The sequence below is a fragment of the Stenotrophomonas sp. 14P6.2.3 genome (assembly GCF_057799055.1).
This window is the reverse complement of sequence record NZ_JBYOLA010000002.1, coordinates 111,102-163,130: the sequence shown is the minus strand read 5'-3', so window position 1 is coordinate 163,130 and position 52,029 is coordinate 111,102. Positions and strand designations below refer to the sequence as shown.

The following is a 52,029-nucleotide window of genomic DNA, read 5'->3' as shown; positions in this document are numbered from 1 at the left end:
CGGCATCACCGAACCACTGGTTGGCGACCACGCCGGTCGCACGCCATTTCGTGCCCAGTGGCGTGCTGACCGCGATCTGCAGGCTCGGCGAGGTGGCACTGCCGGGTTTGTAGACTGCCAGCCCGGAGCGCAGGGCCTCCTCGTCGCTGATGCCGTAGTAGTAGTCGAGCAGGCGGGCGCTGGAATGCACCACGCCCACGCGTGGCACCCAGGTGAAGCGACCGGCCTGGATCGGATAGCTGTAATGCAGGCTTGATTCAACACCGCCGCCATGCCCGCTCACTTCGCGCTTCACGCTGGCCGCCACCGCACCCCAGTCCGCACTGTAGTCGGCGTTGATGCCGACCATCGCCGACATCTGCCGGCTGTGCAGGCGGCGCAGCTGCGGATCGTTCACGTCGTCGGTCTTGAAGCGCAACGTGTAGGGCGTAGCCACGGCCGACACGCGCAGGCCATCGGCCTTGTAGAGGTTCATGCCGAGCGAGCCAGGGCTGGCGAAGAAGCGCTTGCCCTGCCAGGACAGCGCCGGCAGCACCAGCGGCTTGTCGTCATAGTGCGCATAGGCGCCGGTGGTCGCGCCGAAGGTGATGCCGGCCTGTACGCCCGGGGACTGTTCCTGCGCGTTTGCCAGCAGCGGCGTGGAGAGAGCGACGGTGCACAGCAGGGGGCGCAGCAGGGCGGGGGGCAGCGAGGTCATCAACGTACTACTTTGCGGGGATGGCGGTGCATGCTGCGCGCACAACATTGTCGGAACATTGCGCAGGCGCAATCTGCTGCATCGGCGCCACTTGCACGCCGAAGGCACTATGATCGGCACCGTTTCCGGTTGCCGAGCCCCCGATGCGCATTCTCCTGGTCGAAGATGACCCCGATCTCTCGCGAGCCCTGCAGTCCGGGCTTGAGCGCCAGGGTGTGGTCGCCGACGTGGTTGGCAGCCTGGCCGAGGCGGCGCTCGCCCTGCGTGAGCCGGTGCACCAGCTGATGCTGCTTGACCGGCAGCTGCCGGACGGTGATGGCGTGGGCTTCGTGGCGACCGCCCGTGCGCTGCGGCCGAACCTGGCGGTGATCATGCTCACCGCCAAGGGCGGGCTGTCGGACAAGGTGGAGGGGCTGGATGTCGGCGCCGACGACTACCTGGTCAAGCCGGTGGCGATCGAAGAGCTGATGGCGCGCATCCGCGCCGTATCGCGTCGACCGTCGGCGATGGTGACCCCCCGGTTGCGGCTGGGCCGGCTGGAGTTTGATTTCGAATCGCTGCAGGCGCAGGTGGATGGACAGCCGGTCGCATTGCCGCGGCGACAGGTGCTGGTGCTGCAGGCGCTGGCGATGCGGCAGGGTCGCACGGTCACCCGTAGTGCGCTGGAAGCGGCGGTGTACGGGTTCGATGATGAGATCCAGTCCAATGCGCTCGACGCGCATATCTCCAAGCTGCGCAAGGCGCTGCAGCAGGCCGGGGCGGGCGTGGAGATCCACGTGATCCGCGGCGTCGGCTACCTGCTGGCGGAGGCCTGAGATGGCACGACCGATCCGTTCGATCACCCTGGGGCTGGCGTGGCGGTTGTTCCTGGCGCAGGCCTTCACCGTGTTGTTTGCCGTGGTCGCGCTGATCCTGACCTGGGGTGACAAGGACACCTGGGGCATGGACATGTTCATGGCCGAGAGCGCGGCCAACGCCGTGCACAGCGAAGGTGGTCGGCTGGTGCTGGACGAGGTGCGCTGGCAGAAGCTCGACGCGCGTGCCGGTGGCAACCTGTGGTTCGCGGCAGTCGACGATCGCGGCGCATGGCTGCAGCGCGGCACGCTGCCTGCCATCCACGCGCCGCTGCTGGCCCGCCTGCCGACACTGGGCGCCACCGAGCTGGGGTCGCTGGTACCGCCGTACCTGGACGTGGCCCGGGTGATGATCCGCAATGAAGACGGACGCCGCATCACGGTGATGGTGGGCGGGGCGCCGAAGGGCGGCCTGCTGGATGGCGCTTTGATGGTGCTGCGGTTGATCGGCCTGTGGTTCTTCCTGCCATTGATCGTCGTCACGCTGCTGGTGATGCCGACGGTGATCCATCGCGCCATGCGTGGCGTGCGCCGGTCGGCGCAGCAGGCCAAGGAACTGGATATCGGCCAGCCTGGAGCGCGCCTGGACGCGCAGCTGGTGTCGACCGAGGTGGCGCCTCTGGTCGAAGCGTTCAACGATGCGATCGACAAGGTGCAGCAGGGCTACGCAGCACGCGACAAGTTCTTGGCCGATGCCGCGCATGAACTGCGGGTACCGATTGCAGTGGTGCAGGCGCGCTTGTCGCAGTTGCCGCAGGGGGAGCTGAAATCGCAGTTGCTGACCGATGTCGCCCGTCTCGGCAACGTCGCCGAGCACCTGCTCGATCTGCAGCGCCTGGACAGGAACATCGCCGCGTTGCAGCGGCTGGACCTGGCGCATGTCGTGCGTGAAGCGGCCGCCGACCTCGCGCCGCTGGTCGTTGGCGCCGGCTATGGCTTCGAGGTGGATGCGCCGGAAACGCCGGTATGGATCCATGGCGATGGCCTGGCCCTGGGCAGGGTGATCGCCAACCTTGTGCACAACGCCATCGTCCACGGCGGCGGGCGCGGCACCATCTGCGTGCGTCTGGACCGGCAGGGCCTGCTGGAAGTCAGCGATCAGGGCGCCGGTGTGCCGGTCGGTGACCGCGAGGCGATCTTCGAGCCGTTCCACCGCCTGCGCGCCGCTGGCAGCGGCAGCGGCCTTGGCCTGCATCTGGTCAAGGAAATCGTGCAGCACCACGGCGGCACGGTGAGCGTGGGCGAGGCGGTCGGGGGCGGCGCCAGTTTCAGGGTCAACTTCCACCGCGGCAGCGTGCGGCGCTAGTGGGGCGCTGACAGAAGCACACGGCGTTGCCTGATGGTTGCGTGAGGCTGCTCCTCGGCACGCTGTGGCGATGGTTGTCGACCGGACCTCGTCGCCCTTGCTGGGCCCCGCATGCGCTGCCGCTCTGGTCATTGGCGCGCTGGCCTGCGTGCTGTTGCCGGCGTTGCCACCGCTATGGGCATCTGTTCCGGCCGCCGCCGTGGCTGCGCTGGGCTGGGTGCTGCGCTGGCGCGGGCGCGCGGCGGCTGCGCTGCTGTTCGGCCTGACCTGGACGTGCTGCCATGGGTATTGGGCACTGCAGGCGCAGCTGCCGGCCGGTGCTGCTGCGCAGGATGTGCTGGTCCGGGGTCAGGTTGTCGACCTGCCGAAGCAAGCGCCTGGATACACCCGGTTCGAGTTCCGGGTCGATGCGTCCGATGCGATGCCGATGCTGCGTGGCAAGCGGCTGCAGGTGCTCTGGCACGCGCCCCGCCGCGGGCCGGCCGACGCCGGGACTGATCAGAGACATCGCCTGCACGCTGGCGCGGACTGGCAGTTGTCACTACGCGTGCGACCGCCGCGCTCACGCATCAACCCGGGTGGCTTCGATGGCGAACGGCATGCGCTGCTGCGTGGGCTGGCAGCGAGTGGCAACGTGCGTGATGCTCGCATTACGCGGCTGCTGCGTCCCGCACATGGTCTGCCCGCCTGGCGCGAGCGCACCAGTGCGGCCATCGCCAGGCAGATCGCACATCCCTCGGCGCGGTTCATCCAGGCTCTGGCGCTGGGCGATACGCGTGGCCTGTCCGATATCGACTGGGCGCAGCTGCGCGCGCTGGGCCTGACCCATCTGATCGCCATTTCCGGCTTTCATGTCGGTCTGGCGGCAGGCTTCGCCGCATTGCTGTGTTCTGTTCTCTGGCGATCCTGGCCGGGGCTTGCCGGGTTCTGGCCACGACCGCAGGCGGCGGCCTGTGCGGCAGCGGTTGCAGCGGCCGGCTATGCCGTTGTTGCGGGCAGCGAGCTGCCGACCGTGCGCACCGCGTTGATGATCGCGGTGGTGGCCTTGGCGCGCGTCGTCCGCCGTCCGGTGACGGTGGCACAGGGCCTGGCGCTTGCCGCGCTGGCGATGCTGTTGCCGGCCCCGCTGTCGGTGCTGTCTGCGGGCTTCTGGCTCAGTTTCGGCGGCGTCCTGTGGTTGTTGTGGTGCCTGCCACAGGGACGGCCGAAGGGGTTCGCCGCAATGCTGCGCGGCGCTCTGGCAGGACAGGGGGTGGCCAGCGTCGCTCTGCTGCCGCTGGCAGTGGCGCTGTTTGGCGGCACCGCACGGCTGGGGCCGCTGGTGAACCTGCCGGTCATTCCGCTGTGGAGCCTGCTGGTAGTGCCTTTGGCTCTGCTGGGAACCGCTCTGGAGGCCCTGCGCAGCGGAGCAGGGCAGTGGCCTTGGCGCGCGGCAGCCTGGGTGTTCGATGCCAGTTGGCAGCTGATGCAGCCGCTGGCCGAGCACCCGCAGGCGATCTGGTGGCTGGCGCAGGGACCCGCATGGGCGCTGCCGGCGGCGTTGCTGGGGGTGTTCTGGTGGCTGTTGCCACGCGGTGCTGGCGCGGTGCTCGCCGGGTCATTGTTGTGCCTGCCGTTGCTGTGGCCGGCACGATCGGCGCCCCAGCAGGGCGAGCTGGAACTGGTGGTGCACGATGTCGGCCAGGGCACGGCGGTGCTGCTGCGGACCGCCCACCACGCACTCTGGTACGACGTCGGGCCGCCCGCAGGCAGCGAAGGCGAGGAGCGGATGCTGCTGCCGACGTTGCGCGCGTTGGGACAGGTGCCGCCGGCCCGGGTGATGATCAGTCACGACCACCTGGACCACAGCGGCAACCTCGCCGCGTTGCGCCGGCAACTGCCGGGTCTGGACGTGCTGGCGCCACGGGGCAGTGCGATTGCCCGTGCCGGCACCTGCCAAGCGGGGCTGCGCTGGCAATGGGACGGGGTCGATTTTCAGGTGCTGCACCCGCCTGCCGCCTTCCCGGCCGCCGGCAAGGGCGCCGACAACGAAGCCAGTTGCGTGCTGCGGGTCGCCAGCGCACACGGGGTGGTGCTGCTGCCCGGAGACATCGGCCGGCAGGGCGAGCAGGCCCTGCTGCAGGGCGCTGCCAATGCGCTGCGTGCGGACGTGGTGCTGGTGCCCCATCACGGCAGCGGAGGCAGCTCCACTGGGGGCTGGGTGAAGGCGGTGGCACCGCAGCTGGCGCTGGTCTCGGCCGGGCACCAGAACCGTTTTGGCCACCCGAAGCGTGACGTGGTGCAGCGCTGGCAGGCGGCCGGCGCCGAAGTGCTGTCCACCGCCGAGTCCGGCGCGATCCGCATATGGCTTGGCGCACAAGGCCTGCAGCTGCGTGAACAGCGTATCCACGCAGCCCGGTGGTGGGATGCCGCTGGGCGGGCACGGTCGGCTGCTATCCTATCGCCGATCGAACAAGCGGCCGTTGGGCCGGAGGGTTGAAACGTGTGGGAACTGGTCAAGGCCGGTGGCTGGCCGATGGTGCCGCTGCTGCTGTTGGGCGTACTGGCTTTGGCGATCGTCCTGGAGCGTTTCTGGTCCCTGCGGCGTAACGAGGTGCTGCCGCTTGGCCTGGGCCAGGAAGTGCGCAACTGGGCCGCGCGCGGCAAGCTCGATCCGGCGCACCTGCAGACCCTGCGGGCCAATTCACCGTTGGGCGCCCTGCTGGCCGCCGCACTGGAAGCGCGCAACCGGCCGCGCGACCAGATCCGCGAGCGCATCGAAGACACCGGTCGCCACCTGGTGCACCGCATGGAGCGTTTCCTCAACGCGCTGGGCACCATCGCCTCGGCCGGCCCGCTGCTGGGCCTGCTCGGCACCGTGGTCGGCATGATCCAGATGTTCCTGGGCATCCTCGACCACGGCGTGGGTGATGTGAACCAGCTTGCCGGCGGTATCGGCAAGGCGCTGGTGTGCACCGCCACCGGCATGATCGTGGCGATCCCGGCGCTGATGTTCCATCGCTTCTTCAAAGGCCGCATCCACGGCTACGTGGTGGAGATGGAGCAGGAAGCCAGTGCATTGCTGGATACGCTGGATGGTCGCCCCGGGGTGATGACCCCGGCTCCTGCCGCGCGCGCGTCCTCCGCCGCCACGGCAAAGGCCTGATCGATGCGTATCGGCAACGACCGGTCCCAGGATGAACCGCATATCGACCTGGTCCCGCTGATCGACGTCATCCTGGTGCTGATCATCTTCTTCGTGGTCACCACCACCTTCGATGCGCGATCAACCCTGCAGGTGCAGCTGCCGACCGCCAGCCAGCAGCAGACCAACGAGCCGCCGCGCTCGCTGAGCGTGCTGATCAACGCTGACGGCCGCTACTTCGTCAACGATCAGGAAGTGCTGCGCAGCGACGTCGAGTCGGTCAAGCAGACGATCGCGGCCGTCGCTGGCAGCGATCGCGAACAGACCGTGCTGCTGCGTGCCGACGCACGCACTCCTTACCAGGCCGTGGTCACCGCGCAGGATGCGCTGGGCCAGCTCGGCTTCCGTCGTATCGCCATTGCAACAGCGCCAGAGGTGCGTCCATGAGTTCCCATCACGCGCCAGTGTGGCCGATCTACAAACGTCTGCTGGGCTATACCCGCACCTACTGGGTGTTCATGATCGGCGCGGTCATCGCGATGGTGGTCGAAGCCCTGGCCGGCTATCACTTCACCAAGCTGATGGAACCGCTGGTCAACCGCGGCTTCGTCAACCCTGAGCCGCGCATGGCGGTGATCCTGCCGCTGACCATCCTCGGCCTGTTCCTGATGCGCAGCGTGGCGACCTGGGTCAGCGACTACACGCTGGCCAAGACCGGCCGCAGCGTGGTCCGCGACCTGCGCGAACAGGTGCTGCAGAAGTACCTGCACCTGCCGTCCTCGCACTTCGACGCCGAGGCGACGCCGGTGATGGTCAGCCGCCTGAACTTCGATACCGAACAGGTCACCCAGGCCAGTGCCGACGCGCTGAAGACCGTGGTCGCCGATACCCTGACCATCATCGCCATGCTGGCGGTGATGCTGCAGATGAGCGTCAAGGTGACCCTGGCGATGCTGGTGGTGGTGCCGCTGATCGGCGTGATCGTCTCCTACGTGGGCAAGCGCTACCGGCGCATCAGCCGCGGCATCCAGGACGGCATGGGCACCATGGCGCAGACCGCCGAGCAGTCGCTGGCCGCGCAGCAGGAAGTGAAGGTGCACGGCACCCAGCAGCACGAGATCTCGCGCTACTCGCGCCTGGCCAACCGCATGCTGGCGCTGAACATGAAGGTGGAAGTGACCCGCGCGGCGGCCTCCAGCGTGGTCCAGTTCCTGGCGGCGTTGGCGCTGGCAGTCATCGTCTGGGTGTCCACCCGCGAGGCACTGGCCGGCAAGCTCAATGCGGGCCAGTTCATGGGCCTGATGACCTCGATGATGGCCATCATTCCGTCGCTGCGCCGGCTGACCAGCGTGCAGACCTCGATCTCGCGCGGCGTGGCCGCTGCCGAGCGCCTGTTCGGCATCATCGACATGCCGGTCGAGCGCGACGACGGCAAGCATGCGGTGCAGCGCGTACGCGGCGAACTGGCGTTCGAGCACGTCATGCTGCGTTACCGCGAAGACAGCGGCATCGCTCTGGACGACATCAGCTTCGTTGCCAGGCCGGGTACGGTCACCGCCATCGTCGGTCGTTCCGGCAGCGGCAAGACCAGCCTGATCCGGCTGGTGCCGCGCTTCTACGAACCCAACGGCGGCCGCATCACGCTCGATGGCGTCGCCCTGGATGACTATCCGTTGGCCGATCTGCGCAGGCAGGTGGCCATCGTCGGCCAGAAGGTCATGCTGTTCGACGACACCATCGCGGCCAACATCGCCTACGGCATGGATGCAACCGACGAGCAGATCCGCGCGGCGGCCGAAGCGGCCAATGCCTGGGAGTTCATCGCGCGCATGCCGCAGCAGCTGCAGACGCCGGTGGGTGAAAACGGTGCGCTGTTGTCCGGCGGCCAGCGCCAGCGCCTGGCGATCGCCCGCGCGATCCTGCGCGATGCGCCGATCCTGATCCTGGACGAGGCCACCGCGGCGCTGGACAACGAATCCGAGCGCTTGGTGCAGGATGCGCTGCAGCGCTTGATGCCCGAGCGAACCACGCTGGTGATCGCGCATCGCCTGTCGACCATCGAGCATGCCGACCAGGTGCTGGTGATGGACCATGGCCGCATCGTTGAACGCGGCACCCATCAGGAACTGCTGTCGATGGGTGGCCTGTACCAGCACCTGCACAACATGCAGTTCCGCGAAAGGCAGGACTGATGGCGGGCAAAGGTACCCAGACCCCGCCGTACTGGTATGACGGCAGCCCGGTTCCGTGGCCGATGCGATTGCTGGCACCGCTGTACGCGGGCGTCACCGCGCTGCGCCGGCGCCTGTACCGGCGTGGCTGGCGCAAGCGCCATGCACTGGCTGTGCCTGTCATCGTGGTCGGCAACATCACCGCCGGTGGCACCGGCAAGACGCCGCTGACCATCGCCCTGGTCGAGCGCCTGCGCGCAGCGGGTTGGAAGCCCGGTGTGGCCAGTCGCGGCTATGGCCGCGAAGAAGCGGACAAGGCACGTTGGGTGGAAGCCGATACGCCGACCGCCCTTGGTGGCGACGAGCCGGTGCTGATCGCCTGGAAGACCGGCGTGCCGGTACGCGTGGACAGCGATCGCGTGGCGGCGGGCAAGGCGCTGATCGCCGCCGGCTGCGACGTGATCGTCTGCGATGACGGCCTGCAGCACTACCGGCTGGCGCGCGACATCGAAATCGAGGTGGTCGATGCCCAGCGTCGCTATGGCAATGGACGGATGATTCCGGCCGGCCCACTGCGCGAGCCGGTCAGCCGCGCCGCCGAATGCGATTTCCGTGTGATCAATCTTGGCCAGGCGGATGAAGCGACGGCTGCCCAGGCCTGCGGCTTCGGCCAATGGCCGATGGCCCTGCACATCGACAGTGCACAACCACTGGCTGGTGGACGGGCGCGTCCGCTCTCGTACTTCGCGGGCCAGCGCGTGCATGCCGTGGCCGGCATCGCCCATCCACAACGCTTCTTCGACATGCTGCGCGCGCGTGCGATCGGCGTGGTGCCGCATGCCTTCGCCGACCATCACGCCTACCAGCCGCAGGATCTGTCCTTTGGCAGCCAGCTGCCGGTGCTGATGACCGAAAAGGATGCCGTGAAGTGCCGCGCGTTCGCCAACGACTGGCAGTACGCCGTGCCGCTGCGTGCCGAGATGCCTGCTGCTTTCTGGATCGCGTTGACCGATCGCCTGGACAAGCTGCGACCGAACTGAGGGGCCGTGCGGCGCTTGCAAATGCACGCCGCCGGCCGCATTCCTGCTGTATCGCGCCTGCCGAGTACCGCCCGCATGACCGACTTCGTTGTTGCCATCCCGGCCCGCTACGCCGCTTCGCGGCTGCCGGGCAAACCGCTGCGCCTGCTGGGCGGAGAGCCCATGGTGCTGCATGTGGCCCGACGCGCGCTGCAGGCCGGCGCGGGTGAGGTCTGGGTCGCCACTGACGACCAGCGCATTGCCGACGCCTTGTCCGGCCTGGAAGAAGTGAAGGTGGCGATGACCGCGGCTTCGCATGCCTCCGGCACCGATCGCCTGGCCGAATGCGCGCGCATCGCCGGCTGGGCGGATGACACCGTCGTGGTCAACCTGCAGGGCGATGAGCCGTTCGCACCCGCCGCCGGCATCCGCGCCGTGGCAGCGGCACTGGTGGAAGGCCGCGCGCCGATGTCGACCCTGGCCACGCCGGTCGAGGACGCGCACACGCTGTTCGACCCGAACGTGGTCAAGCTGGTGCGCAACGTGCGCAACGAGGCCATGTACTTCAGCCGTGCGCCGATCGCCTGGCACCGTGATGGCTTCGCCCGCAGCCGCGAGACCCTGCCCGAGGGCCACCAGTGGCTACGCCACATAGGCATCTATGGCTACCGAGCCGGCTTCCTGCAGCAGTTCGCCTCGATGCCGCCGGGCACGCTGGAACAGGTGGAATCGCTGGAGCAGTTGCGCGTGCTGGAAGCGGGCTACCCGATCGCCGTGGCGATCTCGCCTGAACCCTTCCCGCCGGGCATCGACACCCCTGAAGACCTGCAGCGCGCCGAAACGCTGCTGCAGGCGATGGCGGCGCGATGAAGCTGCTGGTCGTCTGCCTCGGCAACATCTGCCGCTCGCCGATGGCCGAAGGCGCGCTGCGCGCCCGCCTGGATGCCTCGGCGCTGGCCGGGCGGGTGCAGGTCGATTCGGCCGGTACCGGCGACTGGCATGTGGGCCAGCCACCCGACCGGCGTGCGATTGCGTGCGCAGCCGGGCATGGCGTGGACCTCGGCGGCTTGCGCGCGCGGCAGCTGCAGCCACAGGACTTCGACGCCTTCGACTGGATACTGTGCGCCGACGAGGCCAATCTGCGTGATGCCGCGCGCCTTGCCACCGCCGCCCAGCGCGAGCGCCTGGCGCTGTACCTGCCGTGGTCGGGCGGGCAGGGCGAACGCGCGATTCCCGACCCCTATACCGGTGGCAGTGATCATTTCGAGCAGGTCTGGTCGCTGGTCGACGCCGCTGCCGAACGTACCGTGGCACGCCTGTTGCATCACGCCCACTCCGGCATAATCGGGCCATGAACATCCAGCCCGTCCCGGACCTGCCCGAGTTCGCCGCCTGGCTCAACGCCGCGCCCTGCACCCTGACCGAACTGCGTGGCCGGCCGGTCGCGCTGTTGTTCGTCAACGCGGCTTCCGCGTGGAGCGCGCAACGGCTGGCCGAGTTCAGCCAGTGGCTGTCACGCCACCCCGGCAAGTTGCAACCCCTGGTGCTGCAGGTACCGCGTTTCGATTTCGAGCGTGATGCCACGGCTGCGTTGAAACTGCTGCGCCGCCAGGGCCTGACCATGCCGGTGCTGCTCGATGCCGATTGGGATGGTTGGCGCCGCTTCGGTGTCACCGCCTGGCCGACCATGGTGCTGCTGGACGCACAGGGCCGCGAACAGCAGCGATTGATCGGCCAGGGCGTGCCCGGCGAGTTGGAGCGGGCCTTGAATGCCCTTTGCGAGGGTGCGCCGTCGGCCCCTTCGCGCGGCGGCAGCGAACTGCACCCCGAGCCGCGGCAGGCGCTGCGATTCCCCATGGGGCTGGCTGTGAACCAGGAACGGCTGTACATCGCCGACAGCGGCCACCACCGCATCCTTGAATGCAGTCATGGCGGCCGCGTGCTGCGTCAGTTCGGCCTGGGCACCGCCGACTTCATGGACGGCAATCTCGCCGAAGCCGCTTTCCACCGGCCGCAGGCGCTGGCGCTGGAGCGCGAGTCACTGTACGTGGCCGACACCGGCAACCACGCCGTGCGCCGCATCAACCTGCTGACCGGCTTGGTCGACACCCTGTGCGGCAACGGTCGTCCGGGTGCTCCCGAGGAAGGGCCGGTGGCGCAGCCTCGGCAGGTGTCGCTGGATCATCCGGTTGGCCTGGCCATCGCCGAAAACCAGCTGCACATCGCCATGGCCGGCGACAACCGCATCTGGAGCTATCACCTCGGCCAGCGCAGCCTGCAGTGGCGCGCCGGCAGCGGCGCCATCGACGAGCGCGACGGCAGCGGCCACCTGGCCGCGTTCGCCCAGCCCACGGCCGTGGCCGTGGTCCAGCAGGTGCTGTACGTGGCCGACGCGCTGGGGTCTTCGGTCCGTTCGCTGCAGCTGCGCGGCGATCTGGTGCAGACCCTGGTCGGGCAGGGCACCTGGCGTTTCGGTGAAGACGATGGCCCGCGCGCGCAGGCCAGCCTGCAGTTCCCGCAGGCGATCGCGTTGAGCCCGGATGCGCCGTTGCTGTGGATCGCCGATACCGGCAATGGGCGCCTGCGCACGTTGCGCCTGGGCGGCGGCGAACTGACCACCCAGCCGTTGCCGCGGCGCCTGCACGGCCCGGCCGGCCTGGCCGTCGGTGCCGGTGCCGTATGGATCGCCGAGACAGATTCCCACACCGTACTGCGTCTGGACCCTGACAGCGGCGTACTCAGCGAAGTGCCGATCAGCGAATGACCGTTGTTCCCGTCCCGTCCTTCGATGGCAAGGCATTCGCGGCCCAGCTGAGTACCGCCCCGGGCGTGTACCGGATGTATGCGGCCGACGACACGCTGTTGTACGTCGGCAAGGCCCGTGCGCTGCGCAACCGCGTGGGCAGTTACTTCAACGGCAGTCCGAAGAACGCGCGCATCATGTCGATGCTCTCGCAGATCGTGCGCATGGACGTGACCGTGACGCGCTCGGAAGCCGAAGCGCTGCTGCTGGAAAACCAGCTGATCAAATCACTTTCGCCGCGCTACAACGTGTCCCTGCGCGACGACAAGACCTATCCGCATGTGCTGCTGACCCGCGAGGACTGGCCGCGCATCGCCCTGCATCGTGGCCCGCGCGCCATTCCCGGGCGCTATTTCGGGCCGTATCCGGGCGTCACCGCGGTGCGCGAGACGCTGAACCTGATGCACAAGCTGTTCAAGCTGCGCAGCTGCGAAGACAGCGTGTTCCGCAACCGCTCGCGGCCCTGCCTGCAGTATCAGATCGGGCGCTGCAGCGCGCCCTGCGTGGAGCTGGTGCCGGCCGCGGACTACGCCGAGTCGGTGCGCCGCGCGGCGATGTTCCTGGAAGGCAAGAGCGATGAGCTGACCCGGGAGCTGGGCGAGCAGATGCAGGCCGCCAGCGAAGCGCTGGAATTCGAGCAGGCCGCGCGCCTGCGTGATCTGATCACGTCGTTGCGCAGCATGCAGACCCGCCAGTACGTGGACGGCCGTGCGGCCGACCTGGACGTGCTGGCGGTGGCCATGCAGGGCTCGCAGGCCTGCGTGATGCTGCTGGCCTTCCGTGATGGTCGCAACCTGGGCACCCGTCCGTTCTTTCCCCGCACCAACGGCGAGGAAAGTCCGGACGAAGTGCTGGCGGCCTTTGTTTCGCAGTACTACATCGAATTCGAGCCACCGCGCGAGATCCTGCTCGACCGCGAAATTCCCGATGCCGATCTGATCGGTTCGGCGCTGTCGGCCTCGGCCGAGCGCAAGGTGCAGCTGAAGTGGAACGTCCGTGGCGAGCGCGCCGGCTACCTGGAACTGGCCAGCCGCAACGCGCAGTTGACCCTGGCGACCGAGATCAACAGCCGCACCGCGCAGCACGCGCGCAGCGAAGCACTGCGGGTGATGCTGGGGTTGGCCGAACCGGTGAAACGGGTGGAATGTTTCGACATCAGTCACACCATGGGTGAGGCTACCGTGGCCTCGTGCGTGGTGTTCGACGCCGCCGGCCCGGTGCGCGCGCAGTACCGCCGTTTCAACATCAGCGGCATCGAGCCGGGCGATGACTACGCCGCGATGCGCCAGGCCATCGACCGCCGTTTCCGCCGCGCCGTGGAAGAGCAGGGCGTGCTGCCGGACGTGCTGCTGATCGATGGTGGCGCCGGCCAGCTGGCACAGGCGCAGGCGGCGCTGGCCGATCTGGGCGTGGAAGGCGTGCTGCTGGTGGGTGTGGCCAAGGGCGTGGAACGCCGTGCCGGCCATGAAGCCCTGGTGATGCCCGATGGCCGCGAACTGCGCCCGGGTGCGGCCGATCCTGCTCTGCAGTTCATCCAGCAGGTGCGCGATGAAGCGCACCGCTTCGCCATCACCGGCCATCGCGGGCGCCGGCAGAAGGCCCGGATGACCAGCAAACTGGAGGACATTCCCGGCATCGGGCCGCGCCGGCGCGCCAGCCTGCTGAAGCATTTCGGTGGCCTGGTCGGCCTGAAAGCCGCCGGAGAAGCGGAAATCGCCAAGGTGGAAGGCATCAATGACGCCCTCGCGGCGCGCATCTACGCTAACCTGCACGGGTTGGCCGCGCCGGATCCGGCCGAGTAGAGAGAGAATAAAGCAGCATGAAGTTGACCCTGCCCACCTGGCTGACCCTGTTGCGGATCGTGATGATCCCGGTGCTGGTGCTGGTGTTCTACCTGCCCTACACCTGGACCAACTTCGCATCGGCGGCGATCTTCGGCCTGGCCGCGATCACCGACTGGCTCGATGGCTGGATCGCGCGTCGCTACGGCCTGGAGTCTGCGTTCGGCGCCTTCCTCGACCCGGTCGCGGACAAGCTGATGGTGGCAGTGGCGTTGTTCCTGATCGTGCAGGGGCATCCTACCCCGTGGATGGCGTTCTGGGCGGCGGTGATCGTCGGCCGCGAGATCGCGGTGTCGGCGCTGCGCGAGTGGATGGCCGAACTCGGCCAGCGCGCCAAAGTGCGCGTGGCGATGATCGGCAAGGTCAAGACCACTGCGCAGATGGTCGCGCTGCTGTGCCTGCTGTATTCGGTGGCGCCCAACGTGCCGATCAACGACATCTGGATGGGCCCGCCGGTATTCCATATCGGTGACTGGACCCTGGCCATTGCCGCGGTCCTGACCCTGTGGTCGGGCCTGCAGTACCTGCACGCCGCCTGGCCGAGCCTGCGTGACGACGAGCGCGCTGCGCGCGAGCGTTCGCGGCAGAAGAAGCTGGGCAACGGCTGAGGAACTACCGGTGTCGGCTCCCTTTCCGCAGGAAAGGGCTCTGACACCAGGGACACCTCCATCCACGCATGGCGTGGATCTACTGGGTATGCGTTCTACGCGGGATCCCTCATCCACTCATGGCGTGGATCTACTGGGTATGCGTTCTACGCGGGATCCCTCATCCACGCGTGGCGTGGATCTACGGGAATGTGGGTTTGCGGTAGATCCACGCCATGCGTGGATACGCAATGTCGGCCGCCCCGCAAATTCCTGAAAAAAAGCGCTTGACGCAATCCTTGGAATAGGTAAAATTTCGCCTCCCAAGCGGGAATAGCTCAGTTGGTAGAGCGCAACCTTGCCAAGGTTGAGGTCGCGAGTTCGAGTCTCGTTTCCCGCTCCAGATTCAAGAAAAGCGCTCCCGAAAGGGGGCGTTTTTCGTTTGCGTCCAGCGCGCTTCATACCCACTTCACCGCCACTCCATCGCCTCACCATTCGGAGGCTCGATGCTGCATCTCCCTTCTCAAGTGGTGATGCCGCGATGCCTCACACTCCCGCTGCCTACGACTACGACGTGATCATCGTCGGCGCCAGTTTTGCAGGTGCTGCCTGCGCACTCGCCGCCGCCCAGTACGGCCTGCGCGTCTGCGTGCTCGAACGCAAAGCTGACCCCGGCGAGCGCCTGCATACCACCGGCATCGTGGTGAAGGAGGCCATGCAGCACACCTGGCTTGGTCGCATGCCCGAACAGCTGGTGCAGCGCGTGGCGCGCGTGCGCCTGTACGCACCGAACCTGCGCAATGTGTTGCTGGCCGCACCGGGCTACTACTTCCTCACCACCGATACACCGAACCTGATGCGCTGGCTGGCCAGCGAACTGCGCGCCAGCGGCGTGGACCTGCGGCTCCAGCAGTCGTTTACCGGAGCTTGCCGCGACGGCGACGCATGGCAGGTTGAAGGGGTGGGGCGCACCGCGTATCTGGTCGGCGCTGACGGTGCACGATCGCGTGTCGCGCAGCGCATCGGCCTGGGCCAGGTGCGCGACAACCTGTACGGCGTCGAGCGCGAGTTTGCCGGCGTGCAGCTGCCGGAAGGCGACGCCTTGCACTGCTTCGTCAGCCGCCGCTTCGCACCCGGCTACATCGGCTGGGCCGCGCAGAATCCTACCGGTGTGCAGGTGGGGCTGGCGCTGCGCCACGATCCCGAACATGTCCGTTCGCCGGATATCGAGGGTTTCCTTGAACATGTGCGCGACGTGGTAGGCCTTCCTCGCTCGGCCGAGGCTGCCGGCACCCGCGCGGGGCTGGTGCCCTGCGGGTTGCCGGATGGCCCGATCACTGCGCCGGGCGTGATCCTTACCGGTGATGCGGCGGGTGTTGTCTCGCCGCTGTCGGCCGGCGGCATCCACTCGTCATGGCGGCATGGCTGGGCAGTCGGAGATGCAATCGGCCTGCATCGGCGCGGCAAGGGGCCAGCCGCCGAGCAGGTGGCGCGACAGGCGGCGCCCACCTTTCACCGCAAGCGCGTACTGCGCTGGGCCATGGACCATCTGCAGCGGGACTGGCCGGTCGACGCGCTGCTGGGTACCGGCCCGGCACGCCGGCTGGCCGAACAGATCTACTTCCACCGACGGGGCGTTCGGGCCTGATCCGGAAGCTGAACGCTGGCCGGCGAAAAGGCTGCAGAATCCTGTTGACGCCGTGCAGCAATCCCGACACAATAGCGCTCCTTCGACGCAGGTCGAACGGAATCTGCGGGAATAGCTCAGTTGGTAGAGCGCAACCTTGCCAAGGTTGAGGTCGCGAGTTCGAGTCTCGTTTCCCGCTCCAGATTCAAGAAGAACGCTCCCGCAAGGGGGCGTTTTTCGTTTGCACGCCGCCATCCAGATGCAGCCTCGCTAGCGCGGAATGCCCCGGCTCGCGCTGCACCAGGTACGCACGTCCGCACGGTCGAAGCCGACGCAGGCGTTCTTGCGCGGGATGTACAGGTAAGGCGCGTCGGCCTGGTAGGTGAAGTGGTAGTAGTAGGTCCGGTCCTGGCCATACAGCCAGTAGTTCGACGAGCCGTTGTTGATCACGTAGGGCTCGAAGGAAAAGATCGACGACTGCGCGGGAATGAAGTTGCTGCGGTCCATCAGCAGCATGGTCGCGTTCGATGCCAGTGGCGTCGCCAGGCAGATCGCCATCGTGCCCACGACAAGCACGGCCATGAAGATGCCGAGCGCGCGGCAAGGACTTAATTTCAAGCGTATAGCCTGCCGGTAGGAGCGTTCAGGCCAATGTGCCGCAGCGCCCGCGAACAGTCCAGCGTTCAGCTTGGCGGCGCTCATGAAAGGCTGGGGAAAGGCCGAGGGTTCGCAATGCAGGCACCGCATACGCGCTGTAACGCAGCTCCGACTGATTCTCCATGTCCACTCCACAATCGCGGCGTAGCCTCCCCGGCTTCTCTCTCCACGAAGGTGGGCGGGTGGCCAGTTGTTTCACTTTCACCGCGGCGTCCGTCAAACGGTATGCCGCGCTCCCGCGCATCATCGTAGCTGCCGGGGCGGTGCTGACCAGCACGATGCTGGCAGGTTGCATGTCGGTGCCGGTTCCCGATCTGCCCGATCGCACTCCAGTGGTCTGGAATCAAGCCGCGCCTGCGCAGGGCATCGCGGTCGATGCGCGGCAGTGGTGGAAGGTGCTGGCCGATGCGCGCTTGAACGCACTGGTGGAAGAGGCGATCGCCGGCAATCTGGACCTGCAGCAGGCCACGCTGCGGCTGCAGGCGGTACGCCTGGTGTCGGGTACCGCCGATGCGCGCTTCCGTCCGGAGATAACGGCCAGTGCAAAGCAGGTGCAGGACGCCGCCGCGGTCGACACTTACTTCCACGCCGGTGTCGAAGCGATCTGGGATCTTGGCTTGTTTGGCGCAGCGGAAAGTGCCCGATTGAGCGCGCAGGCGGCCAACGGAAATGCTGAAGCACTGCGCGATGCCGCGCAGGTGGCGGTGATCGCAGATGTGGTGCGCAGCTATCTGGATCTTTCCGTCGCGCAGGCGCAGTCGGATCTGTTGGGCAAGCAACAGGCCGTTGACGCACGCGGCGAGCAACTGGGGCTGGTGCGGCAGCGCCTGCATCTGGACGAGCCTGGCGAACTGGATCGTCTGCGTGCGCGGCAGGCTGCCACACGCGCTGCCATTGCGCAGGCGGATGAAAACGCAGGCAACGCCGCGCGTGCGCTGGCGCTGCTGCTGGGGCGCGATGGGCCGGATCCGGCCTGGAATGCCTACCGCACGCCACCGCAGTTGAGCACCTTCACCCTGCAGCAGGTGCCGGCTGATCTGCTGCGCCATCGCCCGCAGATCCTGCTGGCCGAGGCCGATGTGCTGCAGGCCACCGCCGAAAAGGGCAGCGCACGCGCGGCGATGTTCCCGAAACTGAGCCTGGGCGGCTCCATCCTGTACGCCTACAACCTCACCCAGAACGCGCGCTCCAACTCCGATTCCAGCCCATCGATCGGTCCCTACATCGATATTCCGCTGTGGGATTGGGGCCAGCGGCGCGCGCGCTACCAGTCCGACGACAAGCAACTGGATGCGGCGTTGCTGGGCTACCGCAAGGCCGTGCTTCAGGGCGTGGCTGAAGTGGAAGGTGCATTGGGCAGCCTGGCCCGTCAGGACAGCAGCATCCAATCGCTGCAGGTGGCCGACGAAACTGCCCGGCAGCAGGTCGCGCGACAGGCCCGGCAGGTGCAGCTTGGCCTCTCCAGTGAGTTCGACGGGCTGGAAAGCCAGCGTGCGGCGTTGTCCGCGCATGCCGATCTTATCGGCGCGCAGGGTGCGCGCGTGCTCGCCTTCGCATCGCTGTATCGCGCCGTGGGCGGCGCACCCTTGCCGGTCGAGCCAGAAGGCGACGCGCAATGATCGCGCTTGCCCGCAAAACGCTGGTTTACGAGTGGCGCAGGTTCCTGCCGGTGGTGCTGGCCATGTGTTTCGCCGGTGTGCTGCTGATCGTGCAGGCAGCGCTGGTGCTGGGCATCTTCGGCACCGCTGCGATCTACGTGAAGGCATCGACCGCCGATGTCTGGGCTGGCTTTGCCGGTACGCAGAGCGTGAACTACGGCCATGCGATCAGCGCGGATGTTGAAAGCCGGCTGCGCATGGACCCGGATGTCATCCGCGTCGAGCCGTACGAATGGGTCGATGGCGAGTGGCGCTCCAGCGCGCAGGGTACCGGCAACGTGTCGGTGTACCTGTCCGGCATCTCGACGGCGAACGACGCGATGATGTTCTCGCGCATCCTTTCGCCTGACCTGCGTGCGCAGTTGCGCGAACCCGGGGCGGTGATCGTCGACAGCGCCGACCTGGACACGCTGGGCGTTGATCTGCGCAGCAACCAGGCCTGGATCAACGGCAAGGCCGTGCGTGTGGTCGCCGCGCAACCCGGCCTGCGTGGTCTTGGCGGCGTCAACGTGCTGGCATCACTGGATACCGCGCGTGCCATCGCCGGAACCGACCCACATGAAGGCAGTACCTATTTCGTAGCGGGCACGCGATCACCGGAATTGGCCGGTCGCGTGCGCGAACGCCTCAAGGCTTCAACGGGCCGCGCTACGCCTGTCGAATTCTGGACGGCGCCGGAGTTTGCCAGCCGCTCGCAGCAGTACTGGCTGTTCGATACCGGTGCCGGCATCGCGGTGCTGTTCATGGCGGTCATCGTCTGCTTCGTCGGCGCGGTGATCACCAACCAGTCCTTCGCGGCGGTGGTGGCCGGGTCGGTACGCGAGTACGCCACGCTCAACGCGCTCGGTGCAGGCCGCTACGCGCTGGCGCGGGTGGTGTTCGAACAGGCCGTACTGATCGGCGGCGTCGGCATGCTGCTGGCCGCAGCCTTCAGCACGGTGGTGCTGTTGGCGGCGCAGACCCAGCGCGTGCCGGTACAGCTCACGCCGATGGTGGTTCTCGGCTGCGTGGCGCTGGTCGCGGTGATGGCCATGCTGTCGAGCATCATGGCGGTGCGCAGCGTCGTCCGTTCCGATCCATCGTTGCTGTTGCGTTGAGGGGCGACCGATGAAAAACACCTCCATCACGTCCCCGACCCTGCGTGCCGACGCACTGGAAAAGGGCTTCGTGTCCGGCGATGTGCACGTTCCCGTGCTGCGTGGCCTGTCACTGGACATCTATCCTGGCGAACTGACCCTGGTGTCGGGTCCCTCCGGCTGCGGCAAGAGCACGCTGCTGTCGCTGATGTCCGGACTCTCCACGCCCGATGGCGGCCGCGTGCATGCGCTTGGCCAGGACGTCAGCCATATGACCCGCAGTGAGGTGGAGCGCTTCCGCCTGCATCATGTTGGTTTCGTGTTCCAGGGCTTCAATCTGTTCCCGGCGCTGACCGCGCTGGAGCAGGTGCAGCTGCCGTTGGGCTATCGCGGCATGCGCAACCGTGACAGCGAGCCGCTGGCGCGGCAGGCGCTGGACGAGGTCGGTCTCTCGCATCGCAGCCACATGCGCCCGGCGCAGCTGTCCGGCGGCGAAAAGCAGCGCGTGGCGGTTGCCCGTGCGTTCGCCAAGTCACCAACGCTGATCTTCGCCGATGAGCCCACCAGTGCACTGGACGCCGAGAACGGCCAGCGCGTGATCGACATCCTGCACCGCTATGCACGCGCACATCAGGCCACGGTGTTGTGCGTAAGCCACGATCCACGCCTGATCCGCCATGCGGATCGGGTGATCGCCATGGAAGACGGCACGGTCCGCGATGACCGCCGCCAGAACGAAACCGTAGAGCCCAACCGATGACCAGAATGCCGCCGTTGTTCTCCCTCAGCATCTCCTTGGGCGCGGCATTGCTGCTGGGTGCCTGCAGCAAGGACGCACCCGTACCCGCACAGCCGGCCGCATCCACGTCCACCAGCGTGGACAAGGTGGCCGTCGCCCGCGGCATCATCGATGTGGAAGGCGGCCTGATTGCACTGGTCCCAGCAATGGATGGTTCGGTCAGCACCGCGCCGGTGAAGGAAGGGGCGGTGGTCCGCAAGGGCGATGTCCTGCTCACCGTGGATGGCGCACTGCTTGAACAGGAAGTAGGCATGGCCAACGCCGATCTCGCGCTGGCTACCGACCGACTGAAGGGCAGCCAGGCACAGCTGCGCGAGCTGGAGCGCAACGCCACGCGTCTTGCCACCGGCGCCAGCGAAGGCGTCTCTTCCAACCAGCAGGCCGACGCGGCAAAGCAGCAGCTGGCTGGCGTTCGCGCCGATGTCGATGTGGCTGGGGCGCAGGTCGAGATGGCCCAGCACAAGCTGGAGCACGCCAGGCTCAAGCTGCGGCAGATGTCGCTGACCGCGCCGGATTCCGGCACCGTGATTGGCCAGGTGCCGGGCGTCGGGGCATTCGTGCAGGCCGGCAAGCCGGCGATTTCATTGCTGCCGGCGCGGCCCCTGCAGGTGCGCGCTGAGTTGAGCGCCGCCTATGCCGATGCAGTGCAGGTGGGCATGCGCGCGACGGTGGTGATCGATAGCGATGGCACCGAGGGCAAGCCGCTGCCGGTGGCACGCGTGGTCCGCATCAGCCCGGTGTTCGCACCGGCACGGCTGCCGGAGGATGCAGGGCGCGGCGTGGCCAAGGTGGTGGAGTGCGTGCTGGAGTTCGAGAGTGCGGCAAAGGCGCGCGTCGGCCAGCACGTGCGGGTGGAGTTCCGGAAGTAACTGCGCCGCTCTCTATGAGTCTCTATGAGCGCGCGCGGGCTGCCTGCTTCCTTCTGGCCAATGCCCGCCACGCACTGACCAGCGACACCACGCACAGCGCCAGCAGCAACCCCACGTCCAGAAGCAGCAACCACAGCAGGTGCATTCCCTGTACCGGGGGCTGGTGCATCATCGATGCCAGCCACGGGAAGGTCCACGCCAGCAGCAGCACGACGGCGATCAGCAGTCGCAGCCACAAGCGATCGAACTTCCAGGGGCGCACGATCAGCGCAGCGATCACCAGCTCGACCGTACTCAACAGCGCGAACACGACAACGCTGCTGGTGGGGTAGGGCAGGGTTCCGCCATTGAAGTGCCGCAACATCCAGTAGTCCGGCGTGAAGCCTGCATTGACCAGTGCAGCGATCACCGCCAGCCAGGTGAGGGCGACAAGGAGCCAGAACAGGCGGACATGGCGAGGTCTCGTGGCCGGGTTCATCGGGTAGGCTGGCTGTTGACGGCGTGAAGGAATTTCGACACAATAGCGCTCCTTCGACGCAGGTCGGAGAATCTGCGGGAATAGCTCAGTTGGTAGAGCGCAACCTTGCCAAGGTTGAGGTCGCGAGTTCGAGTCTCGTTTCCCGCTCCAGATTACACAGGGCCCCGGTTGGGGCCTTGTTTTTCTCCCGCCACGGCAAGGCGGGGCACGTTGAGCCACAAGGCTTTGCGCGCAGTCAGAAAAGTGAAAAGTGTTGTGAAATGGCTGGTGTGTGTCCCGGGCTTCCGGTACCATGACGGCTTATGCGGGAATAGCTCAGTTGGTAGAGCGCAACCTTGCCAAGGTTGAGGTCGCGAGTTCGAGTCTCGTTTCCCGCTCCATGTTCCGACAGGCCCCATCGCGGGGTTTTGTCATGTCAGGGGCGTCGTTCCTGATCGCAGTACGTTGGCCTCATGGCAGAGTGGCTATGCACCGGATTGCAAATCCGTTTACAGCGGTTCGATTCCGCTTGAGGCCTCCAATTGAAAAGCCCTGATTTCGATCAGGGCTTTTTCTTTGCGCGCAATCCGGCGCCGGCAGGCTGTACCAAAATGCACATGCGACCCGGCGGGGGCGGCTGCTAACGTCGCCGCACTTCTCTTCAGCAGTGGTGACCGCAGTGCGAAACCTGGCGATCCAGCAGGCCGTGTACATCCCCCTCGGCGCGATGCTGGCACTGATCGCTTTTGCATTCACCGTGCCCGGCTACCACTCGCTCTCGCAGCACCTCAGCGAACTTGGCCTGCTGCCGGGGCTGCAAGCCAAGGCGGTGCAGGCCGGCCCGGTGGCTAGTGGCTCGGCCATCATCCTCTTCAGCCTTGCGTTGCTCGCCCAGGGCCGCCGTTTCGCGCTCACTGCGCTCACCTCCACCCTGTTCGGGGTGTCCATGGTCAGCAATGGCGTCTTCACCATCGGCAGCCCCATGCATGGCCTCTATGGCATCGGCATCTTCTCGATCCTGACCCCGCTGCTGTTCCTCGCAGAGCTGGGCCCACAGGCGTCAACGCGGATGGCATGGTTTGCGCGCGCCAGCTCGCTGCTGGGCATGGCCTATCTGTGGCTGATGATGTCCGGCTTCGATCCGGAGCCCTATCGCGGCCTCACCCAGCGCCTTGCGCTGCTGCCGGCGTTCGGCTGGTACACCCTGGCGGCGCTGGAGCTGCGTTCATTCCGGCGCTGATTCGCCGGGCGTGAGGGCATTTGCCCGGACACACGATCAGTCGTAGCGTATGGCCAAACGGGCCGCAGGGCCCGGGACAGGAGGTCTTGGCATGAACATGAAACCTGGCATCGCGCTGGCGTTGCTGCTGGTCGCGCCGCTGGCATCGGCGCAGGTCTACAAGTGCAAGGGTGCGTCCGGTGAGACCACCTACTCGCAGAACGCCTGTGCCGCGGGCGCGGAGCCGATGAAGCTGCGCTCCAACCGCGCCGCATCGGAATCGGTTGGCGAGCTTGCCAACCGCACCGCGGTCTACCGCACTGCCGAAATGAATGACGCCGGCATTGCCGAGCGCAACTGCCTGCAGAGCGAGCAGTCGCGCATCTATGGCCCGTTCGAATCGCGCAGCCAGGCGGTCAATCGGCAGGTGGCCGATCTGAACCGGCAACTGGCTGCTGCCAGCAGCAATCTGGCCGGCGCCACCAGCGAATCTGGCATCCGCGCGCAGATTTCCAGTCTGCAGCAGTCGTTGAGCTCGGAACGGACCTCGGCCGACAGCCAGATGTCGACAGCGCGCGAGCGTTGTTCGAGCGCGCGTCGCGACCGCGAAAAAGAGGTGCACGAGAAGTACTCGAACGCGCCAGCGTCTTCTTCCTGATCGCAGCTGTTATGCAGTCAGCTGCGAAGGAGCGTCAGCACGGAAATTGCGCGCCACCGGAATGGTGGTGCCCACATAGTGGCGGAACAGGTAGATCAGCGGTGCCCAGCGCTGCACGTCGATATGCTGGGTACCTGCAATGGTGATCGCCTCGTGTGCATGTACCCGGCAGATCCGTCCTTCGACGATCATGAAGCCCTGATCCTGCGTTCCGCTGGGTCGATGCGAGGCAAGCAGCGCGACCTCCACCTGCAGCGGGCATTCGGCGATCGCCGGTGGTGCAACCTGCACCGAGTCGACGCGGGTGAAGCCGCCCAGTGCGAACTTGTCACGCACATGCACGTAGCCCCTATCACGCTTCGAATCCGGCACAGGGGTGCGCGCGGTGGCGCGGGCGATGGCTTCAACCTGCGTCGCCTGGGTGGCCTCGGCAAAGTTCAGGACGCATTCGCCGCGTGCAAGAAGATTGCTGCAACCCTGGCCCTGTTCGCCGATGCCGAGCACCACGCGGTCGGCCAACGCCCAGAATGAAGAAAGCGGGCTGATGTTCGCGCTGCCGTCTTCGTTCAGCGTGGTCATCAGCACCACCGGCGTTCCCGGATAGAGCACGGAGGGAGTGATACAGCGGCGTTGGATGTCTTCTGCTCGCATGCTGGAAGTTGTGGGTTGCGGGCGATCACTGTGCCCTGTGCAAGCGCGCGGAAGCTTCGATCCAGGTCGAATGATGCGTGGCAGGACGCATGCCACAATGCGGCCATGGTCCAGACCTCCCGCGCTTTCATCAATGTCGGCACATTGGTCGGTGACCACGCACGCGCGGCCATGCTGTTGACGTTGATGGATGGCCGCGCACACACGGCATCCGAGCTGGCTGGCGTGGCCGGCATCTCGCCGCAGACGGCAAGCAGTCATCTGCGGCGGTTGCTCGATGGCGGCATCCTGGCCGTGGCGGTGCAGGGACGCCACCGTTATCACCGGCTCGCCTCGACCGAAGTCGCCGACATGCTGGAAGGCATCCTGCGTTTCAGCGATCAACGGCCGCCGCTCTCTCCACGAAGCGTGCGGGTCGATGCCGGCTTCCGCCGGGCGCGTACCTGCTATCGGCACCTGGCCGGTGAATACGCCGTCGCCATCTCCGACCACCTGCTGAGCACCGGAGCGATCACCGCGGCGGCAGACCACTGGCAGATCTCGGCTCATGGCGCCGACGTCCTGCGCGCCGTGGGCGAGCCGCTGGCAGAGCTGATCGCGCGATCACCGCAGGTGAAGCCCGAGCGCTACTGCCGAGGGTGCCTGGACTGCACCGAACGTCGCCCGCACATGGCCGGCATGGTCGGCGAAGCCCTGTTGGAGAGCTTCCTGCAGAACCGCTGGCTGCATTGCCTCGAGGGGCGTCGCGAACTGCGGCTCACACCCGCCGGGCAGGAAGCGTTCCGTAGGCTGTTCGAGCTAAGCACCTGAGACCCACCATGTGCCCCTGTCAGTCTCAGCCGGCCACGACATGGCGACGGGGTATGGTCGAGTTCTGGTCTTCGGGAGCAGCAATGGCAGGCAAGGACATGAGGGGCTGCATGCACGATGCAGCTGGCGGGCAATGAGCAGATCCACCGCAGATGTGCGCTGGCTTACATTCCGGTTGAAGAACGGGCAGTCCATCGGCCCCGATCAACTGAAGGACGGCTGGGTCCTCGCCTCGGAGAGCCGTCATTGTGATGTGCGCCGCGAGCGCATCGAGGGCGCTGGCGTGGTCTATGCGCTGTATGGCCCGCCGGATCTTCCGTCGCCCCGCCGCGCCGAGCTGCGCATGCGCGACTTCCTCATGCGCTCCGGGTATACCTTCACCATGGGTACGCTCGGCCACTGATCCGTTCGGCCATTGCCACGCTTGGATCTGTCGCCGGTGCGGACGGCACCGACAGCAACGGAAGGCGCGAACCGGCTCCCGGGCTGGGAGCCGGCCGGAGTGCAGGTCAGGGCGACGGGCAATCCGTTTCCCTGCAGAGGCGATACTGGAGGTCGCACTGTGCAGAAGTGGGGCCACCGGGATTATGGGTGGCACGCAGGCACTGCTGATACTTCAGGTCGCAGAATTCGCAGGTGCCGGCAGCGAATGCGAAACCTGAAACTGCTACAGCAAGGAACATCATGGTCTTCAAGGTCGTCTTGATCATCACGTCAGTCCTTTGTCTGCCCTTCAATGGGCGAGGCAACAATAGCAGTGGTTGCCCGGCACGCCTGGTGCGCTGCGGCAAGGTGCGGATCACAACGACGTTCTTGCTGCCCTCAGCGCCTCGACTACCTGTGAATCCGTAAAGCCGCAGTGGCCTTCGCCAAGTACAGGCAGGACGCGCAACAATGGCGTCGCACCTGCGCGCCTGGCCAGTTGCGGATACACCGTCTGCATGCGCGGCACGATGCTCGGGTCATTGTTGTTGAACTGGATCACCAGCGGTCGCTTGACCGCGCCGGTCAATGCCAGCTTGCCGCGCACATATCGCTGTGCCAGCGTGACCGCCGCGCGCCGCTGCACGCCTGCGTTGAACGCGTTGTCGTCACCGAATCCGCGGTAGACCGTCGCAAGGTTGCCGACCGGCATGCCGCCAGCGCGCTTCGCCAGTTCGTGCAGGATCATCGCGTGCAGGCTGATCGTGCCCGGCAATGCCTCGGCGCTTACCTGCAGCCGTGTGGCCAGTTGCGCAGCGACGGCCGGTCGAGTCTGAAGCGCGGCAGCGATGCCTTGATACAGCGGCATCTGCGATAGCGCCGCCGCTTCTGCCGATGCCAGCCCCTGGCGGGGCAGCCCTTCGGCCTCGGGGAAGAAATAATCGAACGCCACCAGTGTGGTCAGCAGGTCATTGGCCAACTGCTCGCCGGGCAGGTTGGCGCCGCACAGCGACACGCCGCCGCTGTAGTGCTGCGGCAGGCGTTCGAGGGTGGCGATGGCTACTGCGCCACCCATCGAAAAGCCGAGGATCCAGGTGCGATGTACGTCCTTCAATTCGGACAGGGCCTGCACGCGCAGGCGTTCCATGTCGTCGATCGCATCTGCCACTGCCCAGCCCTGGCTGCCATAGGCGCTCTGGGCAACGGCGTAGCCCGCTGCAAGCAGGCCGGCGGTGCTGTCGTTGGCCGGCATCGGTGAAGGCTGCGGCGAGCCGACTGGCTCATAGCCATGCGCCAGCATCACCAGTTCACCGTTCCAGCCGGCGGGCACGTCCAGGCGCCAGCGTGCGCCCTGCAGTTCGCCGCTGGAGGTGCGCGGCGTGGCTGCGGGCGCGGCAGACAGCAGGGGGTGCGGCAGCAGCAGGGCAAATGCCAGGGCGAGTCGGTGGAGCGTGCGTGTCCTGGGCATCGCTGGGGCGGGTGTGGTTGGCATTGGCTTTGCCCCTCGGTGCGATCAATTGCCGGCTTGCCGGCAGGATGTGTCGCTTGTATAGCGCCGCCCCGGCACGGCGGCCAGTGCCGCGCACAGCAGGGTCGAATCCGATACGATCTGGCATATCTGTCTCCTTTCGTTTGACCTGGAGTCCCGTCATGGCCGATCGTCTCGCCATCCTGCTCGAACGCTTCGCAGTCACCGCCTCGGTGTTCCATGCCGGCGCGCTGTGTGGCATCAACAGTCTCGAAGGAGAGGGCGAGGCCGGCCAGCTGCATCTGGTGCGGCGCGGTCCATTGCAGGTCAGCCATGGCGGGCAGACGGTGCAGGTCGATGTTCCCAGCCTGCTGCTGTATCCGCGCCCGATGCCGCACCGCTTCCATACCGATCCCCAGCACGGCGCCGACATGGCCTGCGCCAATCTCCATTTCGAAGGTGGCAGGCTCAACCCGATCAGTGCGGCGCTGCCCGATTTCATCTGCCTGCCCTTGGCCGATCTGTACGGCGGCCATGCCGCCCTGGAGCTGCTGTTCGAGGAGGCATTCGAGCAACGTTGCGGTCGAGCGGTGATGGTCAACCGCCTGTTCGAGGTGGTGATGATCCAGGTGCTGCGGCAGCTGATGGAGGGGGGCGAGATGCGCGGCGGCCTGTTCGCCGGGCTCGGCCACCCACGCCTGCGGTTGGCGCTGGTGGCGATGCATGAGGCACCGGCCCAGGCCTGGACACTGGAGGATCTGGCTGACGTTGCAGGCATGTCACGCAGCGTGTTCGCCGCCAGTTTCCGCGAGGCCATGGGAACCACCCCCGGGCATTATCTGCAGGGGTGGCGGGTCGGCCTGGCGCAGCAGGCGTTGCGCCAGGGCCGACCGTTGAAACGGATCGCCGACGAGGTCGGCTATGGCAGCGAGGCGGCGTTGTCGCGAGCGTTCAAGGCGCACACCGGGCAATCGCCACGGCAGTGGCGGGGGCAGGCGCGCGTCGCTGCCGGTTGAGTGTCACCCCAGCGCGAGCCGGGTCAGCTTCATGCCGGCGAACAGCCCGGCCAGGCCCAGGGCTACCGAGCCGCCCGCGTAGAGTGCGGCCAGGCCATGCTGGCCCCGCTGCAGCAGCAGGCCGGTTTCCAGGGAAAAGGTGGAGAACGTGGTGTAGCCGCCAAGAATGCCGGTGGCCAGCAGCAGGCGCAGTTGCGGCGAGGCGCCGTTGCGCAGGGCAAATGCCTCCACCACCACACCCATCAGCAAGGCGCCGCTGATGTTGACCAGAAAGGTCGACCAGGGCCACGAACTGCCGACGGCGACGCGGGCGCCGATCAGATTGCAGGCGTGACGTAGACAGGCGCCGACACCGCCGCCCAGGAATACCAGCACATAGTTGTTCAACGTCTGCATTGCTTGCCTCGAGTGCGTGTTCGCAGGTTCGACGGCGTACGCAATGGCGGGCAATGCCTGCCATCGACGAACGCCGGGTTCGTCGCAGCAGGAGCCATCAGCCATCTCAGGCGGTTATCGGGGGAGCCCCATCCCCATCGGCAGCCATGCTACCAGCGCGCGATGGGTCAGGGCAGGGCAGTCATCACCACGCGTGCGACCTTGCCGCGGCTGACGCCCTCCATCAGCAGGTCATGGGCCATCAGCCCCAGCGTGGCCTCACGCCGGTAGCCGACCTCCAGGCCTCGCTCGGCAAGGATGTGGGCGACCAGCTCATAGGCCGCTTGCCAGACATCCAGATGGGCTTCGCTGGGCATGTGCATGTAGGCCGTGCCGCGTTCGCCGACACCCCGTCCCAACGGGCCGAACAGCAGCTCCCGCGGGTCCAGCTTCACCGCATCGGCGATGCGGAACAGCTGTTCGGCTTTCACGTGGTTGGCTTTGACGTGGTCGTTGAGCCAGTTGCTGACCGTTGCCGTCGTCGTTTCGGCGGCACGCGCCAGGTCGGCCGGGCGTGCATGCCCGGCGTCCTTCATGGCGACCGCGAGTCGTTGTCCAAGAGTATTCATCTATGCAAGCCAGCTTAACGCGTGGAATCGAAAGAGGCCTTGGCGCAAGAATAAGTTTGATGATGAAAGGGATCGAAAATGGACGAATTCTGGAGCAAGCGGCAGGTCCGCACGCGGCTGGGCTTTTCCACCGACGCAGAGCTCGCCAAGCTGTTTGGAATCAGCAGATCCGCTGTCTCGCAATGGCCCAGAGGCTTTCCCATTCCGCCGCTGAGGCGCTACATCCTGCAGCAGCGGTACCCGGCGCTGTTCCCTCTGGATAAGGACCCGAACGATGAAACCGCATGAGATGCGTCCAAGGCTGTCGCAGACAGACCGCTAAGGTCAATTTGCTAAGCATGCTTAGCAATATAGGCAGAATCGATCGCCCCCGCTCGCAGCGATGGCCTGATCTGTGATGGGCACCCGGGTTCGTTGGCGAGCAGTGTCGACATCGGCACGGAGATTCCCGATCCCCTTCGTCACGGCCTTTCATGAACGATTAATAATTTCAATCGCGAAAGTCGTGCCATGTAATTGACGTGTCGTGAAATCTATGACTAATTGGCATCAACCGGTTGTGAAGGCCGGGAGTCTTTCAGTAGCTCGCAAGTGAATTGGTCGACCGTCAACGATGCAGAACAAGTCAAACGGAGGTCGTATGGAATACGGCATGCATGGCTTGGCTGAACGGGTACGCCGCGAACTGGAAGCCAGTTATCACAAACACGGATGCGGTCCGGCGTTCTGGGATACCTACCAGCAGGTGCTTGATCGTCTGGTTCCGCAGGGGACCGGGCGGACCGATGTCACCAACGAAATGGCGCTGATCATCGAACAACTGGGCATCGTCCGTCGCGCCCAGCTGGTACCGCCGCGCCCGGGCGACCCGGGCTGACTCAGAACAGGCGCCAGACGCCACAGGCCAACAGCGCCAGCAGCATCGATGCGAGGACAGTGGTGCGGGGGCGCCACCACCGGCGCGGCTGGCCTGCCATCACCTGCGGGCTGCAATAGCGCACCAGGCCGGGACCGAAGCCCGCCTGATGCTGCTGCCGGGTGCAGGCTTCCAGACAGGCGCCGCAGGCCAGGCAATCGGCCTGTGGACCATGGCGGATGTCCAGTTGCATCGGGCAGGCGCGTACGCAGGCCATGCAATCGATGCAGTCGCCCAGCCGATCCGCACTGAAGGTCGGCATCGGTCCGGCCAGCAGTGGATGTGCGGCACGGAAAACGTAGTCCTGCGCGGTGGTCGGGTCGAGCAGGCCACGACCGCGCCCGAGCACACCGCCCAATGCCGGCGGGCGGGCGCCGCGTGGCTCGCCACGGCGTGGGTCATACAGCATGCGCGGGGTGTGCGGGTCGGTCAGCAACGGCTGCATGCGCGCGAACGGACAGAGCGATCGGCACACCTGTTCGCGCAGGAACCCGGCGTTGCCCCAGGTGGCGCCGGCATAGAACAGCACCCAGAAGGTCTCCCAGCCGCTCCAGCTGCCATCGAACGCGCCGGCGACCAGTTCGCGGATCGGACTGAACAGTCCTACGAAGGTGATTCCGGTCCACAGCGACAGCAGCAACCAGACCACGTGGGTGAGCGGCCGCGCTGCCTGCGCGGGCAGGACGCGGGCCAGGGCCTGCGCGATCCCATCGAAGGCCCGTGTCCACAGTGTCTGTGGGCAGGCATGCCCGCACCACACGCGGCCGGCCAGATGGGTGAGCAGGGCCAGACCCACCGCCATCACCGCCAGCAGGCCCAGCAGCACGCCGATGTCATCCGGCCACAGGGTCCACGCGAACAGGTCGAAGCGGCGCGCGTTGAGGTCCAGCAGCAGGGCCTGCCGCCCATTCCATTGCAGCCACGGCAGGGCATGGAACAGGATCAGCAGTGCCAGGCCCAGCGCACGGCGCCAACGCCATGGGTGCGGTGGCGGGCTAGTGGCGACGCTCATCCCAGTGGCTCCTCATCCTCTTCGCTCGGCATCGGCCGCAGCAGGTAGCCGGTCACCGCGCTGGAAAGTGCGGTGACGGCCCAGAACATGAAGAACCCTGCGGTGTAGCCCAGCTCACGGCTGATGGCCGTACCCGGGAAGCTGATTGCCTGCAGCCGCAGTGGATCGACGAAGGCGAAGAGCACCACGCAGGCCAGGCCGGCGGCGATGAAGCTGGGCCACAGGACTGCGCCCCACTGCTGGATACGCCGCTGGCGGCTGGAAAACGGTGTGTTCATGCGGGTTCGGGTTGAAGAAGAGGGCGGCGCGTATACTTCGCCGTGGTTGGCGCAGCATCCGCAGGGCATGCTTCCTGCAAGCGTGCCAGCCTAGGTGCGCCCCCGTGCGCTGACATTGATCTGGATCAACAGTAGTGGTGGCGGCCTGCGGCACACTGCCGATCCGCATTTGGTGCCCTGATGAACGCAACGCCCAAGACCGATATTCCCGTTGCTTCACCAGAGCTGTGCAGCGAGGAGGAAGTGACCCGGCTGGTTCACGATTTCTACGCGCGCGTGCGTGACGAGGAGCGACTGGGGCCGGTGTTCGAAGGTCACGTGAAAGACTGGCCGGAACACCTCGCCCAGCTCGTGGATTTCTGGTCGGCGATGCTGCGCGGGACGCGCCGGTTCAAGGGTTCGCCGATGTCCAAGCACATGGCGATCGATCTGGAAAAGGATCTGTTCGACCGCTGGCTGGTGCTGTTCCACATCACCACGGCGGAATGCAACAACCCGCCGATGCAGGCGCTGGCCGACGATGTGGCCGCCCGCATCGCCGAAACCTTCTGGCGCCGCTACCAGATGCTGCGCTGGCCGCAGGTCATGCTGCCGGTGCTGGGCGCCCCCGCCAAGGATTGATCTGGGTCAAGGCGCACCGCCTGGCTTGGCGCGATGCTGGCGCCATGGACACGTTCTCTCCCGCTGCCGGTGGCCTGGCCTGGACCTTCGATCCCGATCTGCTGCGCCGGCATGACCGGCCCGGCCCGCGCTACACCTCCTATCCCACCGCACCGCACTTCCACGACGGCTTTGATGCACCCGCGCTGCGCCAGGCGATCGCCGACAGCAACCCGCTGGCGCGTGCGTTGTCGTTGTACGTCCATGTGCCGTTCTGCTCCAGCCCCTGCTTCTACTGCGGCTGCAACCGGGTGATCACCCGCGACCGCGGGCGTGGCCACAGTTACGTGTCACGCGTGCTGGCCGAGGCAGACCTTCTGGCACCGCAGTTCGCCGACGGCCGTGAAGTGATCCAGCTGCACCTCGGCGGTGGCACACCGAATTTCCTGGATGCCGATGCGATGACTGCGCTGGTCGAAGGCCTGCGCCGGCGCTTCGATTTCAGCGATTCATCGCAGCGTGATTTTTCCATCGAACTGGACCCGCGTTTCATCGATACCAGTGACGTGGCGATGCTGGCCCGGCTCGGCTTCAACCGCGCCAGCCTGGGTGTGCAGGATTTCGACCCGCAGGTGCAGGAATCGATCAACCGCGTGCAGGGCGTGCGGCAGACACTGGACATCCTGCGCGCGTGCCGCGACAGCGGCATGCGTTCGGTCAACGTCGATCTGATCTACGGCCTGCCTGGGCAGAGCTTGGAGGGCTTCGGCCGTACCCTGGAACTGGTGCTGGCGCTGCGTCCGGATCGACTGGCGGTGTACGGCTATGCGCATCTGCCACACCTGTTCCGCGCGCAGCGGCAGATCGACGAAAGCCGCATGCCTTCGCCGGAAGACAAGCTCGCGCTGCTGGGCCTGGCGGTGGAGCGCCTGTCCGCAGCCGGCTACCAGTACATCGGCATGGACCACTTCGCATTGCCGGAAGAGGATCTGTCGCGTGCCCAGCGCGCCGGCCAGCTGCATCGCAACTTCATGGGCTATACGACCCATGCCGACACCGATCTGCTTGGCCTCGGCGTGAGCGCGATCAGCCACATCGGTGCCACCTACAGCCAGAATCCGCGCGACCTGCCGTCGTGGGAGAGCGCAGTGGACCAGGGGCAACTGCCGGTCTGGCGCGGCGTCGCGCTCAGTGCCGACGACGAGCTGCGTGCCGAGCTGATCCAGCAGTTGATGTGCCAGGGTGAAGTGGACGGAACGTCACTGGCGCAGCGCCATGGCATCGACTTCGAGGCCTACTTCGCCGAAGACCTGCAGGCCGTGCAGCGTCTGCAGCAGGATGGCCTGGCCGAGTACCGCGACGGCGTGGTGCGCACCAGCGAGCCCGGACGGCCGTTGCTGCGCCTGCTGGCGATGTGCTTCGATCCCTATCTGCGTGTCGCCCAGGAGCAGCCTCGCTACTCGCGGGCGATCTGAGCGCAGGCCTCAGCGCTTGCCGACGCCGCGTTCGGGATGCGCGCGGCCATGCCGCCGCTGGAGGTGGTGGTCCAGTTGCCGTTGAGATCGCGCACGCTGGTCGAGTAGGAGCCATCGCTGTACTCGGTGCGCCACCTGCCGCTCAGGTCACGCTTGCTGACCGAGTAGGCGCCGTTGCTGTACTGGGTGCGGATGTTGCCGTTGAGGTCCGTGCTGCTGTTGGAATAGCTGCCATCACTGTGGGTGGTGCGCTTGCGGCCACTCAGATCGGTGGTGGTGGTCGAACGGCTGCCGTTGCTGTGCTCGGCGATCACGCGGCCGGACAGATCGCGCTTGATGCGGCTGGACGATCCGTCGCTGTTGCGGATATCCCGGCTTCCGTCGAGGTTGTGGTGGCTGTTCGAACGGCTCTGCGCCAATGCGGGTGCGGTGGCCTGGGCGAGCAGCGTGACCAGTGCATGCGATGATGCGAGCCATATCCACTTCATGGGTGGTCGAGTGGGCAATCGAGAGCGCTCTGAGAACGGAGCGGGTTGATCCGCTAGAGGAATACAGTTCCACTTTTGCCCAAGCCGTCACCGCAACCTGGAGTCCCAATGAGGCGGAAAGGCTCGAGAAGCTTGCGTCCAAGTTCCCGGAACTGATGACCTATGAGGAATCAAGACTGTGGCGAGTACTTATTGAGACAACGGAGCTTCTAGATGCATTTAGCAAAAGGAAGCAGCTCGACATGCTGCTGGTCAATCGGGAATGGGAGAAGCTCAAGCCTCTTCTGCTTGAGGCTGCTGACCAACCGGTCTTGATCGGCCTAACTCGCGATCAGTTGATCGAAGCGGTTGTTGACATAGTTCCATTCTAAGCGCGCTTTCGTCGTCGAAGGTGTATTGGGGGACAGCAACGAAACACCTAGTGCTGAGGGTCCCTGACGTCGGCATGGGCAACTGGCACCGCGCGCTACCGCTTCTACGAGCCGCGCTGTTGTAGCCTCTCCGTGCCGTGTCAACCGGCTGGAACGGTTTGTCAGGATTTTCCGGGCTTCTACGATTCTTCTGGGTGGTCCATAGTTGACGAAAAGGACGCAGGAATACTAATGGAAAAGCTGTGCTCACTTGATTGGCCGACCTTGTCGGCGTTCGCATTCGTGTTCTTGACCGTTGTTGCTTCGACGTATTTGACGATTAGATATCAGAATCGAGCCACAGCCAGTCAGCTCAAGATTGCTGAGGACGCAGGTAGGCGCCAGATCCAACTCGCGGATGAGGCAGGGCAGCGGCAGATCACACTTGCGCATGAAGCAGCGGCCCGCGAGCAAGAGAAGCTCCGCGCGGAGGCGATTGCCGCTAGTCGACGCGTATGGATCAACAATCTCCGTGACGAAACGTCTAATTTCATTGCGGAAACGTATGGGATGTGGGATCTCCATCTGCAGAAGATTGGACGCGCAGAGGTGCTCCAAGCCATGGGGGACTCTGCATTTGCTATGGAAGAACTTGGTCAGTGGTCTATCCGCTACGGCATCGTGCTAACGGCAATGGAGAGAAGTAGGGCCAAAGTTGCTCTTCTTTTAAATCCAAATGAGGATGCCTCAAAAGAGCTGCTAGCTGCTATGGATGACTCGATGCGTGCACTCACGGAGAAGAAGAATCCCAAGCAGGAGAACTCGCGTGTGATCGCGCTTCTGCAGCCAGTGCTGAAGTCTGAATGGCGCAGAGTGAAGGCTCTTGATCTGGCATAGTTTCTGAAATTGTCTGTGCAAGTCGCATCGAGACGATCGGAAATTAAACGACCACCAAAGGAGACGCTTGGAATGAGTTATAACCTCTTCATCGCGTACGACCTCATGCGGCCAGGTCAAAGCTACGACGCAGTTCGCGACGCAATAAAGTCACTCGGACGTTGGCATCAGTTCCAGTACTCACTCTTCTACGTGAACACTGAGCACACCCCGGAAATGGCGTATGCCCTGGTGCAGGCAAAGATGGATGCGAACGATAGGCTCGCCGTCATCGACGCGCAGGCAGGCATCGTCAGTGATTGGGATCGGCCGCCGATCAACGCCATCAACTCCATCTGGTTTCAGCCATAGCCTGACGGTGCGGCAAACACGGGGCGGCCGCGCGTGACCACAGAAAAAACCCCGCCGGAGCGGGGTTCGTGTAGGCTGTTTGCGACTCTTAGAGGCCAGCTGCCTTGGCGAGGATCGGCCCGAGGTATTGCTGGACAATCCACCAAAGCGCCCCCCCAGTTGGGATCAAAACCCCGGCAACCGCAACCCACATCTGAAGGGTGGTAGGCGTGTGGGTCTGTCGCTCTTTGACAGTAGCGACATCGCCAGACACTCTGCGGAATTCGCCATTCACATCATTTCCGAAGACCCGAAGTGCTTCGTTGATCGACTTGAGCTCAGACTTGATCTCAGACACATCCCGTTGGATGTATTCGACAGTGGCTTCAAGTTTGGCGACACGTGCTTCCATACCACCATCATGGGGTGGACCGCCTCCGCTCGCAACTTGGTCAAAGTCGCCAGCGTTATCTGCGGTTACAGATCGAAGAGAGTTGCCCTTATGCATCATCGTCCTCTGATTCAGCTTGGCGCTTTTCCATCCAAATGCTAATTGCACGAAGCGTAAAGCTCTTTACATACCCGCAGTTGTCGCAGTTGACGACAGCAATGGCCAAGTAGCTGGACACCTCATCCTCGTCATCTTCCCGAACATCAGGTGAGATCGCAGGGATCACCATGAACTCGCCGTTGCCTGGCGAAAGAACCACACGCCAGAAGTCATGCCCGCACTCTGGACATGGTGGAGTATCTGTCACGTCCTCTAGGAACTCTTGAACCACGGTGCGACTTATCTTGAGATTGCGATAGTGCACGCTCGAATCTTTTTTGTACCTCTTGAAACGGCTCATTAGTCAGCCCATCTGCCAATCCAGTGGACACGGCCCAAGACCGTGATCGGTTCCCGCTTCGAGTCCATCCGCCGTGGCTTCTGCCAGTTTTGATCGCCCTTGGGGTTGTCGCTTGTGAAGAATACCTTGCCCTCTAGCGTCATGGCACGCCTCACCCCTTGCGCTTGGCTTCTACTGTCTAGCCAGCTGACCACGTACATGCCGCCATCGACGGCCTCAGTATCTGAGGTGTCCAGCAGGACAGAGTCCCCATCGGATATGAGTGGCTCCATCGAGCGGCCTTGGGCGTAAAAGACCGCAAGGGGCCGCGTAAGAAGTCCCCTCCGTCGCAGTAAAGACTTCCGGAACTTCATGGCGTTTGCCTGGGCGTACTCGTCGGCTTCCGGGCCGTCCTGCAGCCCAACAGTCTGCGGTAGGGCTAGAACCTCCACGTACTCGTCGGTCGATGTCGAAGGTGGGTTGAATTGCTGCTCTGGTAGATCGCCCCTGATGTCCGTGTCCTCGATTCCCAAGGCAAGGCAGAACGCCTTCAGCGTTCGATAGTTCATCGGGATACGGCCATTGAGGTACTGGCTTATTGCGCCCTGAGTGATGCCAAGCTCCTCAGCCATCTTGGTTTGCGTCAGGCCTAGACCAGGCGCACTTTGTTTCCAAGACTCCTGAAGCCGCATGGCGGCTGCCACATCTTCAGGAGTCGGCTTGGCACTTCGGGTCGTCTTCATATAAGCAACGCTACTTAATGGTCTATAGACTATCAAGTAGGGGCCCTATTGCCATCCGCTATTAGTGGCACTAATATTGCGGCATGGACATTGCTACCTACCGCCAATCGAAGGGATTGACCCAAGCGGGCCTTGCGAGGCTCTTGACGGAATCTGGGTCGCCCGCACCCAAGGCGCTGATCTCCAAGTGGGAGACCGGCGAGGTCATTGTCCCGCCAGCAAGATGGCGGACGATCGAGCAACTGACTGCGGGAGAGGTGACGCGCCAAGAACTACGGCCGGACATCTTCTCGAGCCGAAGAAGCTAGCAGTACAGCGCGGCAAACGAACTGGCAGGAGGCCGGTCGAGAGGGCAGGGAGCAGGCGTACATCCACCGCGAGGTAGTGGCCGCGGTGGTGTCTGGCGCGATCAGCGGACGCCCTTATGGCGTCCATCGTCCAGATACGACGAAGCCCCCGCTGTCGACGAAGCCCCCGCTGTCGGGCAGACAGTTGCGGAGGCTTCGTTCAGAGCGAGGCCACTATGCCACACCACGAATCCGATGCAAACCTGCATAAGCGGGGGCTGCGCGCCTACGCCGAAGTCATGCAGGACGCCCTGCAGAGCATACAGGAGCGCCACGCTAGGCCCCTTGTGCGCCTGCAGGAGCGCCTTTCCGGCGGGAGAATCGCCGTCGAGATCTATGATCGCTCGCGCCCCGGTGACGAGCCCACCTACGACTTCTACTGCTCAGGTCCCCAGCAAGCGCTGGAATGGATCCAGCAAATGTCCGGCAAGCGCTGGATCACCACCGAGCACCTTGGCGCCTTCGCGACGTTGATGCTGACTGCTTTCCCGGAAGTGTCGGGAGCGTCGGTATGAGCGTCCAGGCAATGAAGTGGGTGCTGGACCAGCAAATTGCGACGGAGTCCATCTCGCGGCACGTACTTTTGTGCCTGGCCAACTATGCCGACAAGGACGGCAGGAACGCGTTCCCCTCTGCTCGGCGGCAAGGCTCCTGTCGGCTGCCCCCATGAAACAATCATTGCGGCATACCACAAGGAGCTGCCGAACTGTCCGGTCGTCCAGGCATGGAGCGATAGCCGGAAGACCCACCTGCGCGCGCGCTGGAAGGCTGATCCAGAAAGGCAGACCGTCGAGTGGTGACGTGGTCTGTTCGAGTGGATGAAAGACAGTGACTACCTCATGGGGAAGGTCAACAGCTTCCAGGTTTCGCTGCCGTGGCTGATCAAGTCCGAAGAGAACCTGCTGAAGGTGATCGAAGGCACGTACCACAACAACCGCAAAGAGGGGCAGGGCTGATGCGCTTTGCCCCCAACCTGCCGCCGCACAGCGTCGAGGCGGAGCAGGCCGTACTAGGTGGGCTGATGCTATCCCCCGAGGCGTGGCCACTAGTGTCGGACACACTGTCAGCCGAGGACTTCTACCGCCATGACCATCGTCTGATCTTCGAATCGATCCGCACCTTGGCCGAGAAACAGCGCCCCTTCGATGCCGTCACCATCGGCGAGTGGTTCGAGTCGCGCGGCAAGCTGGACCTCGTCGGCGATGGGTACTACATCACCGAACTGGCCAGCACTACGCCATCGGCCGCGAATGTAGCCGCGTATGCCGAGATCGTGGTTCAGTACGCGGGCCGGCGGCGGTTAGCTGACGTGGGCCGAAAGGCAGTGGACTCGGCCCACCAACAGGACGGGCGCGAATTCCCCGAGATCTTGGCGGAGCTGACGCAGGACATCGCAGGGCTGCAGCCAACCCAGCGCGGTGGGCTCCGGCAGGCCGGGGAAACCATGTACGGGTGGTACAAGCGGTGGGAAGACCGCTATCACTCCGGCGGAGGCCTAACGGGGCTGGAAACGCCCTGGGCTGAATTCAACCGGGTAACGCATGGCCTGCAGCCGTCCACGGCCTACCTCATCGCCGGCCGGCCGAGTATGGGCAAGAGTATCGCGGCGCTGAACGTTGCGGTGTTCTGCGCGCTCAACGGAATTACCGTCGGGCTGTTCAGCCTCGAGATGAGCATCGATGACTGCCACGACCGCAATGTCGCGTGCGTCGGCAAGATTCCGCACGAATGGGTCACCAGGCCAAGGCATTCCGGTGAGGACAGCGAGATCTGCCAAAGTCGGATTACGCCGGCGATTCGCGACCTCAAGGCGGCACCTCTGTACATCGATGACACCGCCTCCTTGAACGTCCGGCAATTCGAGGCCCGTGCCCGGCGAATGCACCAGCTCAGACCGCTGCAGCTGCTGGTGATCGACCACATCCACGACTTCGACGTCGATCCGCGCATGGCCCGCTTTGAGTACGGTCGAATCCTGCAGAAGGGCAAGGACCTGGCCAAGGAGTGGAAAATTCCGCTCGTTGCTCTGGCGCAGTTGAATCGAAGCGTCGCCGGTCGGACCGACAGGCGCCCAACCCTGTCTGACCTCCGTGAATCCGGGGAGCTGGAACAGAAGGCCGACGTAGTGGTGCTCCTGCATCGTGAGGACTACTACGACACGCCTGAGCAGCAGACCCATTTGCGGGGCATCGTGGAGATGCACTTTGGGAAGGGGCGAAACATCCGCGCCGGCGAACGGATCGCCGGAGGAGTATCGGTGGATTGATCGCGCGCTGTCCGACCTCTACCGGCAAAACATGGTGCGGGCGCTGGTCATGATCGAGGAGTTCACCGGCCGCGGTAGCCAGGCCAGGCGAGCGGAGGCGGTGGCAAAGAAGCTGGGCGGAGCGTTCACCAAGTGGCAGTACCGGAAGGAGCTGGACAAGGGTTTGGCGTTCATGGAGGCGCGGCGCGCATGAGGAGTCTGACCTTGGCACAGGCCGCACGCGATGCGGTGTACCTGTGCGCCGCCTGCGGCGCCGATGGGGTAGTCCGAATCAGTGTGACCCGAAGCCCGGAGGGCAGCATCCGTCGCTGGCCCAACGTGGTTGCAGCGCAGTGGGCGTGGGTCGGTAGCGAGTCGAGGGCAAAGTTGGTGGTGCGCCGGCTCCGCCGCCAGTGGGTAGCGCGCCACGTCGTCGGAGAGGGCTATAGCTTCGACTACGCGGCGGAGGGTGCCGCCTTCCGGGATGGTCTCAACCAGGCATTCCTCGACACCGTGCGTAGGTGCGCCAAGTGGGAGAAGCTTGGGCCCAATGCAATTCGTCTACTCAGATCACGCACCGGCTTTGCCGGCCGGCACGCGCAGTAAGATATACGACGTCCATCCTTCAGACGGGCGTAATATCAGGGTGAAGTGGGGACGTAGTGTGCGATCGCGACACCACTCAGGACTTCCGTTGCCGCCTCCGAGAACCCGCTACCTGCGTGGACAACAAAATCGGCTTCGCCAAGGCCGAGTTCTCGGAGCCGTTGAGGAAGGTTACTTTTGCTGCTCGAAAATTGGGCGATCAGCAGCTCGGTCAGCTTCACCTTGCTTTCGCCGGGATGCCCAATGAGAACGAATGCGGCGGCTTCCAGCGCTGCCTGACGACCGACACGGTCAACGAAGTTCCAGCGGTAATCTTGCTGCGTCATGTTACAAATCCTCAGATGAGCCAAAGGTAATCCTAATGCGGACGAGTTTCCGTGGCTTGCAGTTTGGCCGTCCCACAGAATCTTCTTGACGGTTGCCAATCTGGTGGTGCAGTTCTCGGCAAGGTGGGGAGAGTCCCATCAAAACGGCTCGCCAATCGGTGGGCCGTTTCGTTATGAGCTGTGACCATGCGTAATAGGAGTGGCTTTGCCGGTGTCTAAGCAGACCACCGGCGTAGCTTGCTACCTACTTCGGGGTATCTCGCTTCGCAATAGCGTCGCGTGCGCCCTGAGGAAGTTGTGTGTAAAGCTCCTCCAGCTGCTTCGGAGCAGCGATTCTGAGTTGAACGATGGTGTTGATCATCTCGAACATCGTCCAAGCCATATCTGGCGTATCGCCCAAGTCTAGTTCACCCGGATGCACAGCGTTGTTGCCCACTACCCTGCAGTAGTCCAGCGCCTGTTGAACGATTTCGGGAAGTCCCGCTGCGACTAAGGCCTTGATATCGACATTTATGTTCTCACCTGGCATGCCGAGATGCTTCATTAATTTCTGTACCGCGAGGCGTAACAGGGCAGCTGCACCTCTTGCCGAAAGTGCGAGTATTGAGGCAGCTTCGACGTAGTCAGCCCGCACGTCATCGGGCATGAACTCGTTGGGTGGCGGCGTGCCATAGGAAGACGGGATGAGAAGACGGCCATGCACTGCGTGGTTGTCATGCCAATAGCAGTCCTTGTCACAATGCTCGCAGCGCGATCTCCAGATTTCGGAGACAGATGCCCAGTTCGGGCCTAAAGGCAGGTGGTGAAATTCCTGCCGAGCAAAGACTTCGCAGTGTGGACAGTGGTACTGCCCTTGTCTGAAGACTGGCGGGTAATACTTGTTCATATTGTTCCCCCTTTTGTGCAAGTAGTTTCGCTCATGGAGCGGGCCTTAGGAAGGTCGGTCTCCATGTGTTCTTGCCGGTTAATTTTCCTGTACTAGCCAATATGCTGGATGAAAAGTCATGGCACAGATCACTCCCCAGCAGGCTGGCGGCGTGAACGTCGTGGCCTTCCTCGATATGCTGGCCTGGTCCGAAGGTACGGACAACGATAAGTAGCCCACCAAGGACCGCGGCTATGACGTGATCGTTGGCGGCCAGCTGTTCGAGGGCTACGCCGATCATCCGCGAGTCTTGGTGGCCCTGCCCAAGCTGGATATCCAGTCCACAGCCGCCGGCCGCTACCAGCTGCTGCGCCGCTACTACGACTCGTACAGGAAGACGCTGGGCCTGAAAGAGTTCTCGCCGAGTTTCTTGGATAGCCGCTATATGGCTTCCGCTCGACTGTCGTGGAAATGGACCTCTCGGTGCCCGGTCCTGTCGCGGATCTTCCGCCAAAGTGCGTCCCGTATGCTTGCCTTAAGCTGAAACACTGGTCCGAATCTCAAGGGGAGTGCCCTCAGGATTTCGCATGCTCGCCGGCTAAGCGGAACGTCCCGTGCGCCACCGTTCTTAGTCTTCGGCAAGTGCACATACTGCTCAGATAGATGCACGTTCGGCCATGTAAGCGACAGAATTTCGCCTGATCGCATAGCGGTTTCGAGGGCGAGCAAGAAGGCCAAACCCGTCCGTTGGGTTGCAGTCTCCCCAAATAGGCCCTTATGTAGGCCAAACGCTGTGACCAAGTCGGCCTCCTCGGTGGGGGACACACGTCGCGCCCGACCCTTGGGCTGCTGGGGCCAACGAACATCAGACATCGGATTCTGCTTGATCCACTTCCACTCGCGGCGCGCTGTCTCAAACACGGACCGCATCAGGTTCATATCCCGGGCAACCGTTCCAGGTTTGACCTGCTTAAGCCTTCCATTCCGCCAAGCGATGATGTCCGAGGCATCAATTGCGGCAATACGCCGATCCATGAGTGGTAACGATCGTTCCCAAGCAGCAATGCGTACAGACTCCCACCGCTCCCCAGCTCGCTTGGGCGCCTCTTCCTTGACGCAGCGACCCATGGCTTCACGGAGCGACTTGTCAGGCAGCTTCCCGCCTTGCAACTCAGCCTCGCGCTCAAGAGCCCACTTCGCAGCTTCCTGCTTCGTTTGTTTGGTAGTGGAGTCGCGAACGCCGGCCACGTACACCTGTTCGCGCCACTTGTTCCCTGATCGTTGGATGCTGGCCATGGCCGCATCATATGGGGAAATTTTGGGGAGAGTAGCCGGGCAAGTCCGGGCGTATCGGGGTGAGTGCGGATTCTTTGACGCGTCTAAATGGCTGATTTTGTGTCGATTCGTGGCGAATCGTTGTGGGCGCGTAGGCTCCCCAAAACATGCAGTGGTGCCCGGAGCCGGAATCGAACCGGCATGGGGTTTCCCCCGGCGGATTTTAAGTCCGATGCGTCTACCAGTTTCGCCATCCGGGCCTGCAGCGCGCGCCGATTGTAACGGAATCGCCGCCGCTGCCGCCGGCTAACGCTGCTTTTACGCAGTCGGGCGCGGGGCTGGGTACAGTCCGCCAACGTTTCCGGGAATGGCGATATGCGTGCACGTGGCAAGCGATGGATCGGATGCAGTGCCGTGCTGGGGCTGATGCTGGCGATAGGCCCGGCCGCCGCGCAGCAGGCACCAGCGTCCACTGGCCCGGTGGTGGACATGGACACGGTGCAGGTGACCGGTGAACAACCCGGCCCCGGGCTCTGGAAGGTGACCGCTCCACAGGGGCATGTGCTGTGGATCCTGGGAACGGTCTCGCCGTTGCCAAGCGGCGTGCAATGGCGCTCGGATGAAGTCGAACGGACCATCGCCGGTGTCGACCATGTGCTGGGCGATCCGGGTTTCAGCCTCGATGCGAAGATCGGTGTGTTCAAGGGCCTGACCCTGCTTCCGCTGGCGATGAAGACCGCTCGCGATCCGCAGGGGCGCACGCTGGATCAGATCCTGCCGGCGGCAACGTACGCACGCTGGCTGGGGCTGAAACAGACCTACATGGGCAATGACCGTGGCGTGGAAAAGGACCGTCCGCTGGTGGCCTCCGGTCGCCTGTACCAGGCGTTCCTCAAGCGCAACGGCCTGCGTGACGGCAAGCAGGTGAAGGAAGCGCTCGGGCGCGCCTACAAGGCCCGCGATCTGACGCCGGAAGATGTGCAGGTGAAGCTGAAGGTCGACGACATCCGTGGCACGTTGAAGGAACTGCAGGCCACCGAAGTCGATGACCGTGCGTGCTTCGAACGCACGCTCGACACCGTGGAATTCCAGGCGCCGGTGTTGCGTGAGCGGGCCAATGCCTGGGCACTCGGCGATGTCGCCGCACTGCGTCGGCTGTCGGGCTCGGCGATGGCCCAGACCTGCCGCGAACTGCTGCAGGATTCGGCCTTCGTGCGCAGGCGTGGCTGGAGCGACATGCCACAGCAGGTGCGCACACGCTGGCTGCAGGGCGTGGATGCGGCGCTGACCCATCACGCTGGCACGTTCGCGACGGTGCCGGTCAGCCTGCTGCTGGGCGAAGGCTATCTGGATGCGCTGGTGCAGCGCGGCTACCAGGTCGAGGCGCCGCCGGAATAGCCAACGCTTGAAGTCCTCGTGCTTCCTGTCATATTCCTCTGCACTCAGGAGGGGAGTGATGGACATGCCGTTGCATGCGTACGCCTATGTCAGCACGGCCAGGGAGGGACTGGACGTGCCTGAGCTCGATGCGCTGCTGGCCGATGCGACCGCGTTCAATCGCATGGCCGGAGTGACCGGAGTGCTGATGTTCGATGGCAGCCGTTTCCTGCAGTACATCGAAGGTCCGCGGGATGGTCTGGCCTCGGTGCACGCGCGCATCAGCAACGCGCGGCGCCACGGCAGCGTCGTCCAGCTTGCCGCAGGCCCGATCGCGACCCGCTGGTTCCCGCGCTGGACGATGGCCAACCGGCATGTGGATCCGGCGACGCTGGCCAGCATCGTGGCGGCCCCGTGGCATGGTTTCAGTCTGGAACAGAACCATCTGGACCACGGCTTCTGCCTGTTGCTGCGGGCCTGGACCGGGGGCCACGGCGAGCTCGAGCCGGCTGCCGTCAGCCTCGGATCCTGAGTCCGGCGTGGTCTGGCGGCGCTGCCGCGGTTAATCTTGTCGGCATGTTTGCCTGCACCCGGACCCTCGCATGACCCACTGGACACCGTCGCCAGCTGCTGGACGCCGCGCGTGAGCGCGCCGATCGGCGCAGCACAGATGCCGTCCCCGGCCATCATCGGCCTGGGGTATGTCGGGCTGCCGTTGGCGGTGGCTTTCGGCCGGCAGCTGCCCACGCTGGGGTACGACATCGACGCTGCGCGCATCGCCGAACTGGCTGGCGGGCAGGACCACACGCTGGAGATGGAGCCGGACGAACTGGCCAGCGCGTCGCTGCTGCGCTACAGCAGCGATCCGGCGCAGCTGGACGCCTGCAACGTGTACATCGTCACCGTGCCCACGCCGATCGATGCCTACGAGCAGCCCGATCTGGAGCCATTGCGCTCGGCGACGCGACTGATCGCCAGCCATCTTCGCGCCGGTGACCTGGTGATCTACGAATCCACCGTCTACCCCGGCACCACCGAAGAAGTCTGCGTACCACTGCTGGAGCAGGGCTCGGGCCTTCGCTTCAACGAGGATTTCTACTGCGGCTACAGCCCAGAGCGGGTCAGCCCTGGCGATCGTCAACGGCGCCTGGCCGACATCCGCAAGATCACGTCCGGTTCAACGCCACAGGTGGCTGCGGTGGTCGATGGCCTGTACCAGCGGATCATCACCGCTGGCACCTTCCCGGTGCCGTCGATGCGGGTCGCCGAAGCGGCCAAGGTGGTGGAGAACATCCAGCGCGACGTCAACATCGCGCTGGTCAACGAGCTGGCATTGATCTTTGACCGCCTCGGCATCGACACCCAGGATGTGCTCGACGCGGCAGGCAGCAAATGGAATTTCCTGCCGTTCCGTCCGGGGCTGGTGGGAGGCCACTGCATCGGCGTGGACCCGTACTACCTGTTGCACAAGTCCGAAAGCGTGGGCTACCACCCCGACCTCATCCATACTGCGCGGCAGGTCAACAACCGGGTGGGCGAACATGTGGCCAATCGTGTGTTGGCGATGCTGGCCGAACGCGGTCGCTCACCGGCGCACTCGCGCATCCTGGTGCTGGGCGTGACCTTCAAGGAGGACTGCCCGGACCTGCGCAACAGTCGCGCGCTGGAACTGGCCCAGCGGCTGGCCGACGGCGGCGCGCAGGTGGACGTCAGCGATCCGTGGGTGGGGCCGGCCGCACTGGCGGACGAGGGTGTGAACTGGCTGGCTGAGCCGACGGCGGGGAGCTACGACGCAGTGGTGCTGGCGGTGGCTCATGAGAGCTTCAAGGCGATGGACGATGCCCATATCCGCAGCCTGCTGGCGCCCGGTGGATTGGTCTACGACGTGAAGTCTGCCTGGCCGCGCAGCGTGGTCGACGATCGCCTGTAGGTGCTTGCGCGGTAGACTCGGGGGCAGTTGCAACCGAGGAACGCCATGCACCGGTATATCGTCTACCTGCTCGCCATCCTGATGTTTCCGATCTGCCTGTGGCTGGCCACGATCTGGCCGGCCTGGTATTGGGGCGTCGGCCTTACAGCTGCGATGGTGGCGCTGGGGACCTGGGACCTGCTGCAGAAGCGCAGCACCCTGCGCCGCAACTATCCGGTGATGGCGCACTTCCGCTACGGCCTGGAATCCATCGGCCCGGAGATCCGCCAGTACTTCGTGCAGAGCGATCTGGAGGATGTGCCGTTCTCGCGGCAGCAGCGCGCGCTGATCTACCAGCGTGCCAAGAACCAGATGGATACGGTGCCCTTCGGCACCCTGCGCAGCACCTATGCGGTGGACTACGAATGGATCAACCATTCACTGGCGCCGACCACCATCGCCAAGCACGATTTCCGCGTGCTGATCGGTGCGAACTGTGCCAAACCCTATTCGGCCAGCGTGTTCAACATCTCGGCGATGAGTTTCGGCTCGCTGTCGGCCAACGCGATCCGTGCGTTGAACGAAGGCGCGCGCCGGGGTGGTTTCTACCATGACACCGGCGAAGGCTCGATTTCGCCCTATCACCGTGAGATGGGCGGCGACCTGGTCTGGGAAATCGGCTCGGGTTACTTCGGTTGCCGCGACGAGAAGGGCGGCTTCAGCGAGGAACGCTTCGCCATCAATGCCGCGCTCGAGCAGGTCAAGATGATCGAGATCAAGCTGTCGCAGGGCGCCAAACCCGGCCACGGCGGCGTGTTGCCGGCGCCGAAGGTGACGGCCGAGATCTCGGTGACGCGTGGCGTGCCGATGGGCGTGGACTGTGTTTCTCCGTCACGCCATTCGGCGTTCTCCACGCCGGTTGAACTGCTGCAGTTCGTCGCCCGCCTGCGCGAGCTGTCCGGTGGCAAGCCGGTCGGCTTCAAGCTGGCCATCGGCCACCCATGGGAGTGGTTCGGCATCGCCAAGGCGATGCACGAGACCGGTCTGCTGCCTGACTTCATCGTCGTCGATGGCGCCGAAGGCGGCACCGGTGCGGCACCCGCCGAGTTCGTCGATCACGTGGGTGTGCCGATGCACGAGGCGTTGCTGCTGGTGCACAACACCCTGGTGGGCCTGGACCTGCGCGAGCACATCCGCATCGGCGCGGCCGGCAAGATAACCAGCGCGTTCGATATCGCCCGCACCATTGCGATGGGCGCCGACTGGTGCAATGCCGGGCGCGGTTTCATGTTCGCGCTGGGCTGCATCCAGTCGCTCAGCTGCCATACCGACAAGTGCCCGACCGGCATCGCTACCCAGGATCCGGCGCGCTGGAAGCATCTGGATGCACCGGACAAGGCCACGCGCGTGTACAGCTTCCACGAGCACACCCTGCATGCGCTGAAGGAGTTGCTGTGTGCGGCGGGCTTGAACGATCCGGCCGAGCTCGGTCCGGAACACATCCTGCGCCGGGTGTCGCCGGTCGAGATCCGTTCGCTGGCCTCGCTGTACCGCTACCTGGAGCCGGGCGAACTGCTGCACAAGGTGCCCGACCACGCGGTGTTCCATTCGTTCTGGGCCGATGCGCGCAGTGATTCCTTCCAGCCGCCGCCGAAGATCCAGGCGCTGCGGGCCAGCAAATCGCGATGAGCCGCGTTGCAGGACATGAAAAGCAGACGCATACGGAGATTGCATGCAGTTCAGGACCGGCACCAACGATGATGTAAGCACGCTGTGGGCCTTGCGAACGCGTTGCGTACGCGAGCTGTGCAGCAGCCACTATCCGCCGGAAGTGATCGCGCCGTGGTCGGCATCGCCACCGCCGGTGCAGTACTCGCGGTTGCTGGGGCAGGGCGGCTGTGTCGTCGCCGAGGATGATCGGGGCGAGGTGCTGGGGTTCGGTGTGCTCGATGCCGAGGGTAATGAGATCGACGCGCTGTTCGTTGATCCGGCTCAGGGCGGGCAGGGGGTTGGCCAGGCGCTGATGCAGCGGCTGCTGGCGATGGCCGATCCAACACGCGAGGTGGTGTTGTCGGCTTCGCTCAATGCCGTGCCGTTCTACCAGCGGCAGGGCTTTGTGGCCGAACGCGAGGAACTGTATCCGCACCCCAGTGGCGTAGCGTTGGCTTCGGTGAAAATGCGCCGGCCAGCCTGATGTGCCCGGCGCTACCGCACGTTGATCAACGCGTGGCCAACCACGCCGTTACGCCCTCTGCCGCACGCAGTCCGCTGGCATAGCACGCCGTCAACAGGTAGCCACCGGTCGGGGCTTCCCAGTCCAGCATTTCTCCCGCGCAGAACACGCCCGGCACGGCACGCAGCATCAATCCATCGTCCAGCGCATCCAGGCGCACGCCGCCTGCCGTACTTATCACCTCGGCCATCGGCCGCGGGCGCAACAGGCGCAGCGGCAACCGCTTCAATGTGGTGACTACGGCGGACAGATCGTTGCCGGCATCCTTGCCCAGCGTTTCGAATACCAGTGCGGTCTTCACGGCGTCCAGCCCAGCCTGGCGACGCAGGTGCTCGCCGAAGCTGCGGCCCTTGCGCGGCTGCGAGAGATCGGACTGCAGGCGTGCCTCGTCGCGGCCCGGAACCAGATCCAGCCACAGCGTGGCGTGGCCGTCGCGGTTGATGGTGTCGCGCAGGTCGGCCGACAGGGCGTAGATCAGGCTGCCTTCGATACCGTACTCGCTGGCCACGCATTCTCCCTGCAGCGAGCGGGGCTCACCGTCCAGGCCATGCCAATGTGCGACGACCGGCTTCAGCGGCGCGCCCGCATGGCGCTGCGCGAAGAACGGTGTCCACGCCACGTCGAATCCGCAGTTGGCCGATTGCAGCGGCGCGATATCCACGGCGCGGGCCTGCAACACCGGAACCCATGCGCCGTCGCTGCCGAGCTGCGGCCAGCTTCCGCCACCCAGCGCCAACACGGTCGCGTCGGCGCGCACGTCCAGCACACCCGTCTCGGTGGCAAAGCGCAGTGCGCCGTCTTCGCTCCAGCCCAGCCAGCGCTGGTTGACGTGCAGGCGCACGCCCTGTTCCTTCAGCCGGCGAACCCAGCCGCGCAGCAGCGGTGCGGCCTTGCGGTCAACCGGGAACACGCGGCCGGAACTGCCGACGTAGGTTTCCACACCGAAGCCTGCGGCCCAGTCGCGCAGCGCCTGTGCGTCGAAGCCGTCCAGCCATTGGCCGACGCTGGCGGCCTGCTCGCGGTAGCGGCTGTCGAACAGCGGACGCGGGTCGGAATGGGTGAGGTTGAGCCCCCCCTTGCCGGCGATCAGGAACTTGCGGCCCGGCGAGCCCTTGGCCTCGTACAGATCAACGTCGAGCCCGGCCGCGCGCAGCCTCTCAGCGGCAAACAACCCCGCCGGGCCGCCGCCGATGACGGCGACGCGGCGCGGCGGGCGTACTTCACTGCTGGACATTGAGCAGCTCGACATCGAACACCAGCGATGAACCCGCCGGGATCGGGCCGACCTGGCGATCGCCATAGCCGAATTCCGGCGGAATCATCAGCGTGCGCTTGCCTCCGACCTTCATGCCGGCCACGCCTTCATCCCAACCGCGGATGACCTGGCCGGCGCCCAGCGTGAAGGTGAACGGCTCGCCGCGTTCGACCGAACTGTCGAAGGTCTTGCCGTGCTTGTTGTCGGCGCGCTCGTCGTAGATCCAGCCGGTGTAATGCACGCTGACCTTCTGGCCCGGCACGGCCTCGGCGCCGGTGCCGGGCTGGGTATCGATGCGCTCGAAAGCGGCGATGGTGCCTCCCGGGGGCGGGCCAGGCGGTTCCGTCGAGCAACCAACGGCGGCGAGGGACAGCAGCAGGGGAAGCAGCAGGCGGCGCATCGGCGTCTCCGTGGGTGATGAGTCAAGGGCGGCAAGGTTAGCGCATCGGCGCCGGGTATCATGGGCACATGGCAAAACTCCTGCTCAATCTGCGCAATGTCGATAACGACGAATATGCCGATGTCTGCACGCTGCTCGACCAGCATGGCATCGCCTGGTACCGCACCGAACCCAGCCCCTGGGGCATCTCCAATGGTGGCCTGTGGCTGCGCGAGGATACCGACCAGCCGCGTGCCAAGGCGCTGATGGCCGAGTACCAGGCGGCCCGCGGCGTGCGGGTGCGCGCCGAGCGCGAGCAGGCCCTGCGCGATGGCACCGCCGAGACCTTTGGCAGCCTGTTCCGGCGTCGCCCTGGGTTCGTGGTGCTGGTGCTGCTGGGCATGGCGGTGGCGGCGGCATTGGTGCTGTTGCCGTTCATGCTGCTGCGGGGGTAAGGGTGTTCGGCCGGGTTGCACCCGGCACCCGCAGAGGCATTCAAGCAACATCACAAGCGGCTTTCCGTGGGATGGCGGGGCAGTGTGGGCTTGCGGGGCCGCCGTGAACCCGTCCATGGGGGCTTGGTCGCCGCATCCATGCGGCTCACACCCCGCAAACCCACACTGCCCCGCCTTCGACAGTTTCCGGCGTCTGTAGATCCACGCCATGCGTGGATGAACGGTGGAGGCTGATACGGGGGCGGTCAGGCGGTAAAATGGCGGGATGATCGCCAATACCGCTGCTTATCATTTCGCCGTCATCGACGCTCCGCAGGCCCTGTGTGACCAGCTGCAGGCGCGTGCCGAGGCGTCCGGCCTGCAGGGCACGATCCTGGTGGCGGGCGAGGGGCTGAACCTGTTCCTGGCGGGGGCACCGTCTGCTATCGATGGCTTCTACGCGGAACTGCGTGCAGATGCGCGCTTCGCCGACATGCGGGTCAAGACCAGCTTCAGCGAGCACCAGCCGTTCGCGCGGCTGAAGGCCAAGGTCAAGGACGAGATCATCAGCTTCCGCCGTGACGATGGCCAGCCGCTGGACTACCCGCGCGCGCCGGCGATCGATCCCGCCACCGTGCAGCGTTGGCTGCGGCAGGGGCACGATGATGCCGGCAAGCCGGTAGTGATGCTCGATACGCGCAACCTGCAGGAGATCGAGTACGGCACCTTCAAGGACGCGCTGGTACTGCCCATCCACAAGTTCACCGATCTGCCCGAAGCCTTGGCACCCCATCGCGAGGCGCTGAAGGACAGCACCGTGGTCAGTTTCTGCACCGGTGGCATCCGCTGCGAGAAGGCAGCGCTGTGGATGCTCAACGACGGCATGGACAACGTGCTGCAGCTCGATGGCGGCATCCTCGGTTACTTCGAGGAAGTGGGTGGCGAGGGTTACGAAGGCCGCTGCTTCGTGTTCGACGAACGCGTTGCGCTGGACGCCGAACTGAAGCCGCTGGTGGACGAACCGTTGCCGGAACCCCGCCCCAGCGCGTTCTGACCCGCCTTGTGTAGAGCCGAGCCCACGCTCGGCTGCTGTGCACCGGGGAAATGCAGCCGAGCGTGGGCTCGGCTCTACACAGGCCTGTGGCGCTGAATCCGTCCCACAGGAATCAGCGTCCCGCTACCGGCACTGGCCGCCGGGGCGGGGCGACCCCATCAACAGGGGATCCTGTAACGGAAAACCGCCTGATGATCCCGTTGTCGATCCTCGACCTGGCCCCGGTCTGCGAGGGCAGCGATACCACTGCCGCCTTCGCCAACATGCTCGAGCTGGCCCAGCATGCCGATGCGCTGGGCTACCGCCGCTATTGGTTGGCCGAACACCACAACATGCCTGGCATCGCCAGTGCCGCTACCGCGGTGCTGATCGGCCATGTGGCCGGTGGTACGAAACGTATCCGTGTCGGCGCCGGCGGCATCATGCTGCCCAACCACGCGCCGCTGCAGGTGGCCGAGCAGTTCGGCACCCTGGCCTCGCTGTACCCGGATCGCATCGACCTGGGCCTGGGCCGTGCACCGGGTACCGACCAGCCGACGGCGCGCGCCCTGCGCCGTTATTTCGACAGCGCCGACCAGTTTCCGCAGGACGTGCGTGAGCTGCTGCACTACTTCGAGCCGGTGCAGCCCGGTCAGGCGGTGCAGGCCGTACCGGGTGGCGGCCTTCGGGTGCCGACTTGGATCCTGGGTTCCAGCCTGTTCGGCGCGCGCATGGCCGCCTCGATGGGCCTGCCGTACGCCTTCGCCTCGCACTTCGCCCCCGATTCCATGGATGAAGCGCTGGCGGTGTATCGCCGCGAATTCCGCCCTTCGGCCACGCTCAAGCAACCGCACGCGATGCTGGCATTGAACGTGGTGGCCAGTGACAGTGAGGCCGAATCGCGCCGGCTGTTCACCAGCCAGCAGCAGAGCTTCGTCAATCTGCGGCGCGGCCGTCCGGGCAAGATCCCGGCGCCGATCGATGACATCGAACCGTTCTGGGAACCGCACGAGAAGCTGGGCGTGGAGCGGG

At 65.2% G+C, this 52,029-nt stretch carries 61 protein-coding genes, 6 tRNA genes, 1 pseudogene and 1 riboswitch (2 of these 69 running past the window's edge); of the genes and pseudogenes, 48 read left to right on the top strand and 20 right to left on the bottom strand.

Annotation, left to right across the window (positions count from 1 at the left end):
• A protein-coding gene (locus tag AC27VL_RS02585; protein ID WP_488765471.1) for a MipA/OmpV family protein crosses the window boundary here: on the bottom strand, positions 1–697 show its 5' portion. 71 nt of this gene lie to the left of the window's left edge; 697 of the gene's 768 nt are visible here — the first part of the coding sequence; it begins with the start codon at positions 695–697; its stop codon lies beyond the left edge, outside the window.
• A gap of 143 nt (positions 698–840) precedes the next feature.
• Here AC27VL_RS02585 and AC27VL_RS02580 point away from each other — a divergent pair, with 143 nt between their 5' ends.
• From AC27VL_RS02580 to AC27VL_RS02510, 15 genes are all read left to right on the top strand, one after another.
• A complete protein-coding gene (locus AC27VL_RS02580) occupies positions 841–1,512 on the top strand; it encodes a response regulator transcription factor (protein ID WP_025875225.1) in 672 nt (223 codons plus the stop codon).
• Between the two features lies 1 nt (position 1,513).
• A complete protein-coding gene (locus AC27VL_RS02575) occupies positions 1,514–2,857 on the top strand; it encodes a sensor histidine kinase (protein WP_488765470.1) in 1,344 nt (447 codons plus the stop codon).
• A 70-nt stretch (positions 2,858–2,927) separates the two neighbouring features.
• The gene (locus AC27VL_RS02570) at positions 2,928–5,336 is read left to right on the top strand and encodes a DNA internalization-related competence protein ComEC/Rec2 (protein WP_488765469.1); all 2,409 of its coding nucleotides are present in this window, start codon (positions 2,928–2,930) and stop codon (positions 5,334–5,336) included.
• Between the two features lie 3 nt (positions 5,337–5,339).
• A complete protein-coding gene (locus tag AC27VL_RS02565) occupies positions 5,340–6,002 on the top strand; it encodes a MotA/TolQ/ExbB proton channel family protein (RefSeq protein WP_488765468.1) in 663 nt (220 codons plus the stop codon).
• A 3-nt stretch (positions 6,003–6,005) separates the two neighbouring features.
• Positions 6,006–6,428, top strand: a complete 423-nt coding sequence (locus tag AC27VL_RS02560; RefSeq protein ID WP_025875217.1) for an ExbD/TolR family protein — start codon at positions 6,006–6,008, stop codon at positions 6,426–6,428.
• Positions 6,425–8,173: a lipid A export permease/ATP-binding protein MsbA gene (msbA, locus tag AC27VL_RS02555; RefSeq protein ID WP_049469016.1), complete on the top strand. Its 1,749-nt coding sequence runs from the start codon at positions 6,425–6,427 to the stop codon at positions 8,171–8,173. Before AC27VL_RS02560 ends, msbA begins: the two co-directional genes overlap by 4 nt.
• A complete protein-coding gene (gene lpxK, locus AC27VL_RS02550; protein WP_180167622.1) occupies positions 8,173–9,192 on the top strand; it encodes a tetraacyldisaccharide 4'-kinase in 1,020 nt (339 codons plus the stop codon). Before msbA ends, lpxK begins: the two co-directional genes overlap by 1 nt.
• A gap of 75 nt (positions 9,193–9,267) precedes the next feature.
• Positions 9,268–10,041: a 3-deoxy-manno-octulosonate cytidylyltransferase gene (kdsB, locus tag AC27VL_RS02545; protein ID WP_488765466.1), complete on the top strand. Its 774-nt coding sequence runs from the start codon at positions 9,268–9,270 to the stop codon at positions 10,039–10,041.
• Positions 10,038–10,526: a low molecular weight protein-tyrosine-phosphatase gene (locus AC27VL_RS02540; RefSeq protein WP_100552096.1), complete on the top strand. Its 489-nt coding sequence runs from the start codon at positions 10,038–10,040 to the stop codon at positions 10,524–10,526. Before kdsB ends, AC27VL_RS02540 begins: the two co-directional genes overlap by 4 nt.
• Positions 10,523–11,935: a hypothetical protein gene (locus AC27VL_RS02535; protein WP_100552097.1), complete on the top strand. Its 1,413-nt coding sequence runs from the start codon at positions 10,523–10,525 to the stop codon at positions 11,933–11,935. The genes AC27VL_RS02540 and AC27VL_RS02535 overlap by 4 nt, the downstream gene beginning before the upstream one ends.
• The gene (gene uvrC / locus AC27VL_RS02530; RefSeq protein WP_100552098.1) at positions 11,932–13,776 is read left to right on the top strand and encodes an excinuclease ABC subunit UvrC; all 1,845 of its coding nucleotides are present in this window, start codon (positions 11,932–11,934) and stop codon (positions 13,774–13,776) included. Before AC27VL_RS02535 ends, uvrC begins: the two co-directional genes overlap by 4 nt.
• 17 nt (positions 13,777–13,793) lie before the next feature.
• Positions 13,794–14,423 (top strand): CDP-diacylglycerol--glycerol-3-phosphate 3-phosphatidyltransferase, encoded by a 630-nt coding sequence (gene pgsA, locus AC27VL_RS02525; protein ID WP_165376777.1) that lies wholly within the window; start codon positions 13,794–13,796, stop codon positions 14,421–14,423.
• A gap of 306 nt (positions 14,424–14,729) precedes the next feature.
• A tRNA-Gly gene (locus AC27VL_RS02520) sits at positions 14,730–14,805 on the top strand.
• Positions 14,806–14,943: 138 nt separating this feature from the next.
• The gene (locus AC27VL_RS02515; RefSeq protein WP_488765464.1) at positions 14,944–16,050 is read left to right on the top strand and encodes an NAD(P)/FAD-dependent oxidoreductase; all 1,107 of its coding nucleotides are present in this window, start codon (positions 14,944–14,946) and stop codon (positions 16,048–16,050) included.
• Between the two features lie 105 nt (positions 16,051–16,155).
• Positions 16,156–16,231 (top strand) — tRNA-Gly (locus tag AC27VL_RS02510).
• Positions 16,232–16,299: 68 nt separating this feature from the next.
• Here the strand turns inward: AC27VL_RS02510 and AC27VL_RS02505 are convergent.
• Positions 16,300–16,647, bottom strand: a complete 348-nt coding sequence (locus AC27VL_RS02505) for a hypothetical protein (RefSeq protein WP_488765463.1) — start codon at positions 16,645–16,647, stop codon at positions 16,300–16,302.
• Between the two features lie 317 nt (positions 16,648–16,964).
• Between AC27VL_RS02505 and AC27VL_RS02500 the strand changes: the two genes are divergently transcribed.
• From AC27VL_RS02500 to AC27VL_RS02485, 4 genes are read left to right on the top strand one after another with little or no spacing between them, the layout of a single operon-like run.
• Complete coding sequence (locus tag AC27VL_RS02500) at positions 16,965–18,305, top strand: TolC family protein (protein ID WP_488765542.1); 1,341 nt, start codon at positions 16,965–16,967, stop codon at positions 18,303–18,305.
• A complete protein-coding gene (locus AC27VL_RS02495) occupies positions 18,302–19,441 on the top strand; it encodes an ABC transporter permease (protein ID WP_488765462.1) in 1,140 nt (379 codons plus the stop codon). Before AC27VL_RS02500 ends, AC27VL_RS02495 begins: the two co-directional genes overlap by 4 nt.
• A gap of 10 nt (positions 19,442–19,451) precedes the next feature.
• Positions 19,452–20,180 (top strand): ABC transporter ATP-binding protein, encoded by a 729-nt coding sequence (locus AC27VL_RS02490; protein ID WP_100552103.1) that lies wholly within the window; start codon positions 19,452–19,454, stop codon positions 20,178–20,180.
• On the top strand, positions 20,177–21,088 hold the full coding sequence (locus AC27VL_RS02485) for an HlyD family secretion protein (RefSeq protein ID WP_100552104.1): 912 nt from the start codon (positions 20,177–20,179) through the stop codon (positions 21,086–21,088). Before AC27VL_RS02490 ends, AC27VL_RS02485 begins: the two co-directional genes overlap by 4 nt.
• 22 nt (positions 21,089–21,110) lie before the next feature.
• On the opposite strand, the gene AC27VL_RS02480 is transcribed toward AC27VL_RS02485, so the two are convergent.
• Positions 21,111–21,566, bottom strand: coding sequence for a hypothetical protein (locus AC27VL_RS02480; RefSeq protein WP_100552105.1), 456 nt, complete (start codon positions 21,564–21,566; stop codon positions 21,111–21,113).
• A 74-nt stretch (positions 21,567–21,640) separates the two neighbouring features.
• Here AC27VL_RS02480 and AC27VL_RS02475 point away from each other — a divergent pair.
• From AC27VL_RS02475 to AC27VL_RS02455, 5 genes are all read left to right on the top strand, one after another.
• Positions 21,641–21,716: transfer RNA gene (locus AC27VL_RS02475), tRNA-Gly, on the top strand.
• 154 nt (positions 21,717–21,870) lie between these two features.
• Positions 21,871–21,946 (top strand) — tRNA-Gly (locus AC27VL_RS02470).
• A 66-nt stretch (positions 21,947–22,012) separates the two neighbouring features.
• Positions 22,013–22,086: transfer RNA gene (locus AC27VL_RS02465), tRNA-Cys, on the top strand.
• Between the two features lie 129 nt (positions 22,087–22,215).
• Positions 22,216–22,785, top strand: coding sequence for a DUF998 domain-containing protein (locus AC27VL_RS02460; protein WP_100552110.1), 570 nt, complete (start codon positions 22,216–22,218; stop codon positions 22,783–22,785).
• A gap of 91 nt (positions 22,786–22,876) precedes the next feature.
• Positions 22,877–23,422 carry a DUF4124 domain-containing protein gene (locus AC27VL_RS02455; protein ID WP_223880015.1) on the top strand — a complete coding sequence of 182 codons (546 nt, stop codon included), beginning with the start codon at positions 22,877–22,879 and terminating at the stop codon, positions 23,420–23,422.
• A 9-nt stretch (positions 23,423–23,431) separates the two neighbouring features.
• Here AC27VL_RS02455 and AC27VL_RS02450 read toward each other — a convergent pair whose 3' ends face one another.
• Positions 23,432–24,073, bottom strand: coding sequence for a flavin reductase family protein (locus AC27VL_RS02450; RefSeq protein WP_100552111.1), 642 nt, complete (start codon positions 24,071–24,073; stop codon positions 23,432–23,434).
• Between the two features lie 105 nt (positions 24,074–24,178).
• Here AC27VL_RS02450 and AC27VL_RS02445 point away from each other — a divergent pair, with 105 nt between their 5' ends.
• Both AC27VL_RS02445 and AC27VL_RS02440 read left to right on the top strand, forming a co-directional pair.
• Complete coding sequence (locus AC27VL_RS02445; protein WP_100552112.1) at positions 24,179–24,883, top strand: ArsR/SmtB family transcription factor; 705 nt, start codon at positions 24,179–24,181, stop codon at positions 24,881–24,883.
• Between the two features lie 133 nt (positions 24,884–25,016).
• Positions 25,017–25,286: a hypothetical protein gene (locus AC27VL_RS02440; RefSeq protein WP_089240177.1), complete on the top strand. Its 270-nt coding sequence runs from the start codon at positions 25,017–25,019 to the stop codon at positions 25,284–25,286.
• 106 nt (positions 25,287–25,392) lie between these two features.
• Here the strand turns inward: AC27VL_RS02440 and AC27VL_RS02435 are convergent, their stop codons facing one another.
• On the bottom strand, positions 25,393–25,593 hold the full coding sequence (locus tag AC27VL_RS02435; RefSeq protein ID WP_100552113.1) for a hypothetical protein: 201 nt from the start codon (positions 25,591–25,593) through the stop codon (positions 25,393–25,395).
• Positions 25,594–25,682: 89 nt separating this feature from the next.
• A complete protein-coding gene (locus AC27VL_RS02430) occupies positions 25,683–26,774 on the bottom strand; it encodes an alpha/beta hydrolase family protein (RefSeq protein WP_488765461.1) in 1,092 nt (363 codons plus the stop codon).
• 182 nt (positions 26,775–26,956) lie between these two features.
• Here AC27VL_RS02430 and AC27VL_RS02425 point away from each other — a divergent pair, with 182 nt between their 5' ends.
• Entirely contained in the window at positions 26,957–27,790 is an 834-nt protein-coding gene (locus AC27VL_RS02425) for an AraC family transcriptional regulator (protein ID WP_100552115.1), read from the top strand.
• 3 nt (positions 27,791–27,793) lie between these two features.
• Here the strand turns inward: AC27VL_RS02425 and crcB are convergent, their stop codons facing one another.
• Together crcB and AC27VL_RS02415 are read right to left on the bottom strand one after the other, a co-directional pair.
• The gene (gene crcB, locus AC27VL_RS02420) at positions 27,794–28,186 is read right to left on the bottom strand and encodes a fluoride efflux transporter CrcB (protein ID WP_100552116.1); all 393 of its coding nucleotides are present in this window, start codon (positions 28,184–28,186) and stop codon (positions 27,794–27,796) included.
• 81 nt (positions 28,187–28,267) lie between these two features.
• Positions 28,268–28,331, bottom strand: a riboswitch (Fluoride riboswitch).
• Between the two features lie 22 nt (positions 28,332–28,353).
• Positions 28,354–28,794 carry a helix-turn-helix domain-containing protein gene (locus AC27VL_RS02415; protein WP_223880016.1) on the bottom strand — a complete coding sequence of 147 codons (441 nt, stop codon included), beginning with the start codon at positions 28,792–28,794 and terminating at the stop codon, positions 28,354–28,356.
• Between the two features lie 78 nt (positions 28,795–28,872).
• On the opposite strand from AC27VL_RS02415, the gene AC27VL_RS02410 reads away from it, so the two are divergent.
• Complete coding sequence (locus AC27VL_RS02410; RefSeq protein WP_488765460.1) at positions 28,873–29,082, top strand: helix-turn-helix domain-containing protein; 210 nt, start codon at positions 28,873–28,875, stop codon at positions 29,080–29,082.
• Positions 29,083–29,434: 352 nt separating this feature from the next.
• Positions 29,435–29,671: a hypothetical protein gene (locus tag AC27VL_RS02405; protein ID WP_025875165.1), complete on the top strand. Its 237-nt coding sequence runs from the start codon at positions 29,435–29,437 to the stop codon at positions 29,669–29,671.
• Between the two features lies 1 nt (position 29,672).
• On the opposite strand, the gene AC27VL_RS02400 is transcribed toward AC27VL_RS02405, so the two are convergent.
• Positions 29,673–30,722: a 4Fe-4S dicluster domain-containing protein gene (locus AC27VL_RS02400; RefSeq protein WP_100552117.1), complete on the bottom strand. Its 1,050-nt coding sequence runs from the start codon at positions 30,720–30,722 to the stop codon at positions 29,673–29,675.
• A complete protein-coding gene (locus tag AC27VL_RS02395; protein ID WP_488765459.1) occupies positions 30,719–31,000 on the bottom strand; it encodes a hypothetical protein in 282 nt (93 codons plus the stop codon). The genes AC27VL_RS02400 and AC27VL_RS02395 overlap by 4 nt, the downstream gene beginning before the upstream one ends.
• Positions 31,001–31,180: 180 nt before the next feature.
• Here AC27VL_RS02395 and AC27VL_RS02390 point away from each other — a divergent pair, with 180 nt between their 5' ends.
• Positions 31,181–31,621, top strand: a complete 441-nt coding sequence (locus AC27VL_RS02390) for a group III truncated hemoglobin (protein WP_100552119.1) — start codon at positions 31,181–31,183, stop codon at positions 31,619–31,621.
• 44 nt (positions 31,622–31,665) lie between these two features.
• Entirely contained in the window at positions 31,666–33,075 is a 1,410-nt protein-coding gene (gene hemN / locus AC27VL_RS02385; protein ID WP_488765458.1) for an oxygen-independent coproporphyrinogen III oxidase, read from the top strand.
• Here the strand turns inward: hemN and AC27VL_RS02380 are convergent.
• Complete coding sequence (locus AC27VL_RS02380; protein ID WP_488765457.1) at positions 33,057–33,563, bottom strand: hypothetical protein; 507 nt, start codon at positions 33,561–33,563, stop codon at positions 33,057–33,059. The genes hemN and AC27VL_RS02380 overlap by 19 nt on opposite strands.
• Positions 33,564–33,565: 2 nt before the next feature.
• Between AC27VL_RS02380 and AC27VL_RS02375 the strand changes: the two genes are divergently transcribed.
• The 3 genes from AC27VL_RS02375 (at position 33,566) to AC27VL_RS02365 (ending at position 35,161) form a co-directional block, all read left to right on the top strand.
• Positions 33,566–33,934 carry a hypothetical protein gene (locus AC27VL_RS02375; RefSeq protein WP_488765456.1) on the top strand — a complete coding sequence of 123 codons (369 nt, stop codon included), beginning with the start codon at positions 33,566–33,568 and terminating at the stop codon, positions 33,932–33,934.
• Between the two features lie 231 nt (positions 33,935–34,165).
• Positions 34,166–34,810, top strand: coding sequence for a hypothetical protein (locus AC27VL_RS02370; protein ID WP_488765455.1), 645 nt, complete (start codon positions 34,166–34,168; stop codon positions 34,808–34,810).
• 72 nt (positions 34,811–34,882) lie between these two features.
• Positions 34,883–35,161: a hypothetical protein gene (locus tag AC27VL_RS02365; protein WP_488765454.1), complete on the top strand. Its 279-nt coding sequence runs from the start codon at positions 34,883–34,885 to the stop codon at positions 35,159–35,161.
• Between the two features lie 88 nt (positions 35,162–35,249).
• Here AC27VL_RS02365 and AC27VL_RS02360 read toward each other — a convergent pair whose 3' ends face one another.
• The 3 genes from AC27VL_RS02360 to AC27VL_RS02350 form a co-directional block, all read right to left on the bottom strand.
• A complete protein-coding gene (locus tag AC27VL_RS02360) occupies positions 35,250–35,552 on the bottom strand; it encodes a hypothetical protein (RefSeq protein ID WP_488765453.1) in 303 nt (100 codons plus the stop codon).
• A gap of 88 nt (positions 35,553–35,640) precedes the next feature.
• Positions 35,641–35,991, bottom strand: coding sequence for a hypothetical protein (locus AC27VL_RS02355; RefSeq protein ID WP_488765452.1), 351 nt, complete (start codon positions 35,989–35,991; stop codon positions 35,641–35,643).
• Positions 35,991–36,662 carry a LexA family transcriptional regulator gene (locus tag AC27VL_RS02350; RefSeq protein WP_488765541.1) on the bottom strand — a complete coding sequence of 224 codons (672 nt, stop codon included), beginning with the start codon at positions 36,660–36,662 and terminating at the stop codon, positions 35,991–35,993. Before AC27VL_RS02350 ends, AC27VL_RS02355 begins: the two co-directional genes overlap by 1 nt.
• Before the next feature lie 134 nt (positions 36,663–36,796).
• Between AC27VL_RS02350 and AC27VL_RS02345 the strand changes: the two genes are divergently transcribed.
• The 5 genes from AC27VL_RS02345 to AC27VL_RS02325 all read left to right on the top strand — a co-directional run bounded on the left by AC27VL_RS02345 (position 36,797) and on the right by AC27VL_RS02325 (position 39,519).
• On the top strand, positions 36,797–37,021 hold the full coding sequence (locus AC27VL_RS02345) for a YdaS family helix-turn-helix protein (RefSeq protein ID WP_488765451.1): 225 nt from the start codon (positions 36,797–36,799) through the stop codon (positions 37,019–37,021).
• A gap of 215 nt (positions 37,022–37,236) precedes the next feature.
• Entirely contained in the window at positions 37,237–37,575 is a 339-nt protein-coding gene (locus AC27VL_RS02340; protein WP_488765450.1) for a hypothetical protein, read from the top strand.
• Between the two features lie 303 nt (positions 37,576–37,878).
• Entirely contained in the window at positions 37,879–38,016 is a 138-nt protein-coding gene (locus tag AC27VL_RS02335) for a hypothetical protein (protein ID WP_488765449.1), read from the top strand.
• Positions 38,016–39,326 carry a replicative DNA helicase gene (locus AC27VL_RS02330; RefSeq protein ID WP_488765448.1) on the top strand — a complete coding sequence of 437 codons (1,311 nt, stop codon included), beginning with the start codon at positions 38,016–38,018 and terminating at the stop codon, positions 39,324–39,326. The genes AC27VL_RS02335 and AC27VL_RS02330 overlap by 1 nt, the downstream gene beginning before the upstream one ends.
• A gap of 49 nt (positions 39,327–39,375) precedes the next feature.
• Positions 39,376–39,519 (top strand): hypothetical protein, encoded by a 144-nt coding sequence (locus AC27VL_RS02325; RefSeq protein ID WP_488765447.1) that lies wholly within the window; start codon positions 39,376–39,378, stop codon positions 39,517–39,519.
• Positions 39,520–39,946: 427 nt separating this feature from the next.
• On the opposite strand, the gene AC27VL_RS02320 is transcribed toward AC27VL_RS02325, so the two are convergent.
• Both AC27VL_RS02320 and AC27VL_RS02315 read right to left on the bottom strand, forming a co-directional pair.
• Entirely contained in the window at positions 39,947–40,237 is a 291-nt protein-coding gene (locus tag AC27VL_RS02320) for a hypothetical protein (RefSeq protein WP_488765446.1), read from the bottom strand.
• A 244-nt stretch (positions 40,238–40,481) separates the two neighbouring features.
• Complete coding sequence (locus AC27VL_RS02315; protein ID WP_488765445.1) at positions 40,482–41,123, bottom strand: DUF4145 domain-containing protein; 642 nt, start codon at positions 41,121–41,123, stop codon at positions 40,482–40,484.
• Between the two features lie 118 nt (positions 41,124–41,241).
• Between AC27VL_RS02315 and AC27VL_RS02310 the strand changes: the two are divergent.
• Positions 41,242–41,526 (top strand): annotated as a pseudogene (locus tag AC27VL_RS02310) (lysozyme); the annotation flags it as partial.
• A gap of 17 nt (positions 41,527–41,543) precedes the next feature.
• Here the strand turns inward: AC27VL_RS02310 and AC27VL_RS02305 are convergent.
• Both AC27VL_RS02305 and AC27VL_RS02300 read right to left on the bottom strand, forming a co-directional pair.
• Positions 41,544–41,975, bottom strand: coding sequence for a site-specific integrase (locus tag AC27VL_RS02305; protein ID WP_488765540.1), 432 nt, complete (start codon positions 41,973–41,975; stop codon positions 41,544–41,546).
• Between the two features lie 575 nt (positions 41,976–42,550).
• A tRNA-Leu gene (locus AC27VL_RS02300) sits at positions 42,551–42,637 on the bottom strand.
• A 115-nt stretch (positions 42,638–42,752) separates the two neighbouring features.
• On the opposite strand from AC27VL_RS02300, the gene AC27VL_RS02295 reads away from it, so the two are divergent.
• The 5 genes from AC27VL_RS02295 (at position 42,753) to AC27VL_RS02275 (ending at position 47,857) form a co-directional block, all read left to right on the top strand.
• The gene (locus tag AC27VL_RS02295; RefSeq protein ID WP_100552121.1) at positions 42,753–43,775 is read left to right on the top strand and encodes a TraB/GumN family protein; all 1,023 of its coding nucleotides are present in this window, start codon (positions 42,753–42,755) and stop codon (positions 43,773–43,775) included.
• A 58-nt stretch (positions 43,776–43,833) separates the two neighbouring features.
• Positions 43,834–44,286: a BLUF domain-containing protein gene (locus tag AC27VL_RS02290; RefSeq protein WP_240196353.1), complete on the top strand. Its 453-nt coding sequence runs from the start codon at positions 43,834–43,836 to the stop codon at positions 44,284–44,286.
• A gap of 111 nt (positions 44,287–44,397) precedes the next feature.
• Positions 44,398–45,684 (top strand): nucleotide sugar dehydrogenase, encoded by a 1,287-nt coding sequence (locus AC27VL_RS02285; protein ID WP_100552122.1) that lies wholly within the window; start codon positions 44,398–44,400, stop codon positions 45,682–45,684.
• A gap of 45 nt (positions 45,685–45,729) precedes the next feature.
• Positions 45,730–47,352 carry an FMN-binding glutamate synthase family protein gene (locus AC27VL_RS02280; protein WP_108266618.1) on the top strand — a complete coding sequence of 541 codons (1,623 nt, stop codon included), beginning with the start codon at positions 45,730–45,732 and terminating at the stop codon, positions 47,350–47,352.
• A 43-nt stretch (positions 47,353–47,395) separates the two neighbouring features.
• Positions 47,396–47,857, top strand: coding sequence for a GNAT family N-acetyltransferase (locus tag AC27VL_RS02275; RefSeq protein WP_488765444.1), 462 nt, complete (start codon positions 47,396–47,398; stop codon positions 47,855–47,857).
• Between the two features lie 25 nt (positions 47,858–47,882).
• Here the strand turns inward: AC27VL_RS02275 and AC27VL_RS02270 are convergent, their stop codons facing one another.
• Both AC27VL_RS02270 and AC27VL_RS02265 read right to left on the bottom strand, forming a co-directional pair.
• A complete protein-coding gene (locus AC27VL_RS02270; RefSeq protein ID WP_488765443.1) occupies positions 47,883–49,130 on the bottom strand; it encodes a TIGR03862 family flavoprotein in 1,248 nt (415 codons plus the stop codon).
• A complete protein-coding gene (locus tag AC27VL_RS02265; RefSeq protein ID WP_488765442.1) occupies positions 49,117–49,551 on the bottom strand; it encodes an FKBP-type peptidyl-prolyl cis-trans isomerase in 435 nt (144 codons plus the stop codon). The genes AC27VL_RS02270 and AC27VL_RS02265 overlap by 14 nt, the downstream gene beginning before the upstream one ends.
• A gap of 68 nt (positions 49,552–49,619) precedes the next feature.
• Here AC27VL_RS02265 and AC27VL_RS02260 point away from each other — a divergent pair, with 68 nt between their 5' ends.
• The 3 genes from AC27VL_RS02260 to AC27VL_RS02250 all read left to right on the top strand — a co-directional run.
• Positions 49,620–49,985 carry a DUF6164 family protein gene (locus AC27VL_RS02260; protein ID WP_488765441.1) on the top strand — a complete coding sequence of 122 codons (366 nt, stop codon included), beginning with the start codon at positions 49,620–49,622 and terminating at the stop codon, positions 49,983–49,985.
• A gap of 265 nt (positions 49,986–50,250) precedes the next feature.
• On the top strand, positions 50,251–51,018 hold the full coding sequence (locus AC27VL_RS02255) for a sulfurtransferase (RefSeq protein WP_205403932.1): 768 nt from the start codon (positions 50,251–50,253) through the stop codon (positions 51,016–51,018).
• A 191-nt stretch (positions 51,019–51,209) separates the two neighbouring features.
• On the top strand, positions 51,210–52,029 hold the 5' portion of the coding sequence (locus AC27VL_RS02250) for an LLM class flavin-dependent oxidoreductase (RefSeq protein WP_488765440.1). It continues 176 nt past the right edge of the window; only the first 820 of its 996 coding nucleotides appear in the window; it begins with the start codon at positions 51,210–51,212; its stop codon lies beyond the right edge, outside the window.

Coding starts and splice junctions, on each gene's coding strand:
- AC27VL_RS02580 (WP_025875225.1), top strand. CDS start 841: ATGCGCATTCTCCTGGTCGAAGATGACCCCGATCTCTCGCGAGCCCTG.
- AC27VL_RS02575 (WP_488765470.1), top strand. CDS start 1,514: ATGGCACGACCGATCCGTTCGATCACCCTGGGGCTGGCGTGGCGGTTG.
- AC27VL_RS02570 (WP_488765469.1), top strand. CDS start 2,928: ATGGTTGTCGACCGGACCTCGTCGCCCTTGCTGGGCCCCGCATGCGCT.
- AC27VL_RS02560 (WP_025875217.1), top strand. CDS start 6,006: ATGCGTATCGGCAACGACCGGTCCCAGGATGAACCGCATATCGACCTG.
- msbA (WP_049469016.1), top strand. CDS start 6,425: ATGAGTTCCCATCACGCGCCAGTGTGGCCGATCTACAAACGTCTGCTG.
- lpxK (WP_180167622.1), top strand. CDS start 8,173: ATGGCGGGCAAAGGTACCCAGACCCCGCCGTACTGGTATGACGGCAGC.
- kdsB (WP_488765466.1), top strand. CDS start 9,268: ATGACCGACTTCGTTGTTGCCATCCCGGCCCGCTACGCCGCTTCGCGG.
- AC27VL_RS02540 (WP_100552096.1), top strand. CDS start 10,038: ATGAAGCTGCTGGTCGTCTGCCTCGGCAACATCTGCCGCTCGCCGATG.
- AC27VL_RS02535 (WP_100552097.1), top strand. CDS start 10,523: ATGAACATCCAGCCCGTCCCGGACCTGCCCGAGTTCGCCGCCTGGCTC.
- uvrC (WP_100552098.1), top strand. CDS start 11,932: ATGACCGTTGTTCCCGTCCCGTCCTTCGATGGCAAGGCATTCGCGGCC.
- pgsA (WP_165376777.1), top strand. CDS start 13,794: ATGAAGTTGACCCTGCCCACCTGGCTGACCCTGTTGCGGATCGTGATG.
- AC27VL_RS02515 (WP_488765464.1), top strand. CDS start 14,944: ATGCCTCACACTCCCGCTGCCTACGACTACGACGTGATCATCGTCGGC.
- AC27VL_RS02500 (WP_488765542.1), top strand. CDS start 16,965: ATGCTGGCAGGTTGCATGTCGGTGCCGGTTCCCGATCTGCCCGATCGC.
- AC27VL_RS02495 (WP_488765462.1), top strand. CDS start 18,302: ATGATCGCGCTTGCCCGCAAAACGCTGGTTTACGAGTGGCGCAGGTTC.
- AC27VL_RS02490 (WP_100552103.1), top strand. CDS start 19,452: ATGAAAAACACCTCCATCACGTCCCCGACCCTGCGTGCCGACGCACTG.
- AC27VL_RS02485 (WP_100552104.1), top strand. CDS start 20,177: ATGACCAGAATGCCGCCGTTGTTCTCCCTCAGCATCTCCTTGGGCGCG.
- AC27VL_RS02480 (WP_100552105.1), bottom strand. CDS start 21,566: ATGAACCCGGCCACGAGACCTCGCCATGTCCGCCTGTTCTGGCTCCTT.
- AC27VL_RS02455 (WP_223880015.1), top strand. CDS start 22,877: ATGAACATGAAACCTGGCATCGCGCTGGCGTTGCTGCTGGTCGCGCCG.
- AC27VL_RS02450 (WP_100552111.1), bottom strand. CDS start 24,073: ATGCGAGCAGAAGACATCCAACGCCGCTGTATCACTCCCTCCGTGCTC.
- AC27VL_RS02445 (WP_100552112.1), top strand. CDS start 24,179: ATGGTCCAGACCTCCCGCGCTTTCATCAATGTCGGCACATTGGTCGGT.
- AC27VL_RS02440 (WP_089240177.1), top strand. CDS start 25,017: ATGAGCAGATCCACCGCAGATGTGCGCTGGCTTACATTCCGGTTGAAG.
- AC27VL_RS02435 (WP_100552113.1), bottom strand. CDS start 25,593: ATGATCAAGACGACCTTGAAGACCATGATGTTCCTTGCTGTAGCAGTT.
- AC27VL_RS02430 (WP_488765461.1), bottom strand. CDS start 26,774: ATGCCCAGGACACGCACGCTCCACCGACTCGCCCTGGCATTTGCCCTG.
- AC27VL_RS02425 (WP_100552115.1), top strand. CDS start 26,957: ATGGCCGATCGTCTCGCCATCCTGCTCGAACGCTTCGCAGTCACCGCC.
- crcB (WP_100552116.1), bottom strand. CDS start 28,186: ATGCAGACGTTGAACAACTATGTGCTGGTATTCCTGGGCGGCGGTGTC.
- AC27VL_RS02415 (WP_223880016.1), bottom strand. CDS start 28,794: ATGAATACTCTTGGACAACGACTCGCGGTCGCCATGAAGGACGCCGGG.
- AC27VL_RS02410 (WP_488765460.1), top strand. CDS start 28,873: ATGGACGAATTCTGGAGCAAGCGGCAGGTCCGCACGCGGCTGGGCTTT.
- AC27VL_RS02405 (WP_025875165.1), top strand. CDS start 29,435: ATGGAATACGGCATGCATGGCTTGGCTGAACGGGTACGCCGCGAACTG.
- AC27VL_RS02400 (WP_100552117.1), bottom strand. CDS start 30,722: ATGAGCGTCGCCACTAGCCCGCCACCGCACCCATGGCGTTGGCGCCGT.
- AC27VL_RS02395 (WP_488765459.1), bottom strand. CDS start 31,000: ATGAACACACCGTTTTCCAGCCGCCAGCGGCGTATCCAGCAGTGGGGC.
- AC27VL_RS02390 (WP_100552119.1), top strand. CDS start 31,181: ATGAACGCAACGCCCAAGACCGATATTCCCGTTGCTTCACCAGAGCTG.
- hemN (WP_488765458.1), top strand. CDS start 31,666: ATGGACACGTTCTCTCCCGCTGCCGGTGGCCTGGCCTGGACCTTCGAT.
- AC27VL_RS02380 (WP_488765457.1), bottom strand. CDS start 33,563: ATGAAGTGGATATGGCTCGCATCATCGCATGCACTGGTCACGCTGCTC.
- AC27VL_RS02370 (WP_488765455.1), top strand. CDS start 34,166: ATGGAAAAGCTGTGCTCACTTGATTGGCCGACCTTGTCGGCGTTCGCA.
- AC27VL_RS02365 (WP_488765454.1), top strand. CDS start 34,883: ATGAGTTATAACCTCTTCATCGCGTACGACCTCATGCGGCCAGGTCAA.
- AC27VL_RS02360 (WP_488765453.1), bottom strand. CDS start 35,552: ATGGAAGCACGTGTCGCCAAACTTGAAGCCACTGTCGAATACATCCAA.
- AC27VL_RS02355 (WP_488765452.1), bottom strand. CDS start 35,991: ATGAGCCGTTTCAAGAGGTACAAAAAAGATTCGAGCGTGCACTATCGC.
- AC27VL_RS02350 (WP_488765541.1), bottom strand. CDS start 36,662: ATGCGGCTTCAGGAGTCTTGGAAACAAAGTGCGCCTGGTCTAGGCCTG.
- AC27VL_RS02345 (WP_488765451.1), top strand. CDS start 36,797: ATGGACATTGCTACCTACCGCCAATCGAAGGGATTGACCCAAGCGGGC.
- AC27VL_RS02340 (WP_488765450.1), top strand. CDS start 37,237: ATGCCACACCACGAATCCGATGCAAACCTGCATAAGCGGGGGCTGCGC.
- AC27VL_RS02335 (WP_488765449.1), top strand. CDS start 37,879: ATGAAAGACAGTGACTACCTCATGGGGAAGGTCAACAGCTTCCAGGTT.
- AC27VL_RS02330 (WP_488765448.1), top strand. CDS start 38,016: ATGCGCTTTGCCCCCAACCTGCCGCCGCACAGCGTCGAGGCGGAGCAG.
- AC27VL_RS02325 (WP_488765447.1), top strand. CDS start 39,376: ATGATCGAGGAGTTCACCGGCCGCGGTAGCCAGGCCAGGCGAGCGGAG.
- AC27VL_RS02320 (WP_488765446.1), bottom strand. CDS start 40,237: ATGACGCAGCAAGATTACCGCTGGAACTTCGTTGACCGTGTCGGTCGT.
- AC27VL_RS02315 (WP_488765445.1), bottom strand. CDS start 41,123: ATGAACAAGTATTACCCGCCAGTCTTCAGACAAGGGCAGTACCACTGT.
- AC27VL_RS02305 (WP_488765540.1), bottom strand. CDS start 41,975: ATGTCTGATGTTCGTTGGCCCCAGCAGCCCAAGGGTCGGGCGCGACGT.
- AC27VL_RS02295 (WP_100552121.1), top strand. CDS start 42,753: ATGCGTGCACGTGGCAAGCGATGGATCGGATGCAGTGCCGTGCTGGGG.
- AC27VL_RS02290 (WP_240196353.1), top strand. CDS start 43,834: ATGGACATGCCGTTGCATGCGTACGCCTATGTCAGCACGGCCAGGGAG.
- AC27VL_RS02280 (WP_108266618.1), top strand. CDS start 45,730: ATGCACCGGTATATCGTCTACCTGCTCGCCATCCTGATGTTTCCGATC.
- AC27VL_RS02275 (WP_488765444.1), top strand. CDS start 47,396: ATGCAGTTCAGGACCGGCACCAACGATGATGTAAGCACGCTGTGGGCC.
- AC27VL_RS02270 (WP_488765443.1), bottom strand. CDS start 49,130: ATGTCCAGCAGTGAAGTACGCCCGCCGCGCCGCGTCGCCGTCATCGGC.
- AC27VL_RS02265 (WP_488765442.1), bottom strand. CDS start 49,551: ATGCGCCGCCTGCTGCTTCCCCTGCTGCTGTCCCTCGCCGCCGTTGGT.
- AC27VL_RS02260 (WP_488765441.1), top strand. CDS start 49,620: ATGGCAAAACTCCTGCTCAATCTGCGCAATGTCGATAACGACGAATAT.
- AC27VL_RS02255 (WP_205403932.1), top strand. CDS start 50,251: ATGATCGCCAATACCGCTGCTTATCATTTCGCCGTCATCGACGCTCCG.